At 67.1% G+C, this 56,455-nt stretch carries 60 protein-coding genes (1 of these 60 cut by a window edge); 12 read left to right on the forward strand and 48 right to left on the reverse strand.

What is annotated here, in order from left to right; genetic code table 11:
- Positions 1–59 precede the first annotated feature (59 nt).
- From AC5Y49_RS12040 to AC5Y49_RS12085, 10 genes are all read right to left on the reverse strand, one after another.
- Positions 60–362, reverse strand: coding sequence for a hypothetical protein (locus AC5Y49_RS12040; protein ID WP_499887282.1), 303 nt, complete (start codon positions 360–362; stop codon positions 60–62).
- A 198-nt stretch (positions 363–560) separates the two neighbouring features.
- On the reverse strand, positions 561–2,642 hold the full coding sequence (locus AC5Y49_RS12045) for a heavy metal translocating P-type ATPase (RefSeq protein ID WP_499887283.1): 2,082 nt from the start codon (positions 2,640–2,642) through the stop codon (positions 561–563).
- Positions 2,643–2,658: 16 nt separating this feature from the next.
- The gene (locus AC5Y49_RS12050; RefSeq protein ID WP_499887284.1) at positions 2,659–2,907 is read right to left on the reverse strand and encodes a hypothetical protein; all 249 of its coding nucleotides are present in this window, start codon (positions 2,905–2,907) and stop codon (positions 2,659–2,661) included.
- Positions 2,904–3,443, reverse strand: coding sequence for a transport-regulating membrane protein Mce1N (mce1N, locus tag AC5Y49_RS12055; protein ID WP_499887285.1), 540 nt, complete (start codon positions 3,441–3,443; stop codon positions 2,904–2,906). Before mce1N ends, AC5Y49_RS12050 begins: the two co-directional genes overlap by 4 nt.
- Before the next feature lie 145 nt (positions 3,444–3,588).
- The gene (locus tag AC5Y49_RS12060) at positions 3,589–4,068 is read right to left on the reverse strand and encodes a hypothetical protein (RefSeq protein ID WP_499887286.1); all 480 of its coding nucleotides are present in this window, start codon (positions 4,066–4,068) and stop codon (positions 3,589–3,591) included.
- Positions 4,065–5,054: a porphobilinogen synthase gene (hemB, locus tag AC5Y49_RS12065; protein ID WP_499887287.1), complete on the reverse strand. Its 990-nt coding sequence runs from the start codon at positions 5,052–5,054 to the stop codon at positions 4,065–4,067. The genes AC5Y49_RS12060 and hemB overlap by 4 nt, the downstream gene beginning before the upstream one ends.
- A gap of 91 nt (positions 5,055–5,145) precedes the next feature.
- On the reverse strand, positions 5,146–6,828 hold the full coding sequence (locus AC5Y49_RS12070) for a bifunctional uroporphyrinogen-III C-methyltransferase/uroporphyrinogen-III synthase (protein ID WP_499887288.1): 1,683 nt from the start codon (positions 6,826–6,828) through the stop codon (positions 5,146–5,148).
- A 32-nt stretch (positions 6,829–6,860) separates the two neighbouring features.
- Positions 6,861–7,793, reverse strand: coding sequence for a hydroxymethylbilane synthase (gene hemC / locus AC5Y49_RS12075; RefSeq protein WP_499887960.1), 933 nt, complete (start codon positions 7,791–7,793; stop codon positions 6,861–6,863).
- A 13-nt stretch (positions 7,794–7,806) separates the two neighbouring features.
- Complete coding sequence (locus AC5Y49_RS12080; RefSeq protein WP_499887289.1) at positions 7,807–9,162, reverse strand: glutamyl-tRNA reductase; 1,356 nt, start codon at positions 9,160–9,162, stop codon at positions 7,807–7,809.
- Positions 9,163–9,299: 137 nt separating this feature from the next.
- On the reverse strand, positions 9,300–9,560 hold the full coding sequence (locus AC5Y49_RS12085; RefSeq protein ID WP_499887290.1) for a glutaredoxin family protein: 261 nt from the start codon (positions 9,558–9,560) through the stop codon (positions 9,300–9,302).
- 96 nt (positions 9,561–9,656) lie between these two features.
- Between AC5Y49_RS12085 and AC5Y49_RS12090 the strand changes: the two genes are divergently transcribed.
- The 3 genes from AC5Y49_RS12090 (at position 9,657) to AC5Y49_RS12100 (ending at position 12,098) form a co-directional block, all read left to right on the forward strand.
- On the forward strand, positions 9,657–10,547 hold the full coding sequence (locus tag AC5Y49_RS12090) for an HAD family hydrolase (RefSeq protein ID WP_499887291.1): 891 nt from the start codon (positions 9,657–9,659) through the stop codon (positions 10,545–10,547).
- Positions 10,548–10,678: 131 nt separating this feature from the next.
- Entirely contained in the window at positions 10,679–11,191 is a 513-nt protein-coding gene (locus AC5Y49_RS12095; protein WP_499887292.1) for an FAS1-like dehydratase domain-containing protein, read from the forward strand.
- A 34-nt stretch (positions 11,192–11,225) separates the two neighbouring features.
- Positions 11,226–12,098 (forward strand): cyclopropane mycolic acid synthase family methyltransferase, encoded by an 873-nt coding sequence (locus AC5Y49_RS12100; RefSeq protein ID WP_499887962.1) that lies wholly within the window; start codon positions 11,226–11,228, stop codon positions 12,096–12,098.
- An 80-nt stretch (positions 12,099–12,178) separates the two neighbouring features.
- On the opposite strand, the gene AC5Y49_RS12105 is transcribed toward AC5Y49_RS12100, so the two are convergent.
- The 9 genes from AC5Y49_RS12105 to AC5Y49_RS12145 form a co-directional block, all read right to left on the reverse strand.
- Positions 12,179–13,270, reverse strand: a complete 1,092-nt coding sequence (locus tag AC5Y49_RS12105; RefSeq protein ID WP_499887293.1) for a lysophospholipid acyltransferase family protein — start codon at positions 13,268–13,270, stop codon at positions 12,179–12,181.
- Complete coding sequence (locus AC5Y49_RS12110) at positions 13,252–14,304, reverse strand: SDR family oxidoreductase (RefSeq protein WP_499887964.1); 1,053 nt, start codon at positions 14,302–14,304, stop codon at positions 13,252–13,254. Before AC5Y49_RS12110 ends, AC5Y49_RS12105 begins: the two co-directional genes overlap by 19 nt.
- 165 nt (positions 14,305–14,469) lie before the next feature.
- Positions 14,470–14,571: a 30S ribosomal protein bS22 gene (locus tag AC5Y49_RS12115; RefSeq protein ID WP_003402602.1), complete on the reverse strand. Its 102-nt coding sequence runs from the start codon at positions 14,569–14,571 to the stop codon at positions 14,470–14,472.
- 148 nt (positions 14,572–14,719) lie between these two features.
- On the reverse strand, positions 14,720–14,983 hold the full coding sequence (locus AC5Y49_RS12120; RefSeq protein ID WP_065016121.1) for a helix-turn-helix domain-containing protein: 264 nt from the start codon (positions 14,981–14,983) through the stop codon (positions 14,720–14,722).
- Positions 14,984–15,121: 138 nt separating this feature from the next.
- A complete protein-coding gene (gene proC / locus AC5Y49_RS12125; RefSeq protein ID WP_499887294.1) occupies positions 15,122–15,997 on the reverse strand; it encodes a pyrroline-5-carboxylate reductase in 876 nt (291 codons plus the stop codon).
- Positions 15,998–16,025: 28 nt separating this feature from the next.
- Complete coding sequence (locus AC5Y49_RS12130; RefSeq protein WP_499887295.1) at positions 16,026–16,841, reverse strand: thioesterase family protein; 816 nt, start codon at positions 16,839–16,841, stop codon at positions 16,026–16,028.
- Between the two features lie 16 nt (positions 16,842–16,857).
- Positions 16,858–17,700, reverse strand: coding sequence for a sugar phosphate isomerase/epimerase family protein (locus tag AC5Y49_RS12135; protein WP_499887296.1), 843 nt, complete (start codon positions 17,698–17,700; stop codon positions 16,858–16,860).
- A 7-nt stretch (positions 17,701–17,707) separates the two neighbouring features.
- Positions 17,708–18,736 carry an Rv0497 family membrane protein gene (locus tag AC5Y49_RS12140; RefSeq protein ID WP_499887297.1) on the reverse strand — a complete coding sequence of 343 codons (1,029 nt, stop codon included), beginning with the start codon at positions 18,734–18,736 and terminating at the stop codon, positions 17,708–17,710.
- Positions 18,733–19,752: a Ppx/GppA family phosphatase gene (locus AC5Y49_RS12145; RefSeq protein WP_499887298.1), complete on the reverse strand. Its 1,020-nt coding sequence runs from the start codon at positions 19,750–19,752 to the stop codon at positions 18,733–18,735. Before AC5Y49_RS12145 ends, AC5Y49_RS12140 begins: the two co-directional genes overlap by 4 nt.
- 57 nt (positions 19,753–19,809) lie before the next feature.
- Between AC5Y49_RS12145 and AC5Y49_RS12150 the strand changes: the two genes are divergently transcribed.
- Entirely contained in the window at positions 19,810–20,595 is a 786-nt protein-coding gene (locus AC5Y49_RS12150; RefSeq protein WP_499887300.1) for a DUF3109 family protein, read from the forward strand.
- 4 nt (positions 20,596–20,599) lie between these two features.
- On the opposite strand, the gene AC5Y49_RS12155 is transcribed toward AC5Y49_RS12150, so the two are convergent.
- Positions 20,600–21,325, reverse strand: a complete 726-nt coding sequence (locus tag AC5Y49_RS12155) for a FadR/GntR family transcriptional regulator (protein WP_499887302.1) — start codon at positions 21,323–21,325, stop codon at positions 20,600–20,602.
- A gap of 26 nt (positions 21,326–21,351) precedes the next feature.
- Here AC5Y49_RS12155 and AC5Y49_RS12160 point away from each other — a divergent pair, with 26 nt between their 5' ends.
- From AC5Y49_RS12160 to AC5Y49_RS12170, 3 genes are read left to right on the forward strand one after another with little or no spacing between them, the layout of a single operon-like run.
- Positions 21,352–22,299 (forward strand): tocopherol cyclase family protein, encoded by a 948-nt coding sequence (locus AC5Y49_RS12160; protein ID WP_499887303.1) that lies wholly within the window; start codon positions 21,352–21,354, stop codon positions 22,297–22,299.
- Positions 22,299–22,625 carry a hypothetical protein gene (locus AC5Y49_RS12165; protein ID WP_499887305.1) on the forward strand — a complete coding sequence of 109 codons (327 nt, stop codon included), beginning with the start codon at positions 22,299–22,301 and terminating at the stop codon, positions 22,623–22,625. Before AC5Y49_RS12160 ends, AC5Y49_RS12165 begins: the two co-directional genes overlap by 1 nt.
- On the forward strand, positions 22,622–24,484 hold the full coding sequence (locus AC5Y49_RS12170; RefSeq protein ID WP_499887307.1) for a GMC family oxidoreductase: 1,863 nt from the start codon (positions 22,622–22,624) through the stop codon (positions 24,482–24,484). Before AC5Y49_RS12165 ends, AC5Y49_RS12170 begins: the two co-directional genes overlap by 4 nt.
- An 11-nt stretch (positions 24,485–24,495) precedes the next feature.
- Here AC5Y49_RS12170 and AC5Y49_RS12175 read toward each other — a convergent pair whose 3' ends face one another.
- The 21 genes from AC5Y49_RS12175 to AC5Y49_RS12275 all read right to left on the reverse strand — a co-directional run bounded on the left by AC5Y49_RS12175 (position 24,496) and on the right by AC5Y49_RS12275 (position 47,418).
- Positions 24,496–26,043, reverse strand: a complete 1,548-nt coding sequence (locus tag AC5Y49_RS12175; RefSeq protein WP_499887308.1) for an MCE family protein — start codon at positions 26,041–26,043, stop codon at positions 24,496–24,498.
- Positions 26,044–26,047: 4 nt separating this feature from the next.
- On the reverse strand, positions 26,048–27,190 hold the full coding sequence (locus AC5Y49_RS12180; protein ID WP_499887966.1) for a virulence factor Mce family protein: 1,143 nt from the start codon (positions 27,188–27,190) through the stop codon (positions 26,048–26,050).
- Positions 27,190–28,755 (reverse strand): virulence factor Mce family protein, encoded by a 1,566-nt coding sequence (locus AC5Y49_RS12185; protein ID WP_499887310.1) that lies wholly within the window; start codon positions 28,753–28,755, stop codon positions 27,190–27,192. Before AC5Y49_RS12185 ends, AC5Y49_RS12180 begins: the two co-directional genes overlap by 1 nt.
- Positions 28,752–30,293 carry a virulence factor Mce family protein gene (locus AC5Y49_RS12190; RefSeq protein ID WP_499887312.1) on the reverse strand — a complete coding sequence of 514 codons (1,542 nt, stop codon included), beginning with the start codon at positions 30,291–30,293 and terminating at the stop codon, positions 28,752–28,754. Before AC5Y49_RS12190 ends, AC5Y49_RS12185 begins: the two co-directional genes overlap by 4 nt.
- Complete coding sequence (locus AC5Y49_RS12195; protein WP_499887314.1) at positions 30,290–31,330, reverse strand: virulence factor Mce family protein; 1,041 nt, start codon at positions 31,328–31,330, stop codon at positions 30,290–30,292. The genes AC5Y49_RS12190 and AC5Y49_RS12195 overlap by 4 nt, the downstream gene beginning before the upstream one ends.
- Complete coding sequence (locus tag AC5Y49_RS12200) at positions 31,327–32,544, reverse strand: MCE family protein (protein ID WP_499887316.1); 1,218 nt, start codon at positions 32,542–32,544, stop codon at positions 31,327–31,329. The genes AC5Y49_RS12195 and AC5Y49_RS12200 overlap by 4 nt, the downstream gene beginning before the upstream one ends.
- A 5-nt stretch (positions 32,545–32,549) precedes the next feature.
- The gene (locus AC5Y49_RS12205) at positions 32,550–33,419 is read right to left on the reverse strand and encodes an ABC transporter permease (RefSeq protein ID WP_499887318.1); all 870 of its coding nucleotides are present in this window, start codon (positions 33,417–33,419) and stop codon (positions 32,550–32,552) included.
- A 1-nt stretch (position 33,420) separates the two neighbouring features.
- Entirely contained in the window at positions 33,421–34,137 is a 717-nt protein-coding gene (locus AC5Y49_RS12210; protein WP_419866431.1) for an MlaE family ABC transporter permease, read from the reverse strand.
- A 226-nt stretch (positions 34,138–34,363) separates the two neighbouring features.
- Positions 34,364–35,248: an SDR family NAD(P)-dependent oxidoreductase gene (locus AC5Y49_RS12215; RefSeq protein WP_499887320.1), complete on the reverse strand. Its 885-nt coding sequence runs from the start codon at positions 35,246–35,248 to the stop codon at positions 34,364–34,366.
- Complete coding sequence (locus tag AC5Y49_RS12220) at positions 35,245–36,786, reverse strand: flavin-containing monooxygenase (RefSeq protein ID WP_499887969.1); 1,542 nt, start codon at positions 36,784–36,786, stop codon at positions 35,245–35,247. The genes AC5Y49_RS12215 and AC5Y49_RS12220 overlap by 4 nt, the downstream gene beginning before the upstream one ends.
- A gap of 22 nt (positions 36,787–36,808) precedes the next feature.
- Positions 36,809–37,705 carry a metal-dependent hydrolase gene (locus AC5Y49_RS12225; RefSeq protein ID WP_499887322.1) on the reverse strand — a complete coding sequence of 299 codons (897 nt, stop codon included), beginning with the start codon at positions 37,703–37,705 and terminating at the stop codon, positions 36,809–36,811.
- Positions 37,706–37,733: 28 nt separating this feature from the next.
- Positions 37,734–38,621: a metal-dependent hydrolase gene (locus AC5Y49_RS12230; RefSeq protein WP_499887324.1), complete on the reverse strand. Its 888-nt coding sequence runs from the start codon at positions 38,619–38,621 to the stop codon at positions 37,734–37,736.
- Positions 38,622–38,755: 134 nt separating this feature from the next.
- Positions 38,756–39,463: a TetR/AcrR family transcriptional regulator gene (locus tag AC5Y49_RS12235; RefSeq protein ID WP_499887326.1), complete on the reverse strand. Its 708-nt coding sequence runs from the start codon at positions 39,461–39,463 to the stop codon at positions 38,756–38,758.
- A gap of 67 nt (positions 39,464–39,530) precedes the next feature.
- Entirely contained in the window at positions 39,531–40,118 is a 588-nt protein-coding gene (locus tag AC5Y49_RS12240) for a TetR/AcrR family transcriptional regulator (RefSeq protein ID WP_499887328.1), read from the reverse strand.
- A 13-nt stretch (positions 40,119–40,131) separates the two neighbouring features.
- Positions 40,132–41,094 carry an oxygenase MpaB family protein gene (locus tag AC5Y49_RS12245; protein WP_499887330.1) on the reverse strand — a complete coding sequence of 321 codons (963 nt, stop codon included), beginning with the start codon at positions 41,092–41,094 and terminating at the stop codon, positions 40,132–40,134.
- A gap of 177 nt (positions 41,095–41,271) precedes the next feature.
- A complete protein-coding gene (gene regX / locus AC5Y49_RS12250; protein WP_065015216.1) occupies positions 41,272–41,955 on the reverse strand; it encodes a two-component sensory transduction protein RegX in 684 nt (227 codons plus the stop codon).
- A 49-nt stretch (positions 41,956–42,004) separates the two neighbouring features.
- Complete coding sequence (locus AC5Y49_RS12255; RefSeq protein WP_499887332.1) at positions 42,005–43,231, reverse strand: sensor histidine kinase; 1,227 nt, start codon at positions 43,229–43,231, stop codon at positions 42,005–42,007.
- Positions 43,232–43,443: 212 nt separating this feature from the next.
- Positions 43,444–44,193, reverse strand: a complete 750-nt coding sequence (locus AC5Y49_RS12260) for a phosphoglyceromutase (protein WP_499887334.1) — start codon at positions 44,191–44,193, stop codon at positions 43,444–43,446.
- A 23-nt stretch (positions 44,194–44,216) separates the two neighbouring features.
- Complete coding sequence (locus AC5Y49_RS12265; RefSeq protein ID WP_499887335.1) at positions 44,217–44,732, reverse strand: type III secretion system chaperone family protein; 516 nt, start codon at positions 44,730–44,732, stop codon at positions 44,217–44,219.
- A complete protein-coding gene (gene mshA / locus AC5Y49_RS12270; protein ID WP_499887971.1) occupies positions 44,729–46,078 on the reverse strand; it encodes a D-inositol-3-phosphate glycosyltransferase in 1,350 nt (449 codons plus the stop codon). The genes AC5Y49_RS12265 and mshA overlap by 4 nt, the downstream gene beginning before the upstream one ends.
- Positions 46,079–46,128: 50 nt before the next feature.
- On the reverse strand, positions 46,129–47,418 hold the full coding sequence (locus AC5Y49_RS12275) for an ROK family protein (RefSeq protein ID WP_499887337.1): 1,290 nt from the start codon (positions 47,416–47,418) through the stop codon (positions 46,129–46,131).
- Between the two features lie 195 nt (positions 47,419–47,613).
- Here AC5Y49_RS12275 and AC5Y49_RS12280 point away from each other — a divergent pair, with 195 nt between their 5' ends.
- The gene (locus AC5Y49_RS12280; protein ID WP_499887338.1) at positions 47,614–48,360 is read left to right on the forward strand and encodes an SDR family NAD(P)-dependent oxidoreductase; all 747 of its coding nucleotides are present in this window, start codon (positions 47,614–47,616) and stop codon (positions 48,358–48,360) included.
- Here AC5Y49_RS12280 and AC5Y49_RS12285 read toward each other — a convergent pair.
- Both AC5Y49_RS12285 and AC5Y49_RS12290 read right to left on the reverse strand, forming a co-directional pair.
- Entirely contained in the window at positions 48,338–49,657 is a 1,320-nt protein-coding gene (locus AC5Y49_RS12285; RefSeq protein WP_499887340.1) for a L,D-transpeptidase, read from the reverse strand. The two genes, AC5Y49_RS12280 and AC5Y49_RS12285, sit on opposite strands and share 23 nt — an antisense overlap.
- A 39-nt stretch (positions 49,658–49,696) precedes the next feature.
- Positions 49,697–50,761 carry a UDP-N-acetylmuramate dehydrogenase gene (locus AC5Y49_RS12290; RefSeq protein ID WP_499887342.1) on the reverse strand — a complete coding sequence of 355 codons (1,065 nt, stop codon included), beginning with the start codon at positions 50,759–50,761 and terminating at the stop codon, positions 49,697–49,699.
- A gap of 26 nt (positions 50,762–50,787) precedes the next feature.
- Here AC5Y49_RS12290 and AC5Y49_RS12295 point away from each other — a divergent pair, with 26 nt between their 5' ends.
- From AC5Y49_RS12295 to AC5Y49_RS12310, 4 genes are all read left to right on the forward strand, one after another.
- Positions 50,788–51,297 (forward strand): DUF2505 domain-containing protein, encoded by a 510-nt coding sequence (locus tag AC5Y49_RS12295; protein WP_499887344.1) that lies wholly within the window; start codon positions 50,788–50,790, stop codon positions 51,295–51,297.
- A gap of 84 nt (positions 51,298–51,381) precedes the next feature.
- Positions 51,382–52,200 carry a carbon-nitrogen hydrolase family protein gene (locus AC5Y49_RS12300; RefSeq protein WP_499887345.1) on the forward strand — a complete coding sequence of 273 codons (819 nt, stop codon included), beginning with the start codon at positions 51,382–51,384 and terminating at the stop codon, positions 52,198–52,200.
- Positions 52,197–53,114, forward strand: coding sequence for an LmeA family phospholipid-binding protein (locus AC5Y49_RS12305; RefSeq protein WP_499887346.1), 918 nt, complete (start codon positions 52,197–52,199; stop codon positions 53,112–53,114). The genes AC5Y49_RS12300 and AC5Y49_RS12305 overlap by 4 nt, the downstream gene beginning before the upstream one ends.
- 353 nt (positions 53,115–53,467) lie before the next feature.
- The gene (locus tag AC5Y49_RS12310) at positions 53,468–54,256 is read left to right on the forward strand and encodes an LmeA family phospholipid-binding protein (RefSeq protein ID WP_499887347.1); all 789 of its coding nucleotides are present in this window, start codon (positions 53,468–53,470) and stop codon (positions 54,254–54,256) included.
- On the opposite strand, the gene deoC is transcribed toward AC5Y49_RS12310, so the two are convergent.
- The 5 genes from deoC to AC5Y49_RS12335 form a co-directional block, all read right to left on the reverse strand.
- Complete coding sequence (gene deoC / locus AC5Y49_RS12315; protein WP_499887348.1) at positions 54,253–54,924, reverse strand: deoxyribose-phosphate aldolase; 672 nt, start codon at positions 54,922–54,924, stop codon at positions 54,253–54,255. The two genes, AC5Y49_RS12310 and deoC, sit on opposite strands and share 4 nt — an antisense overlap.
- Positions 54,924–55,355, reverse strand: coding sequence for a DUF2599 domain-containing protein (locus AC5Y49_RS12320; RefSeq protein ID WP_499887349.1), 432 nt, complete (start codon positions 55,353–55,355; stop codon positions 54,924–54,926). The genes deoC and AC5Y49_RS12320 overlap by 1 nt, the downstream gene beginning before the upstream one ends.
- Positions 55,356–55,359: 4 nt before the next feature.
- A complete protein-coding gene (locus AC5Y49_RS12325) occupies positions 55,360–55,650 on the reverse strand; it encodes a DUF2516 family protein (protein WP_499887973.1) in 291 nt (96 codons plus the stop codon).
- Positions 55,651–55,742: 92 nt separating this feature from the next.
- Positions 55,743–56,351 (reverse strand): heparin-binding hemagglutinin HbhA, encoded by a 609-nt coding sequence (hbhA, locus tag AC5Y49_RS12330; protein WP_499887350.1) that lies wholly within the window; start codon positions 56,349–56,351, stop codon positions 55,743–55,745.
- Positions 56,352–56,431: 80 nt separating this feature from the next.
- Positions 56,432–56,455: the end of a helix-turn-helix domain-containing protein gene (locus AC5Y49_RS12335; protein WP_499887351.1), read on the reverse strand. It continues 378 nt past the right edge of the window; 24 of the gene's 402 nt are visible here — the last part of the coding sequence; the start codon falls outside the window, past its right edge; its stop codon occupies positions 56,432–56,434.

The following is a 56,455-nucleotide window of genomic DNA, read 5'->3' on the forward strand; positions in this document are numbered from 1 at the left end:
CGCCGACATCCGCTACCAGTACAGTCTCGATGCGCTGGGCGCAGTCTCGCCTGCCCGGATCAGATTTGGCCGGGGGTGCCGGTGTTTATCGGGTTCATCGGACTCATGGGGTTCATCGGACTCATCGGATTCGCCGGATTGTCCGGGTCCATCGGACTGGCGGGATTCAACGGGCTGTCCGGATTCAACGGGCTATTGATGTTCGCTGGATTGGTAAGACTGTTGGGGCCATAGGGACCCGCATTGCACATCGCGCTTGCGTTCGCAATGCAGTCGGACGGGCTGAACGGGTCGGGGTCGGCAGGATCGGCACCCGCCGGGGCTATCGCCGCGAAGGCAGGCGCGGCGACCACAGTACCCACGACCGCGGCCTTCGCCACGCTGCGACGAACACCAGAAAACCGTACAGAATTCACTGAATTCCTCCCTAAATCCGTTTCGTCGCCGGGGTTATCCCGGTGGCAAATGGTCAGTAGCCGCGATGATCACACAGACAATTGGATTGCATCCGACAATTCCGGGAATCCGGACTTTTGCTAAGAGCCGCGACGTTTTAGCCGTCAGCGGCCGAATCGCCGCAGACGCAAGCTGTTTGCCACCACCAAAACCGACGAGCACGCCATTGCCGCGCCGGCGATCATCGGGTTGAGCAGGCCCAGCGCCGCCAAAGGCAGCGCCGCCACGTTGTAGCCGAACGCCCAGAACAGGTTCATCCGGATGGTGCGCAGAGTGCGCGCCGACAGTCGCAGCGCCGTCGGCACCGTGCGCAGATCGCCCCGCACCAGGGTCACGTCGCCGGCTTCGATCGCCGCGTCGGTGCCGGTGCCCATCGCCATGCCGATGTCGGCGGTGGCCAGCGCCACGGAGTCGTTGACGCCGTCACCGACCATCGCCACCCGGGCGCCCTCTGCCTGCAGGACCTTGACGGCGTCGGCCTTGCCGGTCGGCAGCACCCCGGCGATCACGTCGGCGGCGTCGATGCCGACCTCAGCGGCCACCCGGCGCGCGACGGCAGCGTTGTCGCCGGTCAGCAGCAGCGGCCGGATACCCAGCTGTCGCAGCTGCGAAATCGCCTGTGCGCTGCTTGGTTTCACGTCGTCGGCCAGGCGGATAATGCCGCGCGCTCGGTTGTCCCAGCGGACCTCGACGCTGGTGCGCCCGTCGCACTCCTGCGCCTTGGCCACGCTGACGGTCACACCGTCGACATCGCCGTGGACACCGGTGCCGGGATCGTTGACGAAGTTGGTAACCGGCGGCAAAACCCGGTCGCCGGCGGCGGCCACGATGGCGGCGGCCACCGGATGTTCGGACGCCGCCTCGACGGCCGCCGCGCGGGCCAACACCACCTCGGCGTCCTCGCCCGGAGCGGGCTCCACGGCATCGACGGTCATCACGCCGGTGGTGACGGTGCCGGTCTTGTCCAGCACCACGGTGTCGATGCCGGTGACGGTCTCGAGCACTTGCGGATCCTTGATCAGGATGCCCAGTTGGGCGCCGCGCCCGGTGCCGACCAGGATGGCGGTCGGGGTGGCCAGGCCCAGCGCGCACGGGCAGGCGATGATCAGCACCGCGACGGCCGCGGTGAACGCCGCTGCGGCGGGCTGACCAGCCAACAGCCAACCGGCCAGGGTCAGCGCCGCGAGCACCAACACCGCCGGCACGAACACCGCCGAGACCCGGTCGGCCAACCGCTGGACGGATGCCTTGCCGTTTTGCGCGTCGGCCACCAGCTGGGCCATCCGGGCCAGCTGGGTGTCGGCGCCGACCTTGACCGCACGGACCAGCACACGGCCGTAGGTGTTCAGCGCGCCGCCGAGCACGTCGTCGCCGACGGTGATGTCGACGGGCGTGGGTTCCCCGGTCATTGCCGAGGTGTCCAACGCCGAGGCGCCGTCGACAACCACCCCGTCGGTCGCGATGCGCTCCCCGGGGCGAACCACAAAAACGTCCCCGACGTGCAGCTCTGAGAGTGGCAACCGGACCTCGACGCCGTCGCGCAGGACCGCGGCGTCCTTGGCGCCCAGATCCAGCAATGCGCGCAGCGCTGCGCCGGCCGAGCGCTTGGCCCGCGACTCGGCGAAGCGGCCGGCCAGCAGGAACACCGTGACTGCGGCCGCCACCTCGAAGTACACGTGGCCCGAGCCGCGCAGCACCGCCAGCGCCGACCACAGGTAGGCGGCCAGCGTGCCCAGCGACACCAACGTGTCCATGGTTGATGCGCCGTGCCGGGCGCTTTGCAGCGCGGCCCGGTGGAAGGGGTACCCGCCCCACACCACGATCAGGGTGGTCAGCGCGAACACCAGCCACTGCCAGCCCGCGAACTGCCAGGCCATCACCATCGACAGCGCCACCACCGGGATGGCCAGCACCGCCGAAGCGGCCAACCGCGACCGCAGCTGGCTCTCGGGAACGTCTTCGTGGTGATGGGCGTGCTCGCTGACCACCGAAGCCTGGTATCCGGCCGACTCGACGGCGCGGATGAGCTCACCGGGCGAGACGGCAGAGTCGTGTTCGACGTGGGCGCGCTCGACGGCGAAGTTCACCGTGGCGCGGACACCGTCGAGCTCGTTGAGACCACGCTCGATTCGCGCCGCGCAGGACGCGCAGCTCATCCCGCGAAGGTCGAGATCGGTGGTGGTCATACCGTCGAGAATACCCCTACGGGGTATCCCGGGTCTGTCGCAGATTGGTGATTCCGACCACTGCCAGCACCCCCGCGAGCGTCGCCAGCAGCAGGGTCAACAACAGCAGCGGCGGGTCGTAGACCACCGAGGTGGTGACCGGCTGGCCGTCCAGGATCGGAGCGACGGCCACTGTCGAACGCACCTGTGACCAGCTGAGCGCGCAGCCCAGCACCGCGGCGCCGGCCAGCGCGAGCTGGACGACGGCGCGGACGCCGGCCCTCACCGGCTTGATCCATCCTCGTCGGCGGAATCGACCTCGGCGGCCGGCCCGACCCGCTCCTCGACCAGCGGGGTCAGCGCGGCCCGCAGCGAGCGGTGCCGACGTGCCCAGGCCTGCGCCGTGCGGCCCCCGGTGAGCCGCAGCCCGATACCCACCCGGCCGCGCGGCACGCCGATCAGTTCACCCAGCGCGCGCGCCGACTGCCAGCGCTGCAACTCCTTTTCCGAAACCAGCGGATGCTCGGCATCCGGGTAGACCCGCACAATGTCGGCCACCTGAATGGTCTCGGTGCCCTGCCGCAGGGTCTGCGTGGTCAGTTCGACCGACGTATGAATCCGGGCAGCCTTCACCTGCAGGCCGACGAAACCCGACACCAGCACCAGAAAGACCATCGGAACCAGCAGCTGCCAGCCGTAGCCGCTGGACTTTTCGATCATCAACATCGCGCCCGCCGACAGCGGGCCGGCCAGCACCCACAGCCAGCTCGCGCCGGCTTCGTAGAACAACGGAGCCGGTTTGGTACCCGTCCCTGCGGTCACTGAAATCCTGTCCCCTGATCCGAGCTGTACGCCGCGCGCCAGCCTATCGCGGCGACGATGCGGAGCAGCGCGAAGCAGAAGACTCGGTTGTGGTTCGATGTGCGATCACAGCCCTGGCTTCTGGCTCGCGAGAACGGCGGAACGCTCACCGGGTGAAGTAGTCGTGCGCGTCGCTGCGATGCAGCAAAAACATTCCTCCGGCGATCAACACGCACCCGATAATGCCGCTGACCGCACAGATCACCGCCGCCACCGGCGGCCAGTCCACACTGAACAGCCGGCTCGCGATGTAGACAACCGCGGCAATGCCGCCGCCGGTCAATATGGTGCGGGCCCAGCGATAACCGGCCCGCATCAGGATCAGGAACGTCACGACGATCGCGCACAGCACCGCCGCGAACAGCAAGGATGCAGCCAACACCAGCCCGGACCCCGTACTGGTCGGGGATGCGACCAGGTCGACCACATAGCCGATCAGCATCAACGGCAGCGCGGCCAGCCACAGCCAAAAGCCGGTATCGACGTCCACCGGACGGGTCTGCGGCTCGCCCGGCGGCGGACCAGGCGGGGCCGGCGGCCCGGGCGGTCCCGGCGGGGAGCTCGGCCAGCTGGGCGGCTCAGTCATGAAAGCCAGCCTGCCGCCTCGGCGGCCCAGTAGGTCAGCACGATGTCGGCGCCGGCGCGCCGGATGCACGTCAACGACTCCAGCACGGCGGCCCGCTTGTCGATCCACCCGTTGGCCGCGGCCGCGGCGAGCATCGCGTACTCCCCCGACACCTGATAGGCGGCCACCGGCACCGGCGAGATGTCCGCAGCGGCCGCGACCACGTCCAAGTAGCTCATCGCCGGTTTGACCAAGACGATGTCGGCGCCCTCGTCGAGATCCAACTGCACCTCGCGCAGCGCTTCGCGAGCGTTGCCGGACTCTTGCTGATAGGTGCGGCGGTCACCGGACAGGCTCGAGCTCACCGCCTCCCGGAACGGGCCGTAAAACGCCGACGCGAACTTGGCGGCGTAGGCCAGGATGACCACGTCGGTGTGACCGGCCGCATCCAGTCCGTCGCGGATGGCCGCCACCTGCCCGTCCATCATTCCGCTCGGCCCGACCACATGAGCGCCCGAATTTGCCTGCGCCACAGCAAGTTCCACATACCGCGCCAGCGTAGCATCATTGTCGACCCGGCCGCGCTCGTCGAGGACGCCGCAATGCCCGTGGTCGGTGAACTCATCGAGGCAGGTGTCGGCCATCAGCACCGTCGCCTCGCCGAGGTCCTTGGCCAAATCACGCAATGCGACGTTGAGGATGCCGTCCGGGTCACAGCCGGCCGTGCCCGTGGCGTCCTTGTCCTGCTCGCGGGGCACCCCGAACAGCATCAGCCCGCCCACCCCGGCGGTCACCGCCTCGACGGCCGCGGCGCGCAGCGAGTCGCGACTGTGCTGCACCACACCGGGCAACGACGCGATCGGTCGCGGCTCGTCGATGCCGTCGGCGACGAACATCGGCAGCACCAAACGCCGTGGCTCGACCGACGTTTCCGCCACCAAGCGCCGCATCGCCGGTGTCGAGCGGAGCCGGCGCGGGCGCTGCCGGGGATACGCGCTCATGCTCAAGTCCGCTGTTGCCGGCCGCGAGCGTGCGCAGAATGCCAGCTTCGACGGCGTGTCGGAGTACAAACACGCACGCTCGGCTGTGCGATCGCCACTAGCGCCTGCGGCTCTTCTTACGCGGCGGCGGCAACGCGCCCTCGGCCCGCAGCCGCGCAGCGTGCTCGGCCAGTGCCTCGATCAGCGGACCCACCGCGGCGGTTTCCGGCTGTACGTCGACGCGCAAACCGAACTCGGCGGCCGTCTCGGCGGTCTTGGGGCCGATGCAGGCGACGATGGTCCGCGCATGCGGCTTGCCGGCGATGCCGACTAGGTTGCGCACCGTCGACGACGACGTGAAGCAGACCGCGTCGAATCCACCGGTCTTGATCATTTCGCGGGTGGCCGCCGGCGGCGGGGCGGCCCGCACCGTCCGGTAGGCGGTGACGTCCTCGATTTCCCAGCCGCGTTCGCGCAGCCCCTCGGCCAGCGTCTCGGTGGCGATGTCCGCCCGCGGCAGCAAGACCCGGTTGACCGGATCGAAAATGCTGTCGTAGGGCGGGAATTCGTCCAGCAGCCCCAGCGAGGACTGTTCCCCGGAGGGCACCAGCTCCGGGCTGATCCCGAAGGCGCGCACCCGGTCAGCCGTCGCCTCACCCACGCAGGCGATCTTCACTCCGGAGAACGCCCGGGCGTCCAGCCCGAACTCGCCGAACTTCTCCCACACCGCGCGCACCGCGTTGGTGGAGGTGAACACCACCCACTGGTAGCGGCCGTCGACCAGGCCCTTGACCGCGCGTTCCATCTGCGCGGGGCTGCGCGGGGGCTCGACGGCGATCGTCGGTACCTCGATCGGCAGCGCGCCGTGGCCGGTCAGCCGCTCGCTCATCTCGCCGGCCTGGTCCTTGGTCCGCGGCACCAACACGGTCCAGCCGTACAAGGCGCGGCTCTCCCACCAGTTCAGCTTGGCCCGGTTGGCCACCGTCTTGCCGATGGTCATCACCACCGGTCCGGTCAACGGCCCGGCCGGATCGGTGCCGCCCAGCGCGGCGCCCTCGGCCAGCACGCCCAGCGTCGACTCCACCGAACGCTGCGCGCAGGTGGTGCCGGACGCGGTCACCACGCACGGCGTCGACTCGGTGAGCCCGTACTCGACCAGGGTGCGCGCCGCGTCGGCCACATGCGATGCGGTGGCCTGCAGGATCAGCGGACCCGGCGCGGCGGCCAGCGCCGACCAGTCGTCCTCTTTGAGGTCGGCGCGCACGTCGGCGACGGTGTGCGATGAGCCCAGCGGCAGCCCCGCATACGTCGGGGTCGCGGAGCTGGGGGCCAGTCCCGGCACGATTTCGAAATGCAAATGGCTGCGCGCCACCGCGTTGACCTCGGTGATGACCGCGTCCACCGACAGCGGGTCACCGGCCACCAGCCGTACCACGTCGGCCCCGGAACGAGCCTCGGCGACAAGCGTTTTGGCTACTTCAGCCGCATCTCCCAGAGCCGGCCGGATGTCCGGGCCGACCGATACCACCGCGGCGGTCGTCGGATCCTCACCGGCGCCTTCGGCCGCCCCGCTGTCGGCCTGGGCGCCGGGTTCGGCCGGACCGGATACCGGCGGCAGGTCCTTGCCGATCAACGCCAGCACCGGCTCCGGCACGTCAGGGTCGGTGAAGACCAGGGCGGCGTTCGCCAGCGCCACGACGGCCCGCGTCGTCAGCAGACCGGGGTCTCCCGGGCCAGAGCCCACAAACGTGATGTGGCCCGGCTTCGGCTTACGTCCTCGTACGCCTACTTGGCGAGTCATGTGCTACTCCCACCTCGTTCTCGCGCGGGTTCCTACCGCGCGCTGCCCGACATGAGTTCCCGAGCCCCCAGCTCGAACAGCTCCGCGGCCACCGAGAGCCCCAGCTCTCGTGCCCGCCCCGGACTGCCGATACCGGACGCGCGGATCACGTCGGATCCGTCCAGCGCCGCCACGCAGCCGCGCAGCGACAGCTCCTCGAAGACATGTGAGTCGTCCTCGTCGATGGACTCGACCACCTCGGCGATCGCGCCCACCGGCGCGGAGCAACCTGCCTCCAGTTCGGCGAGCAGGGCACGCTCGGCGGTGACTGCCGCGCGGGTGTCGACGTCGTCGAGTTCCGCCAACAGTGCCGCCAGTCCGGCATCCCCGGCGCGGCACTCGACGGCGAGCGCTCCTTGAGCCGGCGCTGGCAACATCTGCACCGGATCGAGCGTCTCGGTGACAGCGTCGAGCCGGCCCACCCGGGCCAGACCCGCCCGAGCCACCACGATCGCGTCGAGATCACCACTGCTTACCCTGTTCAACCTGGTATCTAGGTTGCCTCTTAGGGGGCGGATTTCCAAACCGAGACCCAGTGCTCTAAGCTGTGCGGCCCGCCGGGGCGATGACGTGCCCACCACCGAGCCCGCCGGCAACTCCGCCAGCACCAGTCCGTCGCGGGCCACCACGGCGTCACGGGGGTCTTCCCGCGCAGGTATGGCCGCCACCGTGAAGCGCGGATCGTCGGCGGTGGGCAAATCCTTGTGCGAGTGCACCGCCGCGTCGACGCGGCCGTCCTCGATGGCCTCGCGCAGCGCCGCGGTGAACACGCCGACCCCGAGGGTCTCGATCGGATCGGACGAGCGGTCGCCCTTGGTACTGATGGTGACCAGCTCCACGGAATGGCCAGCAGCCACCAGAGCGTCTCGGACACCACCGGCCTGGGTGGTGGCCAACAAGCTTCCCCGAGTGCCTATCCGGATCACGTCGGTCAAGCGGCTACTCAGTGGAATCGGTTGGGACGGAGGGCAATTCGCCAGCCGTGGCGACAGCGTCGACGGCGGTCTGGTCGAGTTCGAAAAGCTCACGCAACGCCTCGGCGTAACTGTCGCCGCCGGGTGCGCTGGCCAGCTGCTTGATCCGCACGGTCGGTGCGTGCAGCAGTTTGTCCACCACTCGCCGTACGGTGCGGGCAACCTCGTCGCGCTGGGTGGCCTCGAGCCCGGGCAGCCGATTGTCCAGCCGCAGCAACTCCGCCTCGACGACGTTGGCGGCGCGCTGACGCAGCGCGGTCACCGTCGGGGTCACCTCGGCCATCCGCTGGCCGGCCAGATAGGTGGCAACTTCGCCGGCGACGATGTGGCGGGCGGCCGCGGCATCGGTGGCCGCGGCTCGCGCCGAGGGTTCGCGCTGCACGCGATCCATGTCGACGACCCAGACGCCGGGCAGGCCGGCCACCGCCGGGTCGACGTCGCGCGGCATGCCGAGGTCGCAGATCACCAGTGGCTGAGCGGATTCGTCCCGGCGGGCGGCGGCCAGCGCGTGATGCACATCGGCCAGCGAAACCACCGGGCGCACCGCACCGGTGCAGCTGACCACGACGTCGGCGTCGGCCAGCGCAGTGGGCAGCCGCTCGAGACTCCAGGCCTCGGCTTTGGCGCCGCATTCGCGGACCTTGCGGGCCAGCCGCTGCGCGCGGGGTAGCGATCGGTTGACCACGTGGACATGCTCGATGCCCGCCCGGGCCAGATGCGCCGCCGACAGCGCCCCCATCGCGCCGGCGCCGATCACCACGGCCGTCCGTCCGACTAGGCCGGCCCCGCCCAGCTTGTTGCCGGCCATGCCGAGCGCCACCGACACCACCGAGGCACCCGCGGCGTCGATCCCGGTCTCCGAATGCACCCGTTTGCCCACGGCCAGCGCGCGCTGAGCCAGCTCGTGCAGCACCCGGCCCACCGTGCGGTTGGTCTCGGCGGTCGCGTACGCGCGGCGCACCTGGCCGAGCACCTGCTGCTCGCCGAGCACCGCCGAATCCAAGCCGCTGGCGACCGCGAACAGATGCTCGACGGCGGCCTCGCTGTAACGGACGTAGGCGTATTTGGTCAGATCGCCCAGCGACATCCCGGAATGCTCGGACAGCACTTGCCCGATCACCGACAGACCACCGTGGAAGGCGTCGACCACCGCGTAAACCTCGACCCGGTTGCACGTCGACAGCACCATGGCCTCGGTCACCAGCGGCGACTGCAGCACTTCGTCGATGATCTTGATCTGGTCGGATTCATCGGTGGAGAGCTGCTCCAGAACCGAAACCGGCGCGCTGCGGTGGGAGACCCCGAAGAGCAGGACGCTCACGGCTGAATCACCTGGCCTGCCCCTTTGCCCAAAAAAACGAACGAAGTCCAGTGAACGAACTGACATCCACGGTAGTCGTTCGACAGGTTGGCCACCAAATTCGCGTTGCGCTGGTCACGGTGTGGCGGCCGAGAACGTCACCGTTCGGCCAGATCGGCGCGCAGCCGAGGCTCATCGACTTCCCAGTAGCTGTGCTCGCGGCCGTCGAGCAGAACCACCGGCAGCCGATCACCGAATTCGGCACGCAGCCCGGGATTTCCGTCGGCGGCCGCCGCGTCGACGTCAGTGGCCGACAGCTCGAAACCCAATTCGGTGGCCAACTCGGCCAGTTGTGCGTAGACCCGCGCACAGATCGCACATCCGTCGCGGGTCAGCAACTGCACCTGCCGGGGGCCCATGGCCACAGTGTGGCACCCGTCTCACGGGGTAAAGCGGCAAGCCCTGGGCGGATAGGGTTGAACCGGCAGAGTCGGCGCACCGAGAGGAGGTCGGAGATGGTGTCTCTCGGCCCGGGCGGAGTCGACCCGCAGACGGTAGCTTCCAACGCCAGCGCCGAACGTGCGCTCGACGGGTTGCATGCCGCCGACGCGCCGGATGCCGAGCAGCCGCCGGTCGATCTCACCGCGGCCGCATTTTTCGACGTGGACAACACCCTGGTGCAGGGCTCCTCGCTGGTGCATTTCGGCCGGGGGCTGGCTGCCCGCAAGTACTTCACCTACCGCGATGTGCTCGGATTCATCTACGCGCAGGCCAAGTTTCAGCTGTCAGGTCGAGAAAACAGCGACGACGTCGCGGCCGGCCGGCGCAAGGCGCTGGCGTTCATCGAAGGCCGGCCGACCACCGAGCTGATGGCGCTCGGCGAGGAGATTTACGACGAGATCATCGCCGACAAGATCTGGACGGGCACGCGCGAATTGGCGCAGATGCACCTCGACGCCGGCCAGCAGGTGTGGCTGGTCACCGCCACGCCCTACGAGCTCGCGGTGACCATCGCCGGCCGGCTGGGATTGACCGGGGCGCTGGGCACCGTCGCCGAATCGGTCGACGGGGTGTTCACCGGCCGGCTGGTCGGCGAACTGTTGCACGGCACCGGTAAGGCCCACGCCGTGCGCTCGCTGGCCATCCGGGAGGGGCTGAACCTCAGGCGCTGCACCGCCTATTCCGACAGCTACAACGACGTACCGATGCTGTCGCTGGTGGGCACCGCGGTCGCCATCAATCCCGACGCCCGCCTGCGCAGCCTGGCCCGGGAACGCGGCTGGGAGATCCGCGATTTTCGGACCGCGCGCAAAGCGGCCCGGATCGGGGTGCCGTCGGCGCTGGCGTTGGGCGCAGCCGGCGGGGCCCTGGCGGCGGCCGTGTCGCGTCGACACGAGCGCGGCTAGCGCGCGAGGGGCGCACCGACCGCATCCGCCCCGTGTCGCGTCGACACGAGCGCGGGTAGCGCGCGAGGCGGCTAATCGGTAATTCCGCTGATAGGCTGCGCCGCTGAGCCCATACGAGCGGAGAGCAGCGCATGGCAGTGCCCGAAGGTACCGAAGAACTCATCGGCACCCATTACCGATTCCCGGACTACTTCGAGGTCGGACGCGAAAAAATCCGTGAGTTCGCGAGTGCGGTCCAAGACGAGCACCCCATGCACATCTCCGAAACCGCTGCCGCCGAGGCGGGCCATCCGGCGGTGGTCGCGTCGCTGACCTTCCTCGCCGTCGCCGGACGGCGCGTCCAACTGGACGTCTTCACCAAATTCGACATTCCGATCAATCTCGCCCGGGTACTACACCGCGACCAGAAGTTCGTCTTCCACCGGCCGATCATGGCCGGCGACCGGCTGTACTTCGACACCTACCTGGACTCGGTGATCGAATCCCACGGCACGGTGATCGCCGAGATCCGCAGCGAGGTCACCGACGGCGACGGCAAACCAGTGATCACCAGCATCGTCACGATGCTCGGAGAATCGTCCAACCCAGACACCGACGCGGCCGCGACGATCGCCGCAATTGCGTCGATTCGGGGCGGGGCTTAGTGTCAGCGCGATGAACCAGGGGGCGAACGAGCCAATGAACACCGACCTGACGCCGCATTTTGATGACGTGCAGTCGCACTACGACCTGTCCGACGACTTCTACCGATTGTTTCTCGATCCGTCGCAGACCTACAGCTGCGCCTACTTCGAGCGCGACGACATGACGCTGGAAGAGGCGCAGCTGGCCAAGATCGACCTGTCGCTGGGCAAGCTGGGCCTGCAGCCGGGGATGACGCTGCTCGACGTCGGCTGCGGCTGGGGCGCGACGCTGCGGCGCGCCGTGCAGCGGTACGACGTCAACGTGATCGGGTTGACGCTGAGCAAGAACCAGGCTGCACACGTCCAGAAGTCGTTCGACGCGATGGAGAGCCCGCGCTCCAAAGAAGTACGGCTACAGGGCTGGGAGCAGTTCCACGAGCCGGTCGACCGGATCGTGTCGATCGGCGCGTTCGAGCACTTCGGTTTCGACCGCTACGACGACTTCTTCAAGATGGCTTACGAAGCGTTGCCGGCCGACGGGGTGATGATGTTGCACACCATCGTGATCCCCAGCGCTGAGGAGATCGAGCAGCGCGGCATCAAGACGACGATGACGCTGATCCGCTTCGTCAAATTCATCATGGACGAGATCTTCCCGGGCGGGCGGCTGCCGGCAGTCGCGACGGTCGAGGAGCATGCCACCAGGGCCGGCTTCCGGCTCGACCGCGTGCAGCCGCTGCGGTTGCACTACGCGCGGACACTGGATACCTGGGCCGCAGCGTTGGAATCGCGCAAGGACGAGGCCATTGCGATTCAGTCCGAAGAGGTCTACGACCGGTACATGAAATATTTGACCGGCTGCGCCAATCTCTTCCGCAACGGCAACACCGACGTCTGCCAGTTCACCCTGGTCAAGCCGGCGGCCTAATTCACGGCGCCGAACGTCGACTTATCGTTGAAATCCAGGGATTTGCGCCCAACAAGTCGACGCTCGGCCGCTAATCGGCGCTAGCCCAAGAACACGTTGCGACGCCCGGCCAATAGGCGGTACAGCGTCTGCTGGATCGTCTCGCGCACCTGATCCGTCAATTCGAAGGTGACCATCGGGTCATCGGCGTCGGCCGCTTCGTAATCGGTCGTCGAGATCGGCTCACCGAAGGCGATGTGCCATTTCGACGGCAACGGCAACAGCCCAGCCGGACCGGCCAGCGGGAATAACGGGGTGATCGGGAAGTAGGGCAGCCCGAACAGCCGGGCCAGCAGCTTGAGGTCGGCCACCATCGGATAGATCTCCTCGGAGCCGACGATCGAGCACGGCACGATCGGCGCCTTGGTGCGTAGCGCCGCCGACACGAACCCGCCGCGGCCGAAGCGCTGCAGCTTGTAGCGGTCCTTGAATCGCTTACCCAGTCCCTTGTATCCCTCAGGGAACACTGCGGTGAGTTCGCCGGCGGCCAGCAGCCGGTGGGCATCGGCGGTGCAGGCCATGGTGTGGCCGGCCTTACGGGCGGTCTCGCCGATCACCGGCAGGTCGAACACCATGTCGGCGGCCAACAACCGCAGGTCGCGGCCGGCCGGGTGTTCGTCGTGCACTGCCACCGAGGCCATCAGCCCGTCGAACGGCAGCACCCCGGCGTGGTTGGCGACCACCAGCGCGGCACCGGTGTCCGGCAGATTCTCAACACCGCTGACCTCGACGCGGAACCAGGACTTGAAGAAGAACCGCAGCAAAGGCCGCACGATCGCGTCGTTGAAATGCGGGTCGAAGCCGAACTCGTCGATGTTGTAGTCACCGGTGAGCCGCTGGCGGAGGAATTCGGCGACGGCGCCCACCCGCTGCGCAAGGTCGTTGCCGGACGATGCGGCCAGGGGCTTGCCGCCGGCGAGCCGCCGATGCTGATCGATCTCGCGGACGACCGCGGCAATCTGCTCGGCCGATGCCCGCGCGTCCGGGTCGGAAAGCAGTGACGGGTGTCGGCGTGAGGCCTCGGTCCGTTGGCCGGCACGCCGCTGCGCGGCTGCACGATTCGGATTCGAGTGCAGCGGAATGACTTTCGCCCTGTTTTCGCCCGCCACGATATCTACCTGCCCCCACCCCATGGGATTGATTTCAGGTTGCCTAGGCGCTGCGCTGCGGATACGGCATGACCTTCCAAGGAGAGTACCAACTCAGGCTTGAGAATGGGAGCCATGGCTCGGCCGCGAAGGTAATCGTCGAATGCTTCAGCCGTCGTCCACTTTGGGTGAAAGTCGAGTTCGTCGCGCATTCGGGTGGTGTCCATAACTCGGCCATAGCTGAGATAGTCGAGTTGCTCACGATTGATTTCGGTATAGCGATTAGCCCGTCTCAGCGAATCGAGCGCCCATAGTCCGAATCCAGGTACCGGCAGCGGGATCCGGCCGGCCCGCCGGATCGCCTGGGACAGCATCATGATCCCGCTGGCGCCGACGTTGAAGGTGCCGGGCTTGCCGGCCATCGCGGCGCGCTCCAATGCGCTCAGGGCGTCTTGCTCGTGCAGCAACTGCAGTCGGGCGTCGCGGCCGGCCACCGTCGGGACCAGCGGCCCGGCCAGGTAGCGCGACAGCGTGGTGTCCATCGCCGGGCCGATCATGTTGGCCAGCCGCAGAATGGTCACCGAGATATCGGACCGCCGCCGGCCCAGCCCGCGCGCATACCCCTCGATGTCGAGGCTGTCTTTGGGGAAGCCTTCCCGAAAGGGGCGACGGCTGCTGCTGTCCTCGGTGAACATCACCGGGTCGTGCGGGCTGGACCCGTAGACCTCCGACGTCGACTTCAGCACGACCCGGCGCAACGAGGGCGCCTTTTGGCAAGCCGCGAACAATTGCATCGCGCCCATGACGTTGATTTCCTTCAACGCCGCGCCGCCGCCGGCCCGCGGCGCAAACGACGCCGCCGCCGCGTGCACCACGGTGTCGACATCGCCGTTTCGAATCACCTTGGCGATAAACGGGTTGCGGATATCGGCGCGGACGAATTCAGCGCGGCCCATCCGCCGCAGCATGTCCTTGCTGGGGGCAATCGCATCCACCGCGATCACCCGGTTGATCAACGGGTTTTGGGCAAGTCGGGCTGTCAGGAAACCGCCCAGAAACCGGCACGCACCGGTAACCAGGACGACTTTCGGGTAATGGACCGTATCGGTGCCCGTGCCGCGAGATTTGGCGCCCGGTCCGGGACTGGGTTGATCGCCCGTCGAATCCACCCCGCCAGCCTAACGGGCTGGTGCTACCACGGCGTTACCAAACAACGGCGGCCAGCGGCGAGTTCGGGCTGAAAATTACTTGCCGAGTTTTCTGCGCTGCACTCGGGTACGGCGAAGCAGCTTGCGGTGCTTCTTCTTCGACATCCTCTTGCGCCGCTTCTTGATTACTGAGCCCATAACTCCGCTATCTGTGTGGCCATCCGAGTCCACGTGGCCGCTGCTGAAATGACCCGGTTACTCTACCTGGGCCGCCACCCGGAACGGAAAAGCGTCGACTGTGCGCACAGTTGGACGCCGCGAACGCACTGTCAACGCGGTGTGGGCCTTAGCCGGCGTCGAAGTAGGAGCTCTCCAGCATGTCGTGCACGGCCTTCGCGTGCACCCGGAAAGATCGCCCGACGCGAACCGCAGGCAGTTCACCGTTGTGAACCAACCGGTAGACCGTCATCTTGCTGACCCGCATCAGCGCCGCCACCTCGGCCACAGTGAGAAATTGTGTCCTGGGCTGTTGGCCGTCGGGCGAACCAGTGTCCCGTGCCGATTTGCCGCCAGCTGAATCCCGCGCCGATGGCCCGTTCATAGACGTCATCGCAACCCAATCAGTCAGGCCCGCGCAGTCCCAGCGGCTTCCCCTCCGCTGGCACGCACGCGTGCATACAAAGAGGAGAATAGCGGGACTAGTGGGGTTCCTGCGACGGGTGGTAGGAAATCAGAAAAAATTTATGAATTACTCTGATGTGATTCTTAGCTGCTCAGAGCGCCTTTTAGCGGCCTGCACCGCCCCGTCGACTGCACTGCGCAAACCGGCGCGCTCGAGTTCCCGCAGCGCAGCCGCGGTAGTGCCACCCGGCGACGTCACCGTCGCCCGCAGCCGCGCCGCCGTCGTATCGATGGTGAGGTCGGGCGCCGCTTCGCTGGCCGGGGCCCGGTCCTGCTCCATCCGCTCCAACAACATCGCCGCCGATCCCGCCATCGTCTGGGCAACCAGTTCGGTGGCGACCTGACGGGTCAGGCCGACGCCGACGCCCGCGTCGACTAACGCCTCGACCATCAGGAAGAAATACGCCGGGCCCGAACCGGACACCGCGGTCACCGCGTCCAGCTGGGTCTCCGGGACGGTGAGCACCCCGCCGACGCAGTCGAACAAAGCGGCAACCTCTTTGAGCTGTTCTGGGGCGACAAAGCGGCCTTTGGCCAGCGCGCTGACTCCCGCCCCGACCAACGCCGGCGCGTTGGGCATCACCCGCACCACCGGTGTGCCGGCCGGCAGCTTGGCTTCCAGGTAGCTGATGGTGACCCCGGCCGCGACGGTGATGAACACCTGCTCGGGGCTGCCGTCCTCGGCCTGGGAGGCCGCATGCGCGATCTCGCCGACGACCGGCTCGACGTCGGAGGGCTTCACCGCGACGATGATGAACGTCGCGTTTTCCACTGCGTCGGTCAGCGAGGTCACCAGCACCGAATACGTCTCGGCTAGGTAGCGGGCGCGGACGGGCAGTCGTTCGGCCACCACGAGGTCTTTGACCTGCCGCCCCGCCCGCAGCAGGCCGGACAGCAACGCCTCCCCCATGCTGCCGCCGCCGATGATCGCGATTCTGGCCATGGGGGCAAGCATGGCAGACCTCGGTTACTCAGCGACCAGGCACCATCGCCAGCTGACGGGTCTGCACCACGATGCGGCCCTCGCAGTCGACGACGGTGTGGTCTTCGTCGAACCAGTCCTGGCCGATCTGCATGCACGTGCACACCACCCGCAGCCAGCCGTCGGCCGGTAATCCGCGCAGATAGGCGGTGAGTTGCACGGTGGGCGCCCAGCCGGTGCGGCCCACCGCGAAGCTCACCGGCGCCGACACGTCCCCGCACATCAGCGCGAACAGCACATCGGGAGCCATGCCGCGCGGCCGCACCCACATCTGGATCATCGGTGGCCGGCCATCGGTGGGCTCCAGCGTCGAAACCAGCGGCCGCACGTCGCAGCCCTCGGCCAGGTGCACCAGCCCGGCCATCGGATGCCCAGGACCGATCGGCGCGACGTCGGCGGGCGGTTCGGGCGCCATCAGCTCCGTGACCGGGTTGGCCGACAGCAGCGGCGGGACCATGTGCTCGGGCTCGCCGAGGGTGACCACGGCGTGCACCGCGGTCCGCTCGCCCTGATTGAGCTCGACGTCGACCACGCTGATCCGCCGGCCGCGCTTGCGGATCGACCTCACCAGTTGCATCGGGCCGGGGTCCGGCGCCCACAGGTAGCTGCCCGACACCGCGACCGGCTGCACGTTCGGGTCACCGTGTGTCGTGCGCGCGGCATTGGCGCACAACGCCAGCATCGCGCCGCCGTGCACCTTGGGCCCAATGGTCCAGTGCTCGTTCAGCTCCCCCTCAAACACGCCGTCGACTTCCGTCTCGCGCAACATCATCGCGTCGCTGAACAGGGTTGATCCAGAACTCATCAGTGTCCTTCGGGCCTCAACGCAACAGATACGTCCGGGCAAACTGCAGCGACTCGGTCAGCATGGCTTCCCGCTCGTGGGCCGAACGCGCCGCCGACGTGGAAACTTCCAGCACGACGTGGCCCGCGAAGCCGCCGGCGGCCAGCATCTCGCACACCTCCACGACCGGCTGGCTGCCCCTGCCGGGCACCAGGTGCTCGTCGGCGGGCAGCCCGTTGCCGTCGCACAGATGCAGATGCACCAGGCCCGAACCCATCCGTTCGGCCATTTCCAGCGCGTCGCTGCCGGCGGTCGCGGTATGGGACAGGTCCAGCGTGTAGTGCGCGTGGTTTCCGTCCAACGGATCGTAGGACGGCGAGAACGCCGAAATGCCCAGGCCGGGCCCCCCGCCCCGGCGTCGCATCCGCTCGATGGACTGCCCGGCTCCGAAGAACCGGTCGGCGCGGAACGGGAACATGTTCTCGACGGCCACCAGCACGTCGCCGGCGGCTTCCAGTTCGGCGACCTGCTCGGCGAACCCTTCGGCGTAGCGCCGCTGCCACCGAAACGGCGGATGCACGACGACGGTTTGGGCGCCCAGCTTTTCGGCGGCCCGCACGCTGCGTTCCAGCTTGGAAATCGGATTGGCGCCCCACACCCGTTGCGAGATCAGCAGACAGGGGGCGTGCACCGACAGCACCGGCATCCGGTAGCGCCGGGAGAGCTTGGCGACGGCGGCAACATCCTGGCTGACCGATTCGCCCCACACCATCAGCTCGACACCGTCGTAGCCGAGGTTGGCCGCGTACTCGAAGGCGGCCTCGGTCCTCATCGGATAGACCGAGGCCGTCGAGAGACCGACCTTGATGGCTGGGCGCACTGACCAGTTAGCCGGACTGCAACAACGCCAACGGCCCCAGCGTCACCAGTGCCCCCACCGCGACCGCGATCAACGTGCTGGCGATGTCCTCGGTCTTGCGGACCACCCGCACCCCGACCACCAGGCCGAGAATGACCAGCACCGACAGCACCAGAGCCACGATGTTGTTCCACCGCCACAGCTGGTCGAACGCGATGAACAGTCCGGCACCGAAGGCGACGGCCAGGATCGACTGCAGCACAACCACACCGCCGCGCACCATGGTTTCGGTGCGACCGGACCACGCGTAGGCGTCGTCGACGTCAGCGGCCGCTTCGCCGTCGAGATCGTCGATGTCGGGGTAATCCTCGTCGACGTCGTCGATGTCGGCGTAGTCGTCGTCGGCCTCGGCTTCGGCATCAACATCGACGTCATCGGAAGCGCTCTTGCCGCCGAAGAGTCGGCTGGCTGAGGCGCGCAGATACGACCGCACGTACGCGGAGTCGTCAGCAGCCGGTTCGGCTTCCCGCACGTCGGTGTCCATCACGTCGACCGGCATGCCGGCGTAATCCTCCAATGGATCCGGGTTCATCCCCTCGGCACCTGCTTGCGCCGCAGTCCGGTCGGCATCGTCGCCGGTCTGCTCGTCGTCGACCGGGACGGATTTGCGCAGCGGCAGCGGATAGGGACTGCGCTCGGGCCGCGATTCGCGCGCGGGCTGCGGCGGGGATTCCGGCCAGCGGGGCTGCGGTTCGGACCAATACGGGGAGGTGTCGGCGGCCTCGGCCTCGTCGTCCGACGGCTTGTCGACCCGGACGGCGCCATTGGGGCGACGGGAGTGCGATGCCGGCGCAGCGGCGGGTGTCTCGTCGGGCTCGGCGTCTTCACTGACGACCGGGATTTCGCCGGTCAGTTCGGCGACGGTCACCGCGTCGTCGTTGCCGCGCCGACGCCGACGACGGCCGGCGGGCGGCGGCGCACCGATAGTGCCGTTCTTGGCCAGCAGTTCGGCTACCGAGATCGGCCGGGTGCTCGAGCTGTCATTGGGTCCAGTCATGGTGTGTTGCTCCTCGATCGGCCAACAGCAGCCCGATCAGCGTGCCGGTTACCAGCATCCCGCACGGACGTTTCGACGAGAGCGGTTCCGTCGGCTTCACTGTCGAGTTTGCGCAAAATGAGACCTTCCCGCAGCGCCCACGGGCAGATGTCCACGGTTTCGATCGACAGCGCTCGCATACTTGCCTCGGCCACCAGAGCTCCCGCCACGATCTGCGGCGCCCGCTCGGCACTCACTCCTTCCAGCTCGGCACGGTCAGCGGTGGTCATCCTAGAGATGAAAGATATGAGTTGTCTGAGGCCACTGGCGGTAAGCGTCCGCTTCACCCGGGTCCCCGCCGCCGAGGGCGCCGCGCCGGTGAGCCGGGCCAGCGACCGGAAGGTCTTCGACGTCGCAACCGCGAGGTCAGGGCTGCCCGATTCCAGAACGGTTTCGCTGGCGTCGGCCAGCTCGGAGTCCAGCCAGTCGCGCAGCATGCCGACTCGCCGCCGCCCGGGTGGATCGTCTTGCAGCCAGTCGCGGGTCAGCCGTCCGGCGCCCAGCGGCAGCGACAACGCGACCTCGGGTTCCTCGTCGACACCACTGGACAGCTCCAGCGATCCGCCGCCGATGTCGAGGTTGATGATCCGTCCGGCACTCCACCCGTACCAGCGGCGCACCGACAGGAAGGTCAGCCGCGACTCGTCGACCCCGCGCAGCACCTGGAGCTCGACGCCGGTCTCGGCGCGCACTCGGGACAACACGTCTTCGGAGTTCTCCGCGTCGCGAACCGCCGAGGTGGCAAACGCCATCAGCTCCGCGCAGCCCGAGCTGACCGCGATCTTGCTGAACTCGTCGATCGTCGAAATCAGTTTGTCGGCACCGCGGCGAGTGATCTTGCCGGAGCTGTCGGTGGCCTCGGCCAGCCGCAGCGTGGCCTTGGTCGAACTCATCGGCGTCGGGTGTCCACCCCGGCGCGCATCGACGACCAACAGATGGACCGTGTTACTGCCCACGTCAAGCACACCCAATCGCACGAAACACCAGCCTACGTTGGCGTTGAGCGAACCGAACGTTGGTCTACCGTGGAAATCGTGACCAGCTCGCATTCGGCCCATCCCGGCGAGGTCGAATTGGACTTCGCACGCGAATGGGTGGAGTTCTACGACCCGGACAATCCCGAGCACCTGATCGCAGCTGACCTCACCTGGCTGCTGTCGCGCTGGACGTGTGTGTTCGGCACACCGGCCTGCCAGGGCACCGTGGCCGGACGCCCCGACGACGGATGTTGTTCGCACGGAGCGTTTTTGTCCGATGACGACGACCGTGCCCGGCTCGACGATGCCGTCTCCCGGCTGACCGACGACGACTGGCAGTTCCGCGAAAAGGGACTGGGCCGCAAGGGTTATCTCGAGCTCGACGAGCACGACGGCGAGGAGCAGTGGCGCACCCGCAAATACAAGGGTGCGTGCATCTTCTTGAACCGGCCCGGGTTCGAAGCCGGGCCGGGATGCGCGCTGCACACCGCGGCGCTGCGGCTCGACGTGCAGCCGCTGACAATGAAGCCCGACGTCTGCTGGCAGTTGCCGATCCGGCGAAGCCAGGAATGGGTGACCCGCCCAGACGGCAGCGAGATCCTCAAAACCACCGTCACCGAATACGACCGCCGCGGCTGGGGTGCCGGCGGCGCCGACCTGCACTGGTATTGCACCGGCGATCCGGCCGCCCATGTCGGCGCCAAACAGGTATGGGAAAGCCTGGCCGCCGAACTGACCGAGTTGCTCGGCGAAAAGGCCTACGCCGAACTGGCCGCAATGTGCAAGCGGCGCAGCGCATTAGGGCTCGTCGCGGTCCATCCGGCAACCCGGGCCGCCGAATAGCCGGCTAATCCGCGGGGTATGCCTGCTGGAAGGACTCGACCATGCGCAGCGCGCTGACTTCCAGATAGGCCTCGACGCGTGCCGCGGCCGTCGTCGTCTCGCGCGCCAGCACCGCGTCGGTGATCGCACTCAACTCGGCCAGCACCGTGTCAGCGTCGTCGTAGGCGGCGGTGAGCTCATGTTCGCGACCACCGAAGGCGTCTTCGACCCAGCGGTACACCAATCCCAGCGCCCGGTTGCCGGTGGCGTGAACGAGCACCCGGAAGAACGCCAGGTCCGCCTCCTGCCGCGCCTCGGATGTCGTCGCGGCGCGGACCGTGTCCAGCGCGGCGCGTAGCGCATCCGCGTCCTCGCCGGTGCCGCGCTCGGCGGCCAGCCGGCCGATGAACTGGCCGAACGCCGCGCGGATCTCCAGCACCTCGGCCAGGAAGTCCGGGCCCAGCTTGCGCACCAGCGCCTCGACCACCGCCGGGTGGGTCAGCTCGTCGGGGTCGCAGACCACGTTGCCGCTGCCATGCCGGGCCTGGATCAGGCCCATGTGCTGCAGCCGGGCCAGGCCCTGCCGCAGCGAGGTGCGGTTGACATTGAGTTGCTCGGCGAGTTCTCGCTCCGGCGGCAGGGTCGATCCGGGCGGAAAGGCGCCGTCCAGGATCGCATCGGCGATCGACGCGGCGATCTGCTCGTCGACACGCTGGCGATCCGGCGGCCGGATTGGACTTGACTGGTTCATTGGCGCAACCAATATAGTGGACGCCCATGGACGACGAGCGGCGTTCGGCGGCCGCGCCGCGCTGGCGCGGTGAGCCCGGCCGACTGGAGGTCTGGTACGCGACGCTGTCGGATCCGGTGACCCGCGCCGGCCTGTGGGTGCATTACGAAACAGTGGCACCGACGCAGGGGCCGCCCTACGGGCACGGCTGGTCGACCTGGTTCGCGGCCGACGGGCCACCACGCACGGAACGCTTCGGTCCCGAGCCGGTTGGACCGGCGACCGGACCGGCCTGGTTGCGGGTTGGCCACGCGCGAATCAGCTGCGAAGAATTCGCCGGACGCGCCGGGTCACTGGCGTGGGATCTGCGTTGGAAGGACACCGGGCGCCCGCTGTGGACGTTTCCGCGCGCGGCCTGGGAGCACGGACTGCTGCCCGGCGCCCAGGTCGTTCTGGCCCCCACTGCACAGTTCACCGGCTCGGTCAGCGTCGACGACACCGCACACCGCATCGACGGCTGGCGCGGCGGAGTGGCCCACATCTACGGCCGCGGTAACGCCAAGCGCTGGGGCTGGATTCACGCAGACCTCGGCGATGGCGACGTACTCGAGGTGGTCACCGCAGTCTCGCACACCCCCGGGCTGCGTCGGCTGCCACCGATGGCCTTCGTGCGGTTCCGGATCGATGGAAAGGATTGGCCTGCCCACGGCTTGCCGGCACTGCGGATGCGCACCTCTTTGAGCGTGCAGCACTGGCAGCTGGAGGGCCGGATCAGCGGACAGCCGGTGCTAATCCGTGTCGACCAGCCCGAAAACCGTTGCGTGAGCCTGGCATACACCGATCCAGATGGCGCCACCGCGGTGTGCACCAATACCGAGCAGGCCGATGTTCACGTCGAGGTCGGTGATCGCCGTTGGTCGGTGATCGGCACCGGACACGCCGAAGTCGGCCTGCGCGGCGAAGCAGCGCCCGTCGTCAACGAAAGGATTCCGTGATGAGTTTTCTGCTCGATCCACCGATGCTGGTCGCCTCCGGTGTGCTCATCGAACGCGGTCTGCCCGCCGAACAGCGGGACGCCGCCGAGGCCGCCACTCTCGGGGTGTTCTTCGGCGGCTCGTTCGGGCTGTACAACAACGTGCCGGGGCTGGGCCTGCTGTGGCGGCCGTTCCGGGCGCAGAACGGGCGCGACTTCATGTGGAACAGCGGGGTTTTCGGCATGCGAACCCAGCAGCTGAATTGGCCGATGCATGCGCTGGCAGCCGGCATCTTTGCCACCTACCCGTTCTTTCTCAAGCTCGGCCGCCGGCTCGGACGAACATGACTCGGCTCGCCGAACGGGCGACCGCCTCGTTCGGAGCCGCACTTCTGCCGCCGGAAAGTGGCGGCCCGGCACCGGCGCAGCTGGTCGAACGCGTCGACCGCTACGTCAGGCAGCTGCCGGCGACATCCCGGCGTGCGCTACGGGCGGGGCTGCTATCCCTTGCCGCGGCAGGCTATCTCACCACAGGCCGGTCGTTGTCCCGGCTCACCCCAGAGCGGCGCACTGCAGTGCTGCGCCGAGTAGCCACACTCAGCCCCGATGCCGGCGCTGCAGTCGAGGGGCTCAAAGCCATCGTGCTGCTCGCCAATGGCGCCGACAGCTACGCCGCGGAGCTGCTGCGCCGCGGCACCGAGCACGACGTGGCCCGCCCCGACGCGGCGCTGACGGTCACCGCGTCGACTGCGGCGCCGTCGGTGATCCACGCCGATGCGGTGGTGGTGGGCTCCGGGGCAGGCGGTGCCATGGCGGCCCGCACGCTGGCGCGCGCCGGAATCAACACCGTCGTGCTCGAAGAAGGACGGCGGTGGAGCGTCAACGAATTTCGCGACACGCACCCGATCGACCGCTACGCCGGGCTGTATCGCGGCGGGGGTGCCACGCTGGCGCTGGGACGCCCGACCGTGGTGCTGCCGATCGGGCGGGCGGTGGGCGGCACCACCGTCGTCAACTCCGGGACCTGCTATCGGCCCCCGCTGCCCGTCCAGCGGCGCTGGCGCGACGAGTTCGGTTTGCGGCTGGCCGATCCGGACCGGCTGGCCGGCCACCTCGACGACGTCGAGCAGACGTTACAGGTGGCGCCCGTGCCGTTGGAGATCATGGGAAAGAACGGCCGGCTACTGCTCGACGGGGCCGCGGCGCTGGGCTGGCAAGCGGCGCCGATTCCCCGCAACGCGCCCGGCTGCGATGCGTGCTGCCAATGCGCGATCGGCTGTCCGCGCAACGCCAAGTTCGGTGTGCACCTCAACGCGTTGCCGCAAGCCTGCGCGCACGGCGCGCGGATCGTGTCGGATGCCCGCGTCGAGCGGATACTGCATTCGCACGGTCGCGCCCGCGGCGTCCGGGCCCGGCGCCCGGACGGCACCGCCGTCGACGTGCTCGCCGACATCGTCGTCGTTGCTGCGGGGGCGACCGAAACGCCGGGAGTGTTGCGGCGCAGCGGCCTTGGCGGCCATCCGCGGCTCGGCCGAAACCTCGCGCTGCATCCGGCCGCCATGCTGGCCGGCTACTTCCACGACGAGATCGTGGCATGGCGTGGCGTCCTGCAAAGCGCCGCGGTCGACGAACTGCACGCCACGCACGGCGTGTTGATCGAAGCGACGTCGACTCCGCCGGGCATGGGGTCGATGGTGTTTCCCGGCTACGGCGCCGAGCTGCTGGGGTGGCTGGAGCGGGCGCCGCAGGTCGCCACGTTCGGGGCGATGATCGCCGACCACGGCGTGGGCCGGGTCTACTCGCCGCGCGGGCAGACACTCGTGCGCTACGACATCAGCCCGGACGACACGGCCAAGCTGATCACCGCGCTGGAAGCCATCGGCAAGCTGCTGTTCGCCGCCGGCGCCGTCGAGGTGCTCACCGGGTTGCCCGGCGCGCCGACGGTGTCCTCGCTGCCTGCGCTGCAGAGCCTGCTGCGGCGGACGAACCCAAAAAGCCTGCACCTGGCTGCCTTCCATCCCACCGGTACCGCCGCTGCCGGCGCCGACGAGCAGCGCTGTCCGGTCGACGAGACGGGCCGACTGCGCGGCGTCGACGGGGTCTGGGTCGTTGACGCCTCGATCCTGCCCAGCTGTCCGGAGGTCAACCCACAGGTGTCGATCATGGCGCTGGCGTTGGCGGTCGCCGACGAAATCGTCGCTGCCTGAGTTGAATCGGCTCACCCGGCTGGCGCGAGCATGGCCTTCCAGCCGTCGTCTCCGGTTTCGGCTGAGTTGTGCACCGCCCACGTCACGCCGTCGGGACCCATCACTTCACCACTGGACGGGCTGTAGATCGCCGTCGGACTGGCCGGGGTGTAGACACACGGGTTGGGCTGCTGCCCATTGCATTGCACGGTTCCCGTTCCCGGGCGTTGCAGTGGATCACTGCGCGGAGGAGTCGGCCCCGGAAGCCGGTCGGCGGGGGCCGGATTGAGGCCGTTGTTGATTGAGGGAGCCGGTATCACCTGCCCGGGAGTGACCGGCTGATCACAGCGCGCGCCGGGTGCCGGGCAGTTGAGGATCTGGTTGGGGTCGCCGTACCACGGGTTGGTACCCAACGGAACATACGGCTTGTCATCGCGGCACTCCCGCGGTGTGGCCCTTCGCTTTCCGGGAACGTCGACACACGGCAGGTTGCGTGCGCCGCGCACCGCGTTGGCCGGCGCGTCTTGCGGAATCTTGCAGTAGGTCCCGGTCGGCAACGGCGCAATGCTGGTGTCCGCCGGAGAACGCCACTCCGATGCGGGGATGAAGCCGGTCAGGCACGGCGGCGGATTGTTGATCGACAGGTTGAAGTCCATGATCACCGACCCCGGCGACCCGGCGACCGCCGTCTGTGCGATGGACGCGACCTCCGGCAAAAACACCAGCAGCTGCTCGAGGTTCTTGTTGTACCGCTTGAGCATGTCGGTAACGATGGCTAGGTTCGCCAGGGTCTGCGGCAACGCCTCGCGTACATCGCCGAACACCGCGTTGACCTGATCGGCAGTCGGCGCGGCTTGGCGCAGAATGCTTTTCACGTTTTGGTCCTGCTCGGCGATTTGGACGCCCACGACATCCAGGTTGTGAGACCAACGTTCGATCTCGTCCGCCGAGTTGACCTGGCTGTCCAGGATCGGTGCCGAGTGGCCAATGATGTCGTCGATGTCGGAAAGATTGGCCTTGAAGTCGCCGACGATGGCCTGGGTGGAGTCGACGAGTCGTTGCAACGACGGCCCCAATCCCCCAACGGCTTGGGCCCCCTCGTCGAGCAGGGATCCGATCTTTTCCTTGGGCAGCACCGACAGTCCGCGGTTGGCGGCGTCCAGGGCGGGCCCGATCTCGCTGGGGACGGTGCTCTTGGTGATGGTCTGCCCCGGCGAGAAGAACTTGCCCGGATTTCCCGTCGAGACCAGATCCAAATACTGCTCGCCGATCGCCGACACCGAATGCACATTGGCGGACGCGTCGATCGGAATCCGGTAGCGATTGTCGATGCTGAGCGTGGCCCGGGCGCCCTTCTTCGTCGGCTCGACCTTGGTGACCTTGCCGATCTGAATTCCCCCGTAGGTCACGTTGGAGGTCCGGTACAGACCGCCTGAAGCCGGCAACTCGGCGGTCAGGGTGTACTGGCCGATGCCGACCTGGCTCGGGATACGCAGGTAATACCAGCCGAGCACAACCAGCGCCACCACGGTCAAAACGGTGAACACGATCAACTGGCCGCGGATCATCCGAGTCAACATCGCGTCATTCCCCTCGCTCCACCGGCGCATCAGCCGGGTTGGGGGTGTATCGGATGTCGGGGATCATCGTGGCGGGATCGCGACCCCAGGACTGCTCGAGGGCACGCAGTGCCCCGGAGAATCCCGTGCCGGTGAGGGCAGCGTTGTCGATGGTGCTCAGCGTCAGGTCCAGCGCCCCGGAAACGTTGATGTAGTCGCCGCGCACGATTTTAGGCAAGGCATCGAGGGTGAACGGTGGGGAAAGCAGGAGTTTCAGCGACTCCACCAGATAGGGCGAGGAGCGGCCGAGTTGCTTGAGCGGTCGCTGCAGTAGTTGCAGGTCTTGGTGGAGGTTGTCCTGCGACGCCGACAGCGTCCGATCCGTGATGGCGCTGACGCGTCCCACCGCATCGATCGCTTCGACGAACCGGTTGTGCTCGTCGGCGAAATGCTTGACCAGCGGCGGCAATTCGCTGAGCGCTCGATCCAGTACATCCGTCCGCCCGGCCAGATAGGACAACAGCCGGTTGGTGGAGTCAATGGCACGAGTGATGTCGTCGCGCTGCTGGTTGAGTTGACGGGTGAAGGTGTCCAGCTTGTGCAGGAAGTCACGGATCTGACCGGCCCGCCCGGTCAGGATGTTGTTGACCTCGTCCTGCACGACCTCCAGGTTCGGGATGCCGCCGCCGCGCAACACCATAGCCACGCTGGCTAATGTCCGTTCGATGGAGGGATACGCCGATGAGTGTTTCAGTGGAATCGTGTCGCCGTTATGCAGCAGTTGCGGCGACGGGTCCTGCGGTGCGGCCAATTCCACGTGCTGAGAACCCAGCAGGCTGGTCTGGCCGATCTTTGCGGTGGCGTTCTTCGGCAGCCGGATGCCCTTGTCCAGATCCAGTGTCAGCGTGGCGATCCAGTTCTTCAGCTCGATTGCCCGCACAGTCCCGACGAAGACGTCGGCGACGAGAACCCGGCTGTTGCCGTTGAGCGCCAAGGTGTCCGGCATCTGCACATAGATGGTGTAGGAACCTGGTCCGCTGCCCGGTCCGCCGGGCAACGGCACATTGGCGATACCGCGCCAGCTCGTACACGACGTCAGCATCACGGTTGCCGCCAGCAGTGCCACGCCTTGCCAAACCCGCCGGCGCACAGCGCGTATCGCGCGCATCATGAGCCCGGGACTGCCGGTCCGGGTGCCTCGGCGGCACCGAGTGGAGCATCGGCTGGTGGTCCCGGTGCGGGTGCCGGCGACGGCAGCGGTTGCGGATACCACGGCGGCGGTAGCGGGTTGTTCTCGTCGTAGGCATTCGGCGGCCCGACCATGTTCTGGCGGGGCGGTGGCGCCGTAATGTCCGGGCCACCCATGAGCTCTGCCAACGACTCCGGCGTCAGCAAGCTCGCGGTGGCGGGCGATACCTCGACTCCTTGCATGCCGGGCGCGACGATCCAGCCCGGTTCGGAATTACGATGCGACCACGGAGTATCCGGCGAAAAGATCCCGGGCACCGTGGTGTCCTTGTAACCCGGTGGCGGCTGGAGTCGCTCTTCTGAGTACGCGATGTTCTTGGGTAACGTATCGGCGGTGGTGAACACGTTGATGCCGAACGGGACGTAATTGAATTTGATCGCATCTAGGACCGGCGCCAGATATTGGGCGCAGAGTTCGGCCGAATCCTGATACCCCAGGCGGCTACCGGCCTGAATCATGCTGCAGATGAACTGCATTGGGTTGGCGAAGTTGACCAGCGCCGGCACCCCGGTCAATCCGCCGTGCGCCGGCTCGTAGATCCCGAGGACATTGGCGGCCATGTGGGGCAGCACATGGAGTCCGGTCTCCAAACCGTCGATCGGTGTCGGTTGCACGATGGCGGTGGTCACCTCGCCGAGGTTGTTGAGGTCGTGGGTCAGCACTTCACGGTTCTCGGACAAGAACTTTTGCCCGGTCGACAACAGGTCGTCGGTCTGCTGTATCGCGCGGGCCACCGCCTGATCCGAACTGGTGAAGATGTTGGTGAAGTGTGCGAGTTGTTGGTTCAGTTCGACGAATTGCTGGTCGTTTCGGTGCAGCGCGTTGACGAACAACGCCAGGCTGCGCGCCACCGCGAAGAAGTCCCCGCGGCCCTCGTTGAGCGCGGTCAGCGCCGTCGACAGTCCATCCAGCGTGGTGTTGAGCTGCTTGCCCTTGCCCGCCAACCCGTCGGCGAACGACTCGATGACGTCGCCGAACGGGCCCTTGGGCTGTTCGGGGGTGGGGCCCAATTTGTCGATGATGTTGGTGACCTGGTTGCGCAGGTCGTCCCACTCGACCGGCACTTGGGTACGTTCGATGGGGATTACGGCGTTGTCGCCCATCACCGGACCGCCGTCGTAGGGCGGCTCCAATTGGATGGCGCGCGACGCCACCAGTGTGGGGTTGAGAATCGCCGCCGAGGCGTCGGCGGGCACCTTGTATTTATTTTGGTAGTGAAAGGTGACTTTCATCTTGTCGCCGGTCGGCTCGATCGCATCGATGGCGCCCACCCGCACGCCCATGATCTGAACCTTGTCGCCGACATAAAGCGCATTCGCCGCCGGAAAGTAGGCAACGACGGTGTTGTTGGTCAGCCGGTGGTAGAGCTGCCAGCCTGCGACCGTCGCGACCAGGCCCAGCACCACCACGAGCGAACCGATGATGATCGTCGCCCGTGAAAGTCTGGGCAGCTGGAGTTTTCGGATATCGAAGATGGTGCTCATTCGCTGCTACCTCCCGTCCCGTCGGGCGTGATGAACGGGGCAGGCAACTGTGGGCCTGGTCCCGGTGGCGACGGCGGTCCCGGAGGCAGCGGAGCAGGCGGCACCCCGGGTAGCGGGGCCGGCCCTACTGGCTCTGTGCGCGCTCCATGCGGCGCGGGCGGCAACGGCACCGGCGTGCCCGGAACGTCGGGCGGCGCAACACCTTGCCGGCCCCCGCTCGGGATGCCCGGCGTCGGGGGCATGCCCTTGAGGTCGGGCGGCGACGACAACACGTCGGGCAACGCCGGGTAGGGCCCATTGGGTCCGAACGGGCCTTGCTCTTGGTCGATGCCCGCACATGGCATCGGATTGCCCGGGCGCGGAAGCAATTCGGGTGCCGGCGTGTACGAGCAGGGTGATCCCGGCGCCACCGCCGGTCCCGGATGACCCGGGGTCCCTTCCAGCACTGGCGGTGCGGGCGGCGGCGCACCATTGGGGAACCGGGTGCCGTTGGGGTCGGGGAACCGGAACGCCGGCAGACCCGCACTGCGCCAGAAGTCCTCGGGATCGAGGCCGCGCTTCTTGAATGCCGCATCCACCCACGGCTGCAGAATTTGATACGGCAGCAGGTTGGCCACCATGACTTTGAAGTACGGCCCCGAACTGACGGCCTCGCTCAGCGACGCGGTGAACTTTTGCAAGCTCGTCAACACGGAGACAAGGTCGTTTTTGTGCTCGACCAGTACGTCGGTCACCGAGCGTAGTTGCTCGAGAAGGTGATTGAGGTTCGGGTTGTCGTTGATCAGTCCCTGCACCTGCCCGGAGAACGCCGCGACGTTGCCCAGCAGCGCATTGATGTCGCGGTCCCGCTGGTTGAAAGCCGCCAGCAACGCCCGCGCGTTGACCAGCAGCGCGTTGATCTGTTCGCCACGGTCCCCCAGGACACCGGCTACTTTCCTGGCCGAGGCCAGCAGGTGCTTGATCTGGTCGTCTCGTTTACCGAGGGTGTCCGAAAACTTGGCCACCCCATCCAGGGCGGCGCTCAGGTGCGGAGAGGTCTGACTCACAGTCTGGGACAACACATTCAGTGACCTTTTGACCGTGTCGATGTCCCAGCCTGCGGCGGCCTTGGTGACGTCGAAGAACGCGTCGTAGATCTGGTAGGGCGTGGTGCTTTGTCCCAGCGGCAGCACGTCGTTCGGGCGTAGTTTCTCCGAGCCTCGCGGTTGGACCTCGAGCACCTTCTTGCCCAGAACGGTTTCGGTCTTGATCGCCAACCGGCTCTCGGTCCCGATGGTGTGGGTGCCCGTCGAGAATTTCATCACGATGTGGTTGCCGTCGATGGCGACGCTTTGCACGGTGCCGACGTCCTTGCCGGCGATGCGAACGGTGTCGCCCTTCGACAGGCCGCCGGTGTCGCTGAACTGCGCGTAGTAGCTCGGTTGCGCAAACAGCATCGGAACACTGCTAAAGCTCTGCCCCACACCGACAACGAGGGCTGCCGTGACGATCGCCATCGCCCCGACACGTACCCGGTTGGCAGGTTCCAGCGTTCTCATTGCAACGTGCACCTGCCTGTCGGCTGTTGGAAGAGCCGGACGGTGCGCACCGGACCGCCCGGTTGCAGTCCGTTGAGCCGGATCGACAGGTCGCACAGGTAGAAATTGAAGAAGTCACCGTAAAGACCGCCGGTGCGGCCAACCAGATTGAAGGCTTTCGGTGACTGCGACAGCAGATCACCGATTTGGCCGCGGTTGTCGACGAGCGGCGCAGCGACAGTCTCCAAGTGGCTCACGGCGCTGCGCACCAGGTCCCGGTTGTCGGCCAGCAGGTCGGCCACGGTTCCGGCTGCGCGGCTGATATGTGCCATACCGGCGGCCAGCGGGTCGGCCCGGTTTTTCAAGCCGGTGACCAATGTCTCGATATTGTCCACGGTTTGGTCGAACTCCTGCCGATGCCGAACCGTGGTGTCCAGCAGCGTGTTCAGGTTGGTGATCACTTCGCCGATCGCCTGGTCGCGCTCAGCCAGATGCGAAGCCAGCTCGGCGGTCTGATCGAGAATGTCGTTGATGGTTCCGCCCTGCCCCTGGAACACGGTGATGATCGACGAGGCGATGTCGTTGACCTTCTGCGGGTTCAACGCCCGAAACAGCGGCTTGAACCCCCCGATCAGTGCGTCGAGATCCAGCGCCGGCTGAGTGCGCGCCAGCGGGATGAATCCGCCCGGAGGCAGAACTTTGTTCGCCGCCTCGCCCTCGCCGCGGCCAAGTTCCAGATAACGGTTGCCGATCAGATCCTGGTAACGGATCTGTGCCGTGGTCGACTCATACAGCTGCACTGAGCGCTCGACGCTGAAAACGACCAGTATCCGCCGATCGTCGTCGATCAAGTCCACTTTTTTGACCTTGCCGACTTCAACACCCGACGCCCGGACGAACTGGCCGGCGCGTAATCCGCTGGCACTGCTGAATTCCGCGGAGTAACTGTCGGTCCGGTCAAACCGGATCTGACCGAAAACCACCACGATGATGGCAGTGAACAGCAACTGCACCGACGCGATGGCGGCCAACCGGATAACCGGACCGGTAATTCTCATGGGTTGATCGTGTTCTCCCCGTACTGGCGTCCCCACACATATTCGATGGCGAGGGGCTGGTTGAGTTCCAAGTGGTTGTAAGGCGCGATGCTGATGCCGGTGTCCATCACCAGATACGGCGCCGGCCACAGATCGCGGGTGATCGGCTGCCAGCAGCCCGGCGCGCCGCCGGGCCCGCCTCTGGCATTGGCCCGCGGCAAATTGTCGGGATAGACGTAGGGGTTCTCGGCACCTGTGATTGCCACCCCGAGCGCCGCGGAGTACTGGTTACCGCTCTCCAACTCGGTGATCTTGGGCACGAGATTTGAGATATTGCGGATCGTGCAGAACAGCGCGGGGCTGTGCGTGTCGAGCAGCCGGGTCGTCGGAACGAGATCGCCGATAACGCGTTCCAGATACGGCGCGGCCCGTTCGAAGACGTCGCCGGCGGTGTTGCCGAAGCCGATCGCCGCCAGCAGCGCAGCGTCCAGATCGTCTTGTTGTGCATTGAACGTGTGCGCCGTGGTGAGCGCATTGTCGATGAAGTCAACGAGATCGGGCGCGGCGTTGGCGTAGGTCTCCGTCAGAGCTGCGACTTGCCGAATGTCGTGACGGATCATCGGCATCCGCGCATTCACGTCGTCGAGGATGGCGTTGCCGTTGACGATCGACGCCCCGAACTTCTTGCCCAATCCGCTCAGCGCCTGCGCAGCCGCGCTCAGCGTCAAGTTCACCTTGATCGGATCGACTTGCTCGGAAAGCTCCATCAGCGTTTCGAACAACGTGTTGAATTCGGTGGTCACCGACATGGCGTTGATGACGTCACCCGGCGAGATCGATTCGGGGGAAGGGTCTTCGGGCGCGGTGAACGAAACGTATTTGTTGCCGAAAACCGTGGTGGCCTGGATTTTGGCGTCGACGTTGGCCGGAATCAACTTCACGTATTTCGGATCCACATCGAGCGCCAACTTGGCCGCCGGCCTACCGTCCCGGTCAACCTCGGAAATCTCAGCGACCCGGCCGACCTCGACGCCGTTATAGGTGACCTTCGCCCCCTTGTCCATCACCAGTCCGGCCCGCGCGGTCAGCATCGTCAACCGTGTCGTGGAGGTGAAGTCGCCACGGAATTGCCCGTAGGTCAGCCCAAGCACCAAGGCGCAGGCCAGTAATAACCCCACACCGGCCAGCTTGTCCGGCCAGGTGCGCGGCTTGCGTTCCTTGATCGGGATGGTCATGTCGACTACACCGTGAGGTTGAAGTTCGGATCGACGCCATAGAGCGCCATCGACGTGAGCAGGACAACGAGCACCGTCGAGACAAGCGAGAACCGCATCGATCGGCCGACGGCCTCGCCCACCCCGACTGGACCGCCACTGGCGTTATAGCCGTAGTAGCAGTGGGTGATCATCACCACTACCGCCATGACGATGACCTGCGCGCCCGACCAGAACACGTCCTCCGTGCGCAGGAATGTCCGGAAGTAGTGCTCGTAGGTCCCCACCGACTGCCCGTAGAACAACGTCGTCACGGTTTGCCCCGCGAGGAACGACATCACCAGTGCCATCGCATACAGCGGGATGACCACTACCAGTCCGGCCAGGATCCGGGTGGATGCCAGGAACGCAACCGACTTGATGCCCATCACCTCAAGAGCGTCGATCTCCTCGCTGATGCGCATGGCACCCAGCTCGGCGGTGGCGCCGGCGCCGACGGTCGCCGCCAACGCGACGCCAGTCACCAAGGCGGTCACGACACGTACGTTGACTAAGGCGGCGAAGAATCCGGTGAACGCCTCCACGCCAATGTTGCCCAGCGAGGCGAAGCCCTGGATGGCGATCAGCGACCCGCCGGACAGCGTGGTGAAACCGATGATCGAGACGGTGCCGCCGATGACGGCCATGGCACCGGTGCCCATACCGATCTGGGCAATCAGCCGCAGCGTCTCCGTGCGATAGCGGCGCAGCGCCAAGCCAATCGACCAGCTGCTGTTCGCCGCGAACCGGGCCAGCTGCCCGGCCTGGTCCAATCCTCGCCCGACGCTGCCGACGTAACGATTGACATTGGTGGTCGCCCGCGGGAAGCGGGCCCGCACAACGGCGGTCGTTGACATCTCAGCGTCCCGTCCCGAACCGCACGCCGATCGTGGTCAGCACCACGTTGACTGCGAACAGCGCGAGAACGCACAACACCAGGGTTTCGTTGACGGCGATGCCGACGCCCTTGGGGCCTCCTTTGGTGGTCAGCCCGCGATAGCAGCCAACCAGACCGGCGATCAGTCCGAATACCGCGGCCTTGATCGTCGCGATGACCACCTCGGGCAGCCCGGTGACCAGGGTCAGGGTGGCTAGATACGCGCCGCCCGAGACATTTTGGATGTGAACGCCGAACACGAAGCCGCCCACTAGACCGATGGTGATGACGGTGCCGTTGAGCAGGGTGGCGACGACGGTGGCCGCGACGACACGCGGTGCCACCAGCCGGGGAATGGGGTCGATGCCGAGGACCTCCATCGCGTCGATCTCCTCACGGATGGTACGGGCGCCCAGGTCGGCGCAGATGGCCGTCGACCCAGCGCCCGCGATGACCAATACCGTGGTCAGCGGCCCTAGTTGGGTGACCGCGCCTAGCGCCGCTCCTGCCCCGGAAACGTCGGCGGCACCGAACGCGGCCAGCAGCGTATTGAGCGTGAATACAACAAGCACGGTCAACGGGATCGCGACCGCGATGGTGGGCAGCAACGAGACCCGCATGATGAACCAGCACTGCAGGATGAATTCCTGCCACTGAAAGGACGTACGGAACAGCGCCTTTCCGGTCAGCACGCACATCCGGGCGAAGCCGCCGACCGTCGCGAGCGGGGGCTGAAGTTGGTCGCGAACGTATTCGGCGAGCCGTGTCTGCGTCAACGTCGTCACCGCTGGCTCCTCACCGTGCCGCCCGAGAAACAGGCATTAACTTTAACCGCGGGAACCCTCAGAACCGTGCAAGGACGTGTAGCCGTGTCATGGTGCAATGGGGTGGACATGCGGGTCGAAACTAGTGACAACCCAAGTGCTAGGGGCGCTCGCTCAGTCGCTTCCCCAGTCGTTGCAAGGTGTCCACCGAGAACGGCTGTGCCATACGGCGATTGACGCCCGGAGCGATACGCAGCAGGAAGTAGCCGAGCCAGGCCTCGGTACGAACCGGCACAACCGCGAGGTCGAATCGCACCGCGCGCACCGCCGCCGCCGCGACCAGGTTCGGGCTCATCGGAGCGAACGGAAGCTTCTCGCCGAGTTCTTGAAGACGCCGCGTGATCTCCCTGCCTTGCTCGATGAGCTTTTGGTCGACACCGACGGTGACCGCGTTCTCGCCGATATTGGTGTTGATCACTCCGGGGCAGATGGCACTGACTCCAATGCCTTTGGGCCCGAGTTCGAGCCGCAGGCATTCGGTCAGCATCTTCACACCCGCTTTGGACACCGAGTACGCCGACATGACCGGGGTGGGAGTGAAAGCTGCCGCGGAGGCGATATTGACGATGTGCCCACCGGCGCCGCGCTCGATCATCTGCGCGCCGAAGACGCGGCAACCATGAACCACGCCCATCAGGTTCACACTCAGTTGACGGTCCCAGTCGGCGGGGCTCAGCTCCAGAAACGGACCACCGACGAGCATGCCCGCATTGTTGACCAGCACGTCGGCGCAACCATGCTCAGCGCGCACCGCTGCGCCGAACGACTCCCACTCGTCGGGGTCGGTGACGTCAAGCCGTGCCGCTGAGGCTCGGTGCCCGTTGCCCCGAATGATCGCGGCGGTGGCAGCGGCCGCGTCGGCGTCGATGTCAGAGGCCACCACATGGGCGCCGAGCTTGGCGAATTTCATCGCCGTTGCCCGCCCGATCCCGCTTCCCGCACCGGTGACGACGACGAGGCGTGGTCGCAATCTGTTGATTTTCACGCGCGCTCCTGTGCGGGGCCTGCACTGTAGCGATAGACGTCGATATCGTAATGGCGGTTCTGCCAGTACATCTCACCGTGAGTCGACGGCCTGAACGGCGAATCACCCTTGTTGTCCAGGTAGTAGGTGTTGGAGCCGGCGCAGACCGGGGTGAACAGAAAGTTCTTCTGCTGCCGTTTGAGGCATTTGCGGAAGTACTCCTCGTGGACCTCCAGGCGGATTTCGCACACCGTCGCCTTGCGGCGTTTCGCCTCCGCGATCGCCCGGCTCAGGTGCGCCGACGTCGCCTCGATCATCCACAGATACGAGCCGAGCACGAAGCCGTAGGGGCCGGTGATCGCGAAGGCGTTCGGAAAGCCGGGCACCGAAACCCCTTGATAGGACTGGTATCTTTGCTCGTCCCAAAATGCTCCGAGCTCTAGCCCGTGCCGCCCGATGACCGGAAACGGCGGGACCGCGCCCTTGTCCCACAGCTTGAACCCGGTCGCGCAGATCAGCACGTCGACCGGATGCTCTACCCCGTCGACAGTACGCACCCCGCGTTCGGTGACGCATTCGATGGTGTCGCTGACCAGGCTGACATCGCGACGGTTGAACGATTGCAGATAGTCGTTCGACATCGACGGTCGCTTGCATCCCAATCCGTATCGCGGAATCAGCTTCTCCCGGATCACCGGATCGTTGACCTGGCTGCGCATCCAGCGTCGGGTCGAAACCTCGAGCATCCGGCGGCCGGTCTCGGTCAGCCACCGTGGCCCCATCCACACCCCGCTCATGGCGACTTCGGTCCCGACAGTTCCGACCAGCCGGACCGCCGACCGGATCGGCTTGCGTTCCATGATCCATCGGCTGACCGGATTCATTTCCATGTCGAGTCTGGGAAATACCCAGATCGGTGTCCGCTGGAAGACCGTCAGATGCTCGACCTCGTCGGCGATAGCCGGCACCACCTGCAGCGCGGTCGCGCCGGTGCCGATGATCGCGACCCGCTTACCGGCCAGTGCGACGTCGTGGTCCCACAGGGCGGTGTGCATGAGCGTGCCGCCGAAGTCGCGAAGCCCCGCGATGTCGGGCATCTTCGGGCGCTCCAGTCCGCCGACCGCCAGCACCAGATACCGGCCGGTGATCTCGGCACCGCCGTCGGTGGCCAGCCGCCACATGCTGTGGCGTTCATCGAACGTCGCGGCGGCAACCGTCGTACTCAGCCGTAGTTTGCCCCGCAGCCCGTACTTGTCCACCATGTCGTCGGCGTAGCCACGCAGTTCTGATCCCGGAGCGAAGATCCGGGACCAACCGCCACGCTGCTCATAGGAGAAGCTGTAGATGAATGACGGAATATCCACGGCCACCCCGGGATAGGTGTTGGCATACCAGGTGCCGCCGACCTGATCCCACTTGTCGATGATGAGAAAGTCGTGAATTCCCTGCCGCTGCAATGCGATTGCGGCGCCGATCCCGCCGAACCCGGCTCCCACCACGACAACCTCGTGGTCGGGAGATACCCGCTCGGCAGCGGCGGCCTGCGCGGTGTCGAGCAGTGTGCTCAATGCGGACCGCCCGTTACCTGAGGTGACCGACGAGGGACCCCTGAGCGCCGAACAGCTCCTGGCGCCACTCCTCGACCAGCTGACGAGTGTCGATGTCGTCGGGATGGAAGCCCGGTCGCATGTAAGCGCGCAGGTCTGCCATCAAGCCGCGCACCAGCGGTCCCCGGAAGATGCCGATGGTCTGGCGCAGCACCTTGATCGGGTGCCATCCTTTGGGGTCGGTCAGCACCGACAGCACCGTCGCCACCGTCACCACCGGGATGGTGAGCACATACATCACCGCCATCACCCCAATCCGGATCCGCTCGGGACCGCCGACCGCACGGTAGACGTCGAAGGCCACCGATTTGTGCTCCAGCTCCTCGACGGCATGCCAGTTGAGCAGATTCCACACCTCGGGATCGCCCGGAATCGCCTGGATCTCGTCACGCGACAGCACCCGCTCGGCCAGCGTCGCGGTGTAGTGTTCGGCCGCCGCCGTCATCGCCAGGTGCACCAGCGCCGGCGCCCGGTTCTCCAGACGCAGGATCAGCCGGTGGCGACGGCTGTCGGTGGGGAAGGTCAACAGCCGGACGAACGGATAGCCCATTTCGATGAGCTTTTCGTTCAGCCGGCGGTGTTCCTGGCCGTGCACCGACTCCTGGCCGATGAATCCGGCCACCCGCTTCTTCAGCACCGGATCGGTCACCCGATCGGCGACGCGCCGCACCGACCTGATGAACGATTCCTCCCCCGGCGGGAAGGCCGCCGACAAGAACGCCACGAGGTGGCTGAAAGCGATGTCGCCCTCGACGAAGTGATGGTTCATCGGTTGCGGGTCGCCGAAGCGAAACCGGATACGCCGTACCTTCGGGTAGCCGATCGGGGCCGAATCCCCCTGTCGCGCAACAGCAACGTTCCGGTCGGCCATGCTCGTCTCCTTGGGGCGTCGTGTTCGATCACTTCAAATGGTCGACAAGGGCTCCTTGCGGACCGAACAGTTCCTGTTGCCACTCCTGCAGCAATCGTTGGGTGTCAATGTCGTCCGGGTGAAATCCCGGTTGCAGGTATTTCGCCAGGTCGTAGATCAGGCCACTGAACAGCGGGCCGCCGAATAGTGCGCGCGCCTCCCGGGCAAGCCGCAATGGCTGGCGCCGCGCGATCGGGTCGCGCGCCAGCGAGATCGCCAGCGTGGTCAGCGTGATCGGAAAAGTGAGCGCGATCATCGCCCACATCACGGCAATTCGGGTACGTTCGGAGCCACCCATCGCGCGGTAGACGTCGAAGGCCACCGACTTGTGCTCAAGCTCTTCCAGCGCGTGCCAGTTGAGCAGGTTCCATATCTCCGGCTCACCCGGGATCGCCTGGAGCTCCGAGCGGCCAAGTATCCGCTCGGCAAGCACCGCCGTGTAGTGCTCGGAGGCCGCAGTCATGGCCAGGTGCACCCGGCTCGGCAGCCGCTGTTCGAAGCGAATAAACCGTTCTTTGAACGACTTCGAATCCCACCACCCGATCGGGTAACCCATTTCGATCAGCTTCTCGTTGATCTGTCGGTGCTGCTGGCCGTGAGTGGATTCCTGACCGATGAAGCCGGCAACTCGCTGTTGCAACGCCTTATCGGCGAGGCGGTCCGAGAACCGGCGCACCGAACGGATGAACGACTCTTCTCCCGGTGGGAAGGAGCCGGACAACCCGGCCACGAAGTGACTGAACACCATGTCGTCGTTGACGAAGTACTTTTCGTACGCGCGGTCCTCGCCCAAGACGAAGCGCACCCGTCGCGTCGTGGGATAACTCGGGCGCGTGGCTGTGGCGTCCGGACGTTTCCGGCGAAATTTGCCCGTCATGATGACCTCAGCCTTTCCCGAACAGTTAGTAACTAGTACTACCAGTACCGGTATTGGCCAGAGTACCGCGCGGCGTAAGGGGGCACAAGGGGTCGGTGCGACGAGACAGGGTGTTCGATCGGGCGGCGAGCGGCCTAGTCGTTGCCGGCGAGTGAATCCAGTTTGGAGTCGGGATCCAGGTCCACTCCGCGGGCCGCCGCGCACGCCGAGAATGCACCCCACAGGAAGGTGGTCAGCTGTTCGACGAGGGCGTCTTTGCTGATTGTCGGACTGTTGAGCCAACGCAGCACGCCAAGAGCCACGGCCCCGAGCGCGGCGTCGACAAAGTACTCGACGTCACCGGAGTCTCCACCCTGGGTGCGCAACAGCGCGGCCACCACGTCGACCGTGGCGTTTGACAGCGGTCTGGCGTTGTCGATCAGCTCGGTGGGCGAATGCTCGTCGCGGAAATGCGAACCGACCAGGAAGCGAAAGAGATTGGGCCGCTCGTCAACGAGGTCGACATACGAACGCACTGCCGAGCGCACCAATTCCAGCGCGGTGCCCGCGAAGTTGAAGTGCGGCACGACGCGTTCGATGACCATCTCCTGCGCTCGCTCACCCACCGCGGTGAACAACGCATGCTTGTCGGCGAAGAACCGGTAGAGCTTTGGGCGCGGAACTGCGGCTGTCTTGACGACGTCGTCGATCGACAGGTCCGGACCGTATTCCTCGATGGCGCGCAGCGTCGCCTCGATCAACTCGGCGCGCACTGCAACTCGGTGCTCACGCCAGCGGTCGACCCGGGCGTCCCCCGTCAACGCGGGCAACCGCCCGCGACCGAGAGCTACATCCGCCGACACGTTCGCAATCGTAATCCACCACACCTGGACGACCGTGCGTTCTGCGGGGCGGAACGACGACGCAGCGCTACCAAACCAGCGGGGCCAGATGCATTCGTGCGTACGCGCGCACGGCGGCGTCGTCGCTCACGTCGAGCACCTTGCTCGGCACCTGCGCAAGTGAACAGGCCAGCCGGATGTGCAGTTCGGCGACCGCGGCCAGGTCGTGGTCGGGCATGGCGGCCCCGGCGGCACGCAGCGCTTTGGCCATCGCCGCGGATGCGCTGTCGAGGAACGCCTCGGCCTCGGCGAAGATGCCGGGCACCGCCAGCAGCTCGGCGTCGAGCTGTAGGAATTTCCGCATCACCGGTTCGGTGGTCAATAACCGCAGCCCTTCGCAGAAAGCCGCTACCGCAGCGTCTTTCGGGCCGGAATCGATGCCGACGGTGCGAAGCCGATCCATCGCGAAGTCGAATGTGCGGCGCCCCAGCTCGGTGATCAACACATCGCGGCTGGGGAACCGGCGGTACAGCGTGCTGCGGCTGACGCCGGCCTGCCGCGCGATCACATCCATGCTCGCGCGGCCGACCCCGACCAGTGAGACTTCCTCGGCAGCGGCCTTGAGGATGGCCCCCTCCTGCTCGGTGGGGCTGGTGGTGTTCCGTGTGCGCCGCATCTGTACCAGTGTGTCAGCCGACGGGGCAGCCCCGGGGCGGGGCGAAGGAGTCCAGCGCCACCGAGCGGTGCAGTTTGACCAGCTTCTCGTACTGCAGCCGGTTGTAGGCCAATGGGACCAGCAGCAGCCGGTCCGGCAGCACGCGCCAGGCCAGCTGCAGCAGGCGGGTGTAGAGCGCGAATTCGCGATCGTGGCGGCCCTGCCACCGGAAGCCGGTCAGTTCCCGCACGCCCGGGTGCATGACGCCGAACGAGCACACTTTCACCACCCGGCCGGCCACCGGCCGCGCGGCGAACCACAGCGGGGTGATGCCGGCCCGCAGCGGCGCCGGCAACAGCAGGGTCGGCAACGGCAGCCGGGTGAGTCCCGCCGTCACCCGGTCCAGAAACGGGTTGGCCCGAAGGTGGGTGTCGACCATGTCGTCGTAGTAGCGGATGGCATCGGCGTATGTCGGCGGCAACTTGCCGGATTTGCCGGGCAGTTCGATTGCGCTGAACGCGGCGACGAGTTGCTGGTAGGCCGCTTCCTCCTCGGTCGGCGTCAGTGCGATTCCGGTGGCCGGCGTAAAGGACCGCAGCACCACGAACAGGCCGCTGACCGCGATCCAGTTCCACAGTTGCGGGCTCAAGGCGCTGTAGCGGACATCGGCGAACTCGCCCTTGCCGCGGCCGCGGACGTCGCGGTGCAGCAGCTTGAGGCGTTCGCCCTCGGCCGCACGGTCGTCGGCGTCGCCCCAAATGGCCAACAGCGCCGAAAACCCGCTGCGCACACCGCGATCGGCAAAGTTGCGTTCAAAGCGTCCGGTCTTGTCGACTGCGGCGGCCACCGGCACCAAAGCGACCTCGTCGAAGGCGGCGGCTCCGAAGACACCGGCGAACACACTGCCGCTGTGCTTGCGAAACTCGTTCATCACCCGGGGTCGCACCGGGCCCGCCAGGCGTTCCGGATCGATGTGCGGTGCGGTACCGACGCCCATGGCCACTCCTTAGCCGGATGACTCGTTGACACAAAGACTACATTTCTGTGTCAACGTGTCAACGGTTTCCGGCGAGCTGCGCCGGACCGAGGCTGCGGTGACGGCATCGAGACTGCGTCCAGCGCGTCATCCGGACGACGAAAAATTGGCGCTTACCGCAGTCTCGGCTGCGGAGGGTCAGCCTTCGAGTTTGTAGCCCAACCCCCGCACGGTGACCAGGTGCACCGGGTTGGCTGGATCGGCCTCGATCTTGGACCGCAGCCGTTTGACGTGCACGTCGAGGGTCTTGGTGTCGCCGACGTAGTCGGCGCCCCACACCCGGTCGATCAGCTGCCCGCGTGTCAACACTCGCCCGCTGTTGCGCATCAGATACTCCAGCAGGTCGAATTCCTTGAGCGGCAACGTGATCGGCTCGCCGTTCACGGAGACGATGTGGCGTTCGACATCCATGCGCACCGGTCCGGATTCCAGGATGCCGTCGGCTTCTTCGGCGTCGTCGTCACCGCCCCGGCGCAGCACCGCCCGGATCCGGGCGATCAGCTCCCGCGCCGAATACGGCTTGGTCACATAGTCGTCGGCGCCCAGCTCCAGTCCGACGACCTTGTCGATTTCGCTGTCGCGGGCGGTGACCATGATCACCGGCACGCTGGAACGGGCCCGCAACTGCTTGCACACGTCAGTGCCCGACATGCCCGGCAGCATCAGGTCCAGCAGCACGATGTCGGCGCCGACCCGGTCGAACTCGGCCAGTGCTGAGGGTCCGTCGGTCACGACCGTGGCATCAAAGCCCTCTTTGCGTAAGAGGAATGCCAGCGGATCGGCCAGCGACTCCTCGTCTTCCACGATCAGCACGCTAGTCATTTGCGGTGCTCCTCCTCATCGCTCCGCTCTGCATCGTCGGCACCGCGGGTCATTTGCGTACTTCTTCCTCTCGTTGGACTCTTTTGGGCCGAGCCGGGGGCTCGGGCGGTTGATCGGGTTCGTCGCCGGGGTCGACGTACATCGGGATAGACAGGGTAAATGTCGAGCCGGTTCCAGGCTGGCTCCACAGCCCGATGCTGCCGTTGTGATTGGCGGCGACGTGCTTGACGATCGCCAGGCCCAGCCCGCTGCCGCCAGTGGACCGTGACCGTGCCTTATCGCTGCGGAAGAACCGCTCGAAGACCCGTTCCTGGTCTTTGCGCGCGATGCCGATGCCGCGATCGGTGACCGCGATCTCGACGGAATCGGCGCGTCGGCGACGGCTGATCGACACCAACGACCCACGCGGCGAGTAGGCGATGGCGTTGGACACCAGGTTGGCCAGCGCCGTGATCAGCAAGGTCTGGTCGCCCAGCACCCGCAGGCCACTCGGCTCGTCGGTGCGGACCTCGATATCGGCGCTTTCCGCGGACACCTTATGGCGTGAAATCGCCTCGGAGACAATCGCATCCACATCGACGGCGTCCAGATCGGGTAATCGCTCGGCGCCTTGTAGCCGGGACAGTTCGATCAGCCCAATGACCATGTCCCCGAGCCGGTTGGCCTCGACGAGCACCTTCTCACCGAACCTGCGCACGGTATCCGGGTCGTCGGCCGACGCCAACAGCGCCTCAGCGAGCACGGCCATCGCACCGACCGGGGTCTTGAGCTCATGGCTGACATTGGCCACAAAGTCACGACGGGTCGCCTCCATCCGGGCGTACTCGGATTGGTCGTAGACGAAGACGACGGCGAAGCGGCGATCCTCCTCGCTCAACAGTCGCGCCTCGCCGCGCACCGACAACCCCGACCGGCCGGGCGCCGAGCCCTTGGCGGGCTGCATGTCGAACTCGGCAACATCGCCACTGGCCAACGCCCGGCGCGCCGCCCGCCAGGCCTCGTCGTCGAGCTGACGGTCGCGCACCAGGCCCAACTCGTCGGCGCGGTCGTTGCGATACACCACGTCGCGGTGGACGTCCACCACCGCGGTGCCCAGCGGCGTCAGTGCGACGATGCGCTGCAGCATCTGCGCGACGGTGATACCGGCCCATTCTGCGGCTGACCGCTGCCGTCGCTCGAGGACACGCGGCGCCAGGCGGGTACCGACGGCGATGCCGACGGCCAGCGCCAGGACGATCGAAACCCCGGCCAGCGACAGCGCCGAGAACACAGTCACATAAAAATCCTACAAATCCCGGTGAACTTCACCCCAGTAGCGCGCGGCCAAAATCGGACATGTCACACGCTGCGAGCCATGTATTCGACCGCTGTTTACGCGGCGTTCGCTCAAGGCGGCCGCCCGCGCGCGCCGAGCGTGAAGCTGTTGCGAAAAAATCGGGGAAATCTCGCAACAGTTTCACGCTCGCTGGTGGGGCCATTCCACTGGCGCTACCGGGCGCCTTGGCCGGCGACCGCGGCCGCCCCGGCGGCCGCCGCTTCGGGGTCGAGGTAGCTGCCGCCGGCCAGGGTGGGCCGCAGGTCGGCGTCCAAGTCGTAGCGCAGCGGGATCCCGGTCGGAATGTTGAGCCCGACGACCTCCTCGTCGGACATCCCGTCCAGGTACTTCACCAGCGCCCGCAGCGAGTTGCCGTGCGCGGCGATCAGCACGGTCTTGCCCGACCGCAGGTCAGGCACGATGACGTCGGTGAAGTACGGCAGAAATCGGGCCACCACATCGGCCAGGCATTCGGTCAGCGGACCGCCACCAATATTGGCGTAGCGCGGGTCGGTGTCCTGGCTGAACTGGCTGCCCTGCTCGATCGGCGGTGGTGGGGTGTCGTAGCTGCGACGCCACGCCATGAACTGCTCCTCGCCATATCGTTCCTTGGTCTCAGCCTTGTCCAGCCCCTGCAGCGCGCCGTAGTGGCGTTCGTTGAGCCGCCAGCTGCGCCGCACCGGGATCCAGTGCCGGTCTGCGACGTCGAGTGCCAGGTTCGCGGTGGTGATGGCCCGCCGCAGCAGCGAGGTATAGAGCACGTCGGGCAGCAGGTCGTGTTCGACCATCAGCTCACCGCCGCGGATCGCCTCGGCGCGGCCCTTGTCGGTCAGGTCGACGTCGACCCAACCGGTGAACAGGTTGAGGGCGTTCCATTCGCTCTCGCCGTGGCGAAGCAGCACCAACGTGGCAGTGTCTCCCATGCCGGCAAGTCTCTCACGCGTCGTCAGGCGTCCTGCTCGTCGTCGTCGTCAATGAGGTGGGCGAACGCTTCCAGATTCTTCAACGACTCACCGCGAGACACCCGCCATTCCCACTCTTTCTGAATCGACGACCGGAAACCCAACTCCAGCAACGTGTTGAAGTCCGAATCCACCGCTTCAAGCACCTGTCCCAGCACCCGGTCGATCTCGGCGGCGTCCACCGATGCCAACGACATCCGACCTACCAGGTAGATGTCGCCGACGTTGTCGAGCGTGTAGGCCACCCCGTAGAGGCGCCGGTTGCGTCTCAGCAGGAACCGGTAGACGCCCTCGTGGTTCTCGTCGGGTTTGCGGCACACGAATGCCTCGACCCGCACCGAGTGCTCGCCGATGCTCAAGATGGTGTTGGTCTTCAGCTTGCGTTCGCCGGGCAACTCCACGATCAGCCCGGGCAGCCCGCCGTGGGCGCCCTCATGCCGGGAATACGTCAGCTTGCTGGAATCCAGCGCATCCTCGATCACCCGCTGAACGTCAGTCACGGCGCGGCTCGCAGCCCCCGGCGCGGCGCCCAGCGCCGCACTCGCCGCGCCGATGCCAGCTCACGCACCGGACGACGGGCGGTGAACTCGCTGATCGCCCGGCGGTAGCTGGCCAGCAGCGCATCGACGGTGTTGTCCCAGGAGAACGTGGCCGCGTGTTCGACCGCCGCGCGACTCAAGGCCGCGGCCCGCGGCCCGGCACCCAGTTCCAGCAACTCGTCGATCGCATCGGCCCACCGGTCGACGTCGTGACCGGACACCAGCGTGCCGCTGACCCCGTCGCGCACCGCCACCGGCAGCCCGCCGACGGCGGCGGCCACCACCGGTGTTCCGCACGCCTGCGCCTCCACGGCGACCAGGCCGAACGACTCCGAATAGCTGGGTACGGCCACCAGGTCGGCGGCTTGGAACAGCCTGGCCAGTTCTGCACGCGACTGCGGCGGCAGGAACGTCACCCGGGCGGTGATACCCAATTCGTCGGCCAGCCGAACCAGCCCATCCGGCGCGGCCAGACCGCTGCCCGAGGGTCCGCCGGCCACCACGATGCGCACCCGCGGCAGTCGCGCCGCCGCGCGCAGCAGAATATCGGGCGCCTTCAGCGGCTGAATCCGCCCGACGAAGGCCACCACCTGCTCGTCGAACGGCAGATTCAGCGCAGCACGGGCGGCGCGCCGGTCACCGGGCCGAAACACGTCCAGGTCGACACCGGGGTGCGCGACATCGATCCCGGCCGGGTCGGCTTGATGCAGCGAAACCAGTTGCGCGGCTTCGTCTTCGGTGTTGACGATCAACCGGTCGGCCTCGTCGACAACCTGCTGCTCGCCGACAGAGCGCAGCGGAGGCTCGGGCGCGTCACCGTCGGCCAAGGCCGCGTTCTTCACCGCGGCCAGCGTGTGCGCGGTATGTACCAGTGGCACCGCCCAACGGTCGCGGGCCAGCCAGCCGACCTGTCCCGACAGCCAATAGTGCGAGTGCACGATGTCGTAGTAGCCCGGCTCGTGGGCGGCTTCGGCGCGCAGGACCCCGGCCGCGAACGCACACAACTGGGTGGGCAGGTCGTATTTGTCCAGGCCTTCGAAGGGGCCGGCCACCACGTTGCGCACCAGCACGCCGGGTGCCACCGGCACGATCGGCGGGTCGGTGGACGCGGTGGCCCGAGTGAAGATCTCTACCTGCACGCCCCGCCGCGCCATATGCAGGGCCGTTTGCAGCACATAGACGTTCATTCCGCCGGCATCCCCGGTGCCCGGCTGGGCCAGCGGGGAGGTGTGCACCGACAGCACCGCCGCCCGGCGCAGACCGGTCAACTCCGCGGCGTCCGGCCGGTGGGGCTCCAATCGGGAAATCTCAGTCGGAGGCACCCCGTCATCTTTGCAGCACCACCCGACGTCCCACGTCAGGCCGACGACTCGTGGTCGGTAACTATCAGCGCCGAACCAGGCACCCCGGCCCGGCGCATCGCGCCGAGCGGATCGGCGTAGAGCCCGCCCAGCGACACGATGCCGGCGCCGGCCTCCTGGACCCGGTTGCCGAACGCGGTGACCCGGATATCGCGGGGCGCCAGCACCGAGCGAGCCGCGAACGCCGCCTCCACCTGCGCCATACCCTCCGGATACTCGGTAAACGCCTGCCCGCCGACAACGAGATCGTCCGGGTTGAGCAGGTCACGCAGCAACGCGACCGCTTCACCGAGCACGCGGGCCCGCTCCGTCAGCACGTCTTTGGCCTGCTCGTTGCCGTTACGCGCGGCCCGCAACAGCTCGGTGACCGTGCCGGTGGCGCCGCCGGCGCGGGCGGCGGGCAGAATCCGCAGTCGCCGCGCGGCGGCCAACACTGCTTCGTCGCTGACGGTGGATTCCAGCTGACCGGACCCGCCAAGCAGTTCCGAGGCCGCGGGCAGGTTCGCGATGGTGCCCGGTCCGCTGGCCGGACTGTGCACCCGCCCGCCGATCACCAGTGCATAGCCCACGGTCTCGCGGGCGTAGACGTACAAGCTGGTCGAGGTGCTGGCGGCCAACCGGCGCATGCCGAGCAGCAACTCGGCGCCCGCCATTGTGTCGACATGGGAAGCCACCGACACCGGCAAGCCCAGCGTGTCGGCGAACACCGGCCCCACCGGCGCTTCCCGCCAGCCCAGCCGGGGATGGTCGACATGCCCGCTGGCGCCGTCGACCGCCCCACCGATGGCCACCCCGATCCAGAGCGGGCGACGCCGATGCCAGCGCCTCAGGTAGCGGCTGGCGCCGTCGGCCAGCGAGGCCAGCGCGGGTGCCTGGCCGCTGCGGGGCGTGGGGGTCTCGACGGCATCCAGCGTCCGCCCGAACAGGTCGGTGGCCACGATGCTGGTGGTTCGTGCACCGATGTGGATGCCCAGTGTCATGAACGGTTCGTGGTTGACCTCGACGGGCACCCGCGGACGACCGATCGCGCCGGCCACGGCGAGATCGGCGCGTTCTCGCAGCAGTCCGGCGTTCAGCAAGGCGATCACCTGGCGATTCACCGTGGCGATGCTCAGTGAGGTGGTTTGCGCGATGACGTCGCGGCCGATCGGCCCTCGCAGCCGCACGGCCCGGAATACCGAGGCCGCGGCGCTGTCGGACAGATGCAGCGACGGCGTCACGACGTGGCGAGTTCGCAGCGACGGCCGGCGGCTGTGGGGTGAGGTGGTGAGGGTGGTTGTGCGCACGGGGGGTGTCCTTCTCCGGGATCCGATGGCGGGGTCTGGCCGCACTCCGGCTTCGGTTGTTGGGAAGGCCGGTCAGGCGCGGCAAAGTGCGCGGCGACAACACGCGCAGTCCGCGAACAGACACGCGGACGTCAGACCGAACAATGCGCTCAGGTACACACCGAGGAATTTAGCACGGTTACTAAAGTTGGTCCGATGAGATCAGCGGAGTCGGGCCAGCGCATCGCCGTGGTCACCGGGGCCAGCGCCGGGATCGGCGAGGCGACCGCGCGAACCCTCGCTGCCCAGGGCTTCCACGTCGTGGCGGTGGCGCGGCGGGCCGACCGGATCACCGCGCTGGCCGATGAGATCGGCGGCACCGCCGTGGTGGCCGACGTCACCGACGATGCCGCCGTCGACGCGCTGGCGGGCCAGTTGGACCGGGTCGACGTGCTGGTCAACAACGCCGGCGGCGCCAAGGGCCTCGAGCCGGTGGCCGACGCCGACCTGGCGCACTGGCGGTGGATGTGGGAGACCAATGTGCTGGGCACGCTGCGAGTCACCCGCGCACTGCTACCCAAACTGATCGCGTCGGGCGACGGCCTGATTGTCACCGTCACCTCGGTGGCGGCGATCGAGATCTACGACGGCGGCGCCGGCTACACGGCCGCCAAGCATGCGCAGGGCGCGCTGCACCGCACGCTGCGCGGCGAATTGCTGGGAAAGCCGGTGCGGCTCACCGAAATTGCCCCCGGCGCCGTCGAAACCGAGTTCTCGCTGGTGCGGTTCGGCGGTGACCAGCAGCGCGCCGACGCCGTCTACACCGGGATGACGCCGCTGGTGGCCGCCGACATCGCCGAGGTGGTCGGGTTCGTGGCGTCCCGCCCGTCGCACGTCAACCTCGACCAGATCGTGATCCGGCCGCGCGATCAGGCGAGCGCTAGCCGCCGGGTCGGACGCTAGTCGTCGGGGTGCCCGACAACGTGGGCGCATCCTTGGGGGTAGCGGGCGCGCTGCGCGGCATCGACGCCGGTGACGGCTTGGACCCGTTGGCCGGCGGCAGCGCCGACATCCCCACCCAGGTGTCCCAGTCCACCGCCCAGTCCCAGATGTCACCGTCGGCGTAGGACAGCTCGATCCGGCTCCCGGTCACCTCGACCGGGTCGCCGTAGATCGCGCTGTTGAAGTACTGCTCAGCGTCGGACGTCGACAGGTTGACACACCCGTTGGTGACGTTCGAATTGCCTTGTGCGCCAGAACTTGCCGGGTTGGCGTGGATGAACTCGCCGTTGTTGGAAATGCGCACGGCCCAACGCTCGTGGATGTTGCTGTAGCCCGCGGCAGGATTAGACATGTAGAAGTCCGCATATTTTTCGCTGACCACGTGGATGCCGTTGCGGGTGACATTGCGCGCCTTGTCGCCTTCGCCGTAGCTGCACGGGAAGTCCATGATGACGCCTTCGTCTCGGACCACCTGGATGCGGTGCGAGGAGATTTCGGCCCTGACCACCTGACGACGGCCGATCTCGAAGTTCAAGCTCATGTCCTGTTTGCCGTAGGCGCCGTCGCCGAACTCCAGCCCGTACAACTTGGCGTCGACGTTGACTTTGGTGCCCGCCGGGTAGTACTCGCGGGTGCGCCAGTGCACGCGGGCTCCGGCGGCCTCGTCAGGCAGCCACGCCCAGCTGCCCTCGACCGGCGGGTCGGTGGTGACTTTCAGCGCCCGTTCGACTGCCGCCTTGTCCGCGATCGGCGCATCGAACTGGATGATGATCGGCGCGGCGACGCCGACGGTCTGCCCGTCAGCGAGCTGGAAGCCGCCGTCGACCTGCTTGGTGGGGGTGACGGTGATGAACTTCCCGGCGACCGGGACCGCCTTACCGTCGTGGCCGACCACCGAACCGCTCCAGCTGTAGGACGCGTCGTAGCCAAGCGGCTCGGTGATGGTGTAGACGGTGCGGTCGCGGTTGAGCGCCCCGGCCACCACCTTGCCGGCGGTGTTCGTCAACGCCACCCTCTGGAACCAGCCGTTGCGCACCTCGACGCTGATCGGCGCCGTCGGCACCACATCCTCGGCCTTGTCGGCCGGCCGGAACGTCAAACTTGCCGCCGGCGGTGGTTTGGCCTTCTCCGATTGTTTGCTTGATCCCCCGACACAAGCCGCCAAAAGGTTCGGCGCGAACATCCCCACCGCCAGCGTCGTCAAAACCCGGCGCCGGTTGATCGGCGGCAGGTCACGCGCTGTGTTCACGACACACAAAGATACCGGCGAAAACGACCTACCCCGTGCACGCGCGCGCTACAGGACGCAGCCGACCAGCACCGGTTCGGGCATCAATGTGATGCCAAACACATCACGGACTCCGTCGCGCACTGTGCGGGCCAGCGCCACCACGTCGGCGGCGGTGGCATCACCGCGGTTGGTCAAAGCAAGCGCATGCTTGGTCGACAGCCGGCAGGGGCCCCCCTCGGCGCCCGGATAGCCTTTGCCGAAGCCGGCTTGCTCGACTAACCAGCCGGCGGCCAGCTTTACGCCGTCCGGCGCCGGATAGTGTGGCACCGGACGATGCGCTTCGTCCGCCAGCCGCTGGTAAACCTCAGGCGCGACAACCGGATTGGTGAAAAACGATCCCACGCTCCAGGTGTCGTGGTCGGCCGGGTCGAGCACCATGCCCTTGCGGGCCCGCAGCGCGAGCACTGCTTTTCGCACCGCCGCGGGCTCGGCCCGTTGGCCTGCCGTCGCGCCCAGCGCGGTGACCAGTTCGCCGTAGCGCAGCGGCGCGCTGCGGCCGGCGGCGTCCAGCGCGAACTCCACTTCGAGCACGACGGCCGCCTCGGAGTGTTTGAGCACGCTGGTGCGATAGCCGAAGCGCAGTTCGCCGGGCAGCGCCCAGCGCACCTCGCCGCTGCGCCGATCCAGCAGCCGCACCCGGGTGATGGTGTCGGCCACCTCCGCCCCGTACGCACCGACGTTTTGCACCGGGGTCGCGCCCGCCGAACCCGGGATGCCCGACATGCATTCCAGTCCGCCGAGACTGTGCTCGATGGAAGCGACGACGACGTCATCCCACACTGCACCGGCCTCGACCCGCACGATGTTGCCGTCGATACGGATATCGTTGGCGGCCAAGCGAATTACCGTCAGATCGGTCAGCGCGTCGGCGATCACCACATTGGATCCACCGGCTAACACCAGCAGCGGGCGGCACTCGTCGGCGTCCAGCTGGCGCAGCGTGGTGATCACCTGCTCGGTGCTCGAGCAGGTGATGACGCGCTGCGCAATCGGGCCGACCCGCAAGGTGGTCAGCGGCGCCAGCGGCACCTTCTCGGCGACATGCGCACCGGCGAACAACGTTCCCGCCACGGGCGGTAACGGTAGCGTGATTTGCTATGCCGCGTTCATTCGACATGTCCACCGATTACGGGGCGACCGTCGAAGAGGTTCTTCGAGCGTTCAGCGACGAGTCGTATTGGCTGGCCCGGCTGGCCGATTCGGGCGCCGACGACGCGATGCTGGACTCGATGCGCGTCGAGGACGGCACGATCGACGTGATCACCACCCAGGTGCTGCGCAGCGACCGGCTGCCCGGAGTAGTCACCCAGTTTCACCGGGGCGATCTGTGCGTCCGCCGCGAGGAGACCTGGGACCCGATCAGCAACGGCGCCGCCACCGCCACCGTGGTCGGCTCGATCCTGGACGCGCCGGCCGCACTGACCGGTACCGCGGTGCTGGAGCCGGTGGCCGAATCGGGTGGGGCGCGGTTGAAATTCCGGGCCACTGTCGAGGTTCGGATCCCGCTCGTCGGCGGCAAGCTGGAGAACTTCATCGGCAGCCAGCTCGTCGAGCTGTTGATCGCCGAGCAGCGCTTCACCAGCATGTGGATCGACGAGAACGCGTGATGCGGCCGAGCGTCGAGTTGCTGGGCGATTTAGTGTATTTCTGCCCGACAAGTCGACGTTCGGCAAAGTTTTAGGCTGGTGGGCATGCGGATTGCGGTGGCGCAGATCCTCAGTGGCACCGACCCGGCAGCCAACCTCCAGCTGGTGCGCGACTACACCGGCCGCGCCGCCGACGCCGGTGCGGCGCTGGTGGTGTTTCCGGAGGCCACGATGTGCCGGTTCGGTGTGCCGCTGGCGCCGGTCGCCGAGCCGGTCGACGGGCCGTGGGCCGACGGAGTGCGCCGGATCGCCGCCGACACCGGCATCACCGTGATCGCCGGCATGTTCACCCCCGCCGACGACGGCCGGGTCGCCAACACGCTGCTCGCGGCCGGTCCGGACACCGATACGCACTACGACAAGATCCACCTCTACGACGCCTTCGGTTTCACCGAATCACGCACCGTCGCGCCGGGCCGTGAGCCGGTGCTGATCGACGTCGACGGGATCGGGGTCGGGCTGACCACCTGCTATGACGTCCGGTTCCCCCAGCTGTACACCGCGCTGGCGCGCCGCGGCGCTGCGCTGATCGCCGTCGCCGCGTCGTGGGGGTCGGGCCCGGGAAAGCTCGACCAATGGACGTTGCTGACCCGCGCCCGGGCGCTGGACTCCACCAGCTACGTCGTTGCGGCCGGGCAGGCCGATCCCGGCCGGCAACTGGGCGGCTCGGGCGCCCCGACCGGGGTGGGCGGCAGCCTGGTGGTCTCGCCGTTCGGCGAGATCGTGGCCGCCGCAGGCGCCGACCCTGCGCTGCTGGTCGCCGACATCGACCTGGACCGCGTGCAAGCCGCCCGTGACAGCATCGCGGTGCTGCGCAACCAGGCCGACTTCGCTGACGCCGATGAGGCAGAATCGCCCGGGTGACGAATCCGCCGGAACCACCGCACGACGACCCGTCGATATGGGCTCGCCCCGGCAGTGAAGGTGGTGCTGCGCAACCGTCCGCAGCGGGTCAGGCCGACTCGCCACCGGCGGACGACGCCCCGACCGAGTCAACGTCGCAACTGCCGCCGTCGGAGGACGCACCAGTGAAGAACAGGCGCCGTTGGCTGCGCGACCCGGTTTCGATCGTTTTGGTTCTCGTGATCGTGGTCGCGCTGACGATCGCCGGGCTGGTCGGTGGCGAAATCTATGCCCGCCATCGGGCCGACAGCGTGGTGGCCGCGGCGACCGAATGCGTGGTGCACGACAAGGTCAGCGTGTCGTTCGGCCCCACTCCGTTTTTGCTGCAGCACATCACGGGCCACTATCGGGATATCTCGATCCACACCGCAGGCAACCAGGTCCGCGACGCCAAGGGGATGAAGGCCGACATCCTGATCGATGACGTCGACCTGCACGGCGACGCGAACTCGAAGGGCACGATAGGCGCGCTGGACGCCGACATCACCTGGACGTCCGACGGCATCAAGGAAACCGTGGCGGATTCCATTCCGTTCGTGGGCGGCCTGGTCAACAGTGTCTCCACCAACCCCGGTGCCGGCACGATCGAACTCAACGGCGGCCTGGGCCTGGGCAGCGTCACCGTCAAACCGCAGGTCGCCGACAACGGGCTATGGCTGCAGGTCGTCAGAGTCGCCGCGATGGGCGTCACGGTGCCAAGCGAGACCGCGCAATCGGCGCTGGACATCTTCGCCTCCCGGCTGACCAACAACTATCCGTTGGGTATCCATGCCGACAGCGTGCAAGTCACCGAAGATGGTGTGGCGGCCCACTTTTCGACGCGCGACGCCGCTATCCCACCCGGGCAATCCGATCCCTGCTTCGCCAACCTGTGACCATTTTCAGATTTCGTTCAGCTCGGTAGGGCACAATCGCGCTGGTGACGACACCGCAAGGGCCTTCGGGCGGCGACCCGTCGGAATGGGCTCGCCCGTCAGGGCCATCTGGTCAGCCGCGGCCAGGTCCAGGCCCCTCCCAATCCCCCACCGAACGGATTCCCCAGCGCGGGCGCCCGCAGCCGCCGCCCCCGCCGAACCGGCCGCAGCCACCCGGTCCGCCTCCTCCGCCGCCGCGCCAGGCCGGGCCGCTACCGCATCAGCCGCCGGGGCGTCCGCCGCAGCCGCAAGCGCGCCAACCGGCCCCGCCACCCAACCGACCGGAGCCGGCCACCACGAAGCTGCCCACCCCAATGGAGTCCACCGAGCCCAAAGACAAGCCAATGAACGTGCTCACCCGATTTTCCGGCAATCGGACGTCGATCCTGCTGATCCTGGTGATTGTGCTGCTCGTGGTGTTCGCCGGGCTGATCGGCGCCGAGTTGTACACCCGCCACACCGCCGACAGCAAGGTGGCCAACGCGGTGCAGTGCGAGGTGCAGGACAGCGCCAAGGTGTCCTTCGCCGCCACGCCGCCGGTGCTATGGCAGTACATCAACAGCCACTACACCAACATCTCCGTGCAGACGGCGGGCAACCAGATCCGCAGCGCCAAGGGCATGACGCTCAACCTGAACATCCATGACGTCGACCTGAACGGCAGCGGCAACACCAAGGGCACGATCGGGTCGCTCAACGGCACGATCACTTGGTCGACGGACGGCATCAAAGAGTCGATCCAGGACGCCATCCCGGTGATCGGCAACCTGGTGACCAGCAAAGTCACCGCCAATCCCAGCGACGGCACCATCAAACTCAAGGGCCTGCTGGACAGTGCCACCGTCAAGCCGCAACTCGCCGACAACGGGGTTTCGCTGCAGGTGGTCGACCTGAAAGCGCTGGGCTCCACGATGTCGACGGATACGGTGCAAAAGAACCTCGACGACCTCACCTCCAAGGCGACCAAGAATTACCCGCTGGGTATCCATGCCGACAGCGTCAAGGTCACCGATTCCGGCGTCGAGGCCACGTTCTCGACGCAAAACGCGACTATCCCGGCGTCGTCGTCGTCCAGTCAGGACTCCTGCTTCGACAACCTCTAAAGCCCGTCGAGCACGGCGCGGGTGCCAGACAAGCCGAGTCGAGTGGCACCCGCGTCGAGCATGCTGAGGGCGTCAGCGGTCGTGCGGATGCCGCCGCTGGCTTTGACCCCGAGCCGTCCACCGACGGCGTCGGCCATCAGTGCCACAGCAGCCGCCGAGGCTCCGCCGGCCGGATGGAAGCCAGTCGAGGTTTTGACGAAGTCGGCGCCGGCGTCCTCGGCGGCGCGGCAGACCGCGACCAGCGTGCGCTCATCGGCCAGTGCTAGCAGCGCCGCCGACTCTACGATCACCTTGAGCAGCGCGGTTGGTACCGCGGCGCGCACCGCGGCGATCTCCGATCGCACGGCGTCGACGTCGCCCGCAACGGCCGCGCCGATGTCGATCACCATGTCGATCTCGGTGGCGCCGGAACCCACGGCCAGCGTCGCTTCGCGGGCCTTCACTTCTGTCAGATGCTTACCGGACGGGAAGCCGGCGACGGCAGCTATTCGCGCATCGCCGGCGCGGACTGCGACCGGGACCATCGACGCAGAGACACAGACGGCGTACACGCCCAATTCGGCCGCTTCGGCGACGACGGCGGCCACGTCGGCGGCGGTGGCTTCGGGTTTGAGCAGCGTGTGGTCGACGAGTGCCGCCACCTGCCGGCGGGTCAGTGGGCCCGGCACTAGAACGGTTCTTCCCAGCCGCCGGGGTTGCAGCCGGAACCGATCATCTCGGTCGGGTCGACAACCGGTCGCCACGGCTCCAGATTCCAGCTGGTCTTACCGGGCTGCACGAACTCCGCCACCTGCCAGTGGCAGACAAACTGCTCCCGCATACCAGGGGTGTCGGCGTTGGGCGCCCGGCTCACGACCTCGGACCAGGCTTCGTCGGTGGCCGTGCTGTCGGTGACGGCCTGCCTGGCAGCAGCGCGCGCCGCCGCGGTGGGGTAGACGCGCAGGCTGGACTGCCGGCCCCATTGCACCCATTCGGCGTGGTCTACAAACGGCGGTGCGTATCCGGGCGTCGACGGCCCCGCAGCGCCCGGGTCGGCGACCGCCGGGGCGGCGACCAGCAGCGCGGGAAGTGCCGCCGCCGGCACAGCGAGCAATCGCATCCGACTAGCGCGATTTACCTTGAACCTCAAGAAGTTTGGGCCGAACATCGACCAGGTAGATACCCGAAGCGCAGGCAGCTGCAGCCAGACCAAGCACGCCGAGGAGGAAAGCCAGCACGGAGGCCGCCACGATACCGGCGCCCAGGATTCCCAGCCACGCCGGCTTGGTGAGCTTGCCTGCCGCGGGATAGGCGTCAGGGCGCTGCATTGCCGCGTGCACGAACGCATAGACGGACGTCACCACTACGGCGACTTGCACGATCATCAGGATGGTGCCGACCAAACCTTGGAGCATCACCCTGTAAGGGTATGCGGACGCCCTTCAAAACGTCGACTCCGAGTCACCCCAGCAGGGGCAACTCGGAGTCGAGTGGTGGGTGAAGCGGCTTACTTCTGGGTGACCTTCTTGGCCGGAGCCTTCTTAGCCGGAGCCTTCTTGGCGGCGCTCTTCTTGGCCGGGGCCTTCTTGGCCGGAGCCTTCTTGGCGGCGCTCTTTTTGGCGGGCTGCTCCTTCTTGGGCAGGTCGATGCCGACCAGCTTGGCGGCACGCTCGCCGACGGCGCGGGTCTGCGACGCCACGGTGCCCAGCGCCTCCTGGGTCAACTCGACCGCCTGGTCGACGTACCCCTCGGCACGGGCCGACGCGTCCTCGAAGCCCGCCTGGCTGCGCAGCCGCGCCAGGGCGGCCTCGCCACGCTCGACCAGCTCGTTGTAGCGGCTGGTCGCGGCCTCGACGTAACCCTCGGCAGCCGTGCGCAGCTCTTCGGAGGTGAACCGCTCACGCAGCTCACGCAGCTGCTCGGGCAGGTCCTCCTGCAGCTTGGTCAGGCGTGCGCGGCTCTCCTCGACGCGGCTGCGGGTGTCGGTGCGGGTCTCCCCCGCGCGCTCGCGCAGCTCGGCGAGCAGGTCGTTGACGGTGGCCAGGGCCAGGTCAGCGGCGCCCAGCGCGGCAAGCAGCGGGGCTTTCAGATCGTCGATGGTCGGGTTGTCGGCCATGGTGTTTTCCCTTTCGTGGATCGTTTTACGTGTTGGCGGTCAGATGTTTGGCATACCCAAACGTCGTGAATTAGGCAGCATCAAGCAGGCTCAGCAGACTTGGT

Source organism: Mycobacterium sp. NGS62, assembly GCF_059812285.1.

Bases quoted from the DNA above. Each gene is read 5' to 3' on its own strand.
- AC5Y49_RS12085 (WP_499887290.1), bottom strand. From the start codon at position 9,560: ATGGGCCCCCGGCAGGTGCAGTTGCTGACCCGCGACGGATGTGCGATC.
- AC5Y49_RS12210 (WP_419866431.1), bottom strand. From the start codon at position 34,137: ATGTGCGTGCTGACCGGAAAGGCGCTGTTCCGTACGTCCTTTCAGTGG.
- AC5Y49_RS12120 (WP_065016121.1), bottom strand. From the start codon at position 14,983: ATGACGTCTATGAACGGGCCATCGGCGCGGGATTCAGCTGGCGGCAAA.
- AC5Y49_RS12155 (WP_499887302.1), bottom strand. From the start codon at position 21,325: ATGAACCAGTCAAGTCCAATCCGGCCGCCGGATCGCCAGCGTGTCGAC.
- AC5Y49_RS12100 (WP_499887962.1), top strand. From the start codon at position 11,226: ATGAACACCGACCTGACGCCGCATTTTGATGACGTGCAGTCGCACTAC.
- regX (WP_065015216.1), bottom strand. From the start codon at position 41,955: ATGACTAGCGTGCTGATCGTGGAAGACGAGGAGTCGCTGGCCGATCCG.
- AC5Y49_RS12200 (WP_499887316.1), bottom strand. From the start codon at position 32,544: ATGACCATCCCGATCAAGGAACGCAAGCCGCGCACCTGGCCGGACAAG.
- AC5Y49_RS12060 (WP_499887286.1), bottom strand. From the start codon at position 4,068: ATGACTGAGCCGCCCAGCTGGCCGAGCTCCCCGCCGGGACCGCCCGGG.
- AC5Y49_RS12070 (WP_499887288.1), bottom strand. From the start codon at position 6,828: ATGACTCGCCAAGTAGGCGTACGAGGACGTAAGCCGAAGCCGGGCCAC.
- AC5Y49_RS12045 (WP_499887283.1), bottom strand. From the start codon at position 2,642: ATGACCACCACCGATCTCGACCTTCGCGGGATGAGCTGCGCGTCCTGC.
- AC5Y49_RS12225 (WP_499887322.1), bottom strand. From the start codon at position 37,705: ATGGCCGACCGGAACGTTGCTGTTGCGCGACAGGGGGATTCGGCCCCG.
- AC5Y49_RS12240 (WP_499887328.1), bottom strand. From the start codon at position 40,118: ATGCGGCGCACACGGAACACCACCAGCCCCACCGAGCAGGAGGGGGCC.
- AC5Y49_RS12130 (WP_499887295.1), bottom strand. From the start codon at position 16,841: ATGAGTTCTGGATCAACCCTGTTCAGCGACGCGATGATGTTGCGCGAG.
- AC5Y49_RS12180 (WP_499887966.1), bottom strand. From the start codon at position 27,190: ATGCGCGCGATACGCGCTGTGCGCCGGCGGGTTTGGCAAGGCGTGGCA.
- AC5Y49_RS12300 (WP_499887345.1), top strand. From the start codon at position 51,382: ATGCGGATTGCGGTGGCGCAGATCCTCAGTGGCACCGACCCGGCAGCC.
- AC5Y49_RS12320 (WP_499887349.1), bottom strand. From the start codon at position 55,355: ATGCGATTGCTCGCTGTGCCGGCGGCGGCACTTCCCGCGCTGCTGGTC.
- AC5Y49_RS12095 (WP_499887292.1), top strand. From the start codon at position 10,679: ATGGCAGTGCCCGAAGGTACCGAAGAACTCATCGGCACCCATTACCGA.
- AC5Y49_RS12195 (WP_499887314.1), bottom strand. From the start codon at position 31,330: ATGAGAATTACCGGTCCGGTTATCCGGTTGGCCGCCATCGCGTCGGTG.
- proC (WP_499887294.1), bottom strand. From the start codon at position 15,997: ATGGCCAGAATCGCGATCATCGGCGGCGGCAGCATGGGGGAGGCGTTG.
- AC5Y49_RS12105 (WP_499887293.1), bottom strand. From the start codon at position 13,270: ATGGGGTGGGGGCAGGTAGATATCGTGGCGGGCGAAAACAGGGCGAAA.
- hbhA (WP_499887350.1), bottom strand. From the start codon at position 56,351: ATGGCCGACAACCCGACCATCGACGATCTGAAAGCCCCGCTGCTTGCC.
- AC5Y49_RS12310 (WP_499887347.1), top strand. From the start codon at position 53,468: ATGGAGTCCACCGAGCCCAAAGACAAGCCAATGAACGTGCTCACCCGA.
- AC5Y49_RS12230 (WP_499887324.1), bottom strand. From the start codon at position 38,621: ATGACGGGCAAATTTCGCCGGAAACGTCCGGACGCCACAGCCACGCGC.
- AC5Y49_RS12205 (WP_499887318.1), bottom strand. From the start codon at position 33,419: ATGTCAACGACCGCCGTTGTGCGGGCCCGCTTCCCGCGGGCGACCACC.
- AC5Y49_RS12280 (WP_499887338.1), top strand. From the start codon at position 47,614: ATGAGATCAGCGGAGTCGGGCCAGCGCATCGCCGTGGTCACCGGGGCC.
- AC5Y49_RS12185 (WP_499887310.1), bottom strand. From the start codon at position 28,755: ATGAGCACCATCTTCGATATCCGAAAACTCCAGCTGCCCAGACTTTCA.
- AC5Y49_RS12115 (WP_003402602.1), bottom strand. From the start codon at position 14,571: ATGGGCTCAGTAATCAAGAAGCGGCGCAAGAGGATGTCGAAGAAGAAG.
- AC5Y49_RS12175 (WP_499887308.1), bottom strand. From the start codon at position 26,043: ATGTTGACTCGGATGATCCGCGGCCAGTTGATCGTGTTCACCGTTTTG.
- AC5Y49_RS12190 (WP_499887312.1), bottom strand. From the start codon at position 30,293: ATGAGAACGCTGGAACCTGCCAACCGGGTACGTGTCGGGGCGATGGCG.
- AC5Y49_RS12260 (WP_499887334.1), bottom strand. From the start codon at position 44,193: ATGGGAGACACTGCCACGTTGGTGCTGCTTCGCCACGGCGAGAGCGAA.
- AC5Y49_RS12140 (WP_499887297.1), bottom strand. From the start codon at position 18,736: ATGACTGGACCCAATGACAGCTCGAGCACCCGGCCGATCTCGGTAGCC.
- AC5Y49_RS12245 (WP_499887330.1), bottom strand. From the start codon at position 41,094: ATGGGCGTCGGTACCGCACCGCACATCGATCCGGAACGCCTGGCGGGC.
- AC5Y49_RS12170 (WP_499887307.1), top strand. From the start codon at position 22,622: ATGACTCGGCTCGCCGAACGGGCGACCGCCTCGTTCGGAGCCGCACTT.
- AC5Y49_RS12295 (WP_499887344.1), top strand. From the start codon at position 50,788: ATGCCGCGTTCATTCGACATGTCCACCGATTACGGGGCGACCGTCGAA.
- AC5Y49_RS12165 (WP_499887305.1), top strand. From the start codon at position 22,299: ATGAGTTTTCTGCTCGATCCACCGATGCTGGTCGCCTCCGGTGTGCTC.
- AC5Y49_RS12090 (WP_499887291.1), top strand. From the start codon at position 9,657: ATGGTGTCTCTCGGCCCGGGCGGAGTCGACCCGCAGACGGTAGCTTCC.
- AC5Y49_RS12160 (WP_499887303.1), top strand. From the start codon at position 21,352: ATGGACGACGAGCGGCGTTCGGCGGCCGCGCCGCGCTGGCGCGGTGAG.
- AC5Y49_RS12325 (WP_499887973.1), bottom strand. From the start codon at position 55,650: ATGCTCCAAGGTTTGGTCGGCACCATCCTGATGATCGTGCAAGTCGCC.